This is a genomic window from Corynebacterium mucifaciens, from assembly GCF_012396315.1.
Lineage (GTDB): Bacteria > Actinomycetota > Actinomycetes > Mycobacteriales > Mycobacteriaceae > Corynebacterium > Corynebacterium mucifaciens.
In genome coordinates this window covers 337,405-394,567 of sequence record NZ_JAAXPF010000001.1, presented here as the reverse complement: position 1 = coordinate 394,567, position 57,163 = coordinate 337,405, and the positions used below count along the sequence as shown (strand labels likewise).

The window sequence follows — 57,163 nt, the reverse complement described above, 5'->3', positions numbered from 1 at the left end:
AAAGCGAGGACACCAAGTGAGAACCGTCTTCTCCATCGCCTACAACGACCTGCGCCGGCTCTACACCAACGTCATGGCGGGCATCGTCATGGCCGGCCTGATCGCCATCCCCTGCCTCTTCGCCTGGTTCAACGTGCTGGCCACGTGGGACCCATTCGGCAACACCGAGCGCCTCGAGGTGGCGGTGGCCAACACCGACCGCGGCCACACGAGCGATCTCACCCCGCTGGCCGTCAACGTCGGCGACATGGTCCTCTCCCAGCTCTACCGCGACGACTCTATGGACTGGGTCATCACCGACGCCGACGACGCCATCGAGGGCGCGAAGTCCGGTGAGTACTACGCCGCCATCGTCTTGCCGCCCACGCTGAGCGACGACATGTTCACCTTCTACGCCGGAAACGCCGAACCCAGCCGGATCGACCTCTACGTCAACGAGAAGAAGAACCCCATCTCCCCGCTGCTCATCTCCAACGGCACGCAGGGCGTCAGCGCCCAAATCAGCGCGTCGTTCACCAGGGCCCTCTCCGAGGTGTCATTCGGGCTGATCGAGACGGCCTCGGACTTCTTCAACGAGGCGAAGACCAAGCAGGCGCTCGACTCCATCGAGACGCGCACCGCCAGCGCCCGCGACCAGCTGCTCTCCAGCGCCAGCACCGTCGACGCGCTCGCCTCGCTCACCGAGTCGAGCGTGCCGCTCGTCGACAGCGCCGAGCGGATCTCCGGGGCGCTGGGCGACTCCCTGGGGCAAGTCCGCCCCGTCGACCTCGGGGCCACCGGGGCGGGCCTCGGCGGAGACGGCGCGGCGCTTGCGGCGGCGCTGGGGGCAACATCGGAAGGCTTTGCCGCCGTAAGCGAACGCGTCGACCAGCTGCTGGCGGATTCTTCCGCCACCTCCCAGGCCACCGCCGCGAGCCTGACGGACATCGCCGCGCGCATCGATGTCCAGGTGAAGCAGTACACGGCCCTGCGCGACACCATCAACGGCCAGGTCGCCCCGGCGCTTCCCCCCGACGCCCAGCCGGGGGTGCGCGCGGTGGTCGGCCACCTCGACGACGCCATCGCCCGCCAGACGGCCGTGCGCGACCGACTCAACGACGCCGCCGCGCGCCTCACCGCCGGGCAGGGCGGCCGGGACGGGAAGAACGCGGACCGACAGGAGATCAAGGACTCGATCGCCCGGGCCCGCGAGGCGATGGACTCGGCCAAGAATTCCTACGACACCGGGATCCGCCCGCGCCTCGAGGCGCTGTCGGGCTCGCTGGACAACGTCCGCGCGAACGTCGACAAGGCCCGCTCGGACATGGACGGCGTCTCTTCTGCCCTGGCCAACCGGCCCGGCTCGCTGCGCGACACCCTCGCAGCCTCCGGTGCAGACCTGCGCGACACGGCGGAATCTCTGCGCGCCAACGCGGCGAGGATGCAGGAGGCGCAGCAGTCGATCGCGCAAGCGCGCTCGAGCGGGGACCTGACGAAGCTGGCCGACCTCGTCTCCAGCCACCCGGAGGAGCTCGCCGGCGCCCTCGTCGACCCAGTCAAGGTGGAGCGCAAGGAGGTCTTCCCCCGCGTCAGCTTCGGCGCTGGCATGGCCCCGCTCTACACGGTGCTCGCCCTGTGGGTGGGCGCCCTGTTGACGTCGGTGGCCGTGCGCACGGACGACCGCTCCATCGAGCAGAACGTGGTCGATCCCGACCGCCTCACCGCGGGCCAGAAGTACTTTGGCCGCTACCTGACGTTCGTGACCACCGGCCTGGCCCAATCCACGCTCCTCATGGCGGGGCTCATCGTCTACGTGGGCATCGAGCCCGCGCACCCCTTCCTCCTCTTCATGGCGGGGTGGGTCTCGAGCCTGGTCTTCCACCTGATCTGCTACACGCTGGTGCTCTCCCTGAGCAACGCCGGCAAGGCCTTGGGCGTGCTCATCCTGGTGCTCCAGGTCTCGGCGGCGGACGGAGCCTACCCGCTGCAGCTGCTGCCGGGCTGGACGCAGGCAATCAGCCCCTGGCTGCCCGCGACCTACTCGATCCGCGCTATGCGCGCCGCGGTCTTCGGCACCTACGGCTGGGACTTCTGGCGAGCCCTCGGCATCCTCGTCCTCTTCGCGCTGCCCTTCCTCTTCCTCGGCCTCTGGCTGCGCCACCGGCTGCACCACGCGATCAGCCGCATGGACGAGGCGGTTGCTCAGACCAAGGTGATGATGACGTAGGCCGCCCCCCTACAGGTCAATGGTGCCGCGCACGCGGGCGGTGACCTTACCGCCCACCCAGATGTCGCGGCCGTCGTCGGTGATCTCGACGCGCCCCGCGCGCCCGACGTGCCGCCCCTGCTCCGCCACGTAGCATCTACCTCCTTTTGCACTTTTGAATGGAAACTCTCTATTAGGTTCCTCCGTCCTGTTAGATACGGGCGGTCCTTCCCCTCGTGGCTTCTCCATCCGCGGCAACGGCCACGGACCACGCAACCGCGCCCCCGCCGGGGTGCACGAGGAGGCGTGACCACGGATCTCGATGTGGTCGACCTTTCGCGGTGGCAGTTCGGCATCACCACCGTCTTTCACTACATTTTCGCCCCGCTAACCATAGGCCTCGCCCCAATGGTGGCCATCATGCAGACAATCTGGGAGCGCACCGGCCACGAGCGCTGGTACCGGGCCACCCGGTTCTTCGGAAACCTCTTCCTGGTCAACTTCGCGATGGGGGTGGTCACCGGCACCATGCAAGAGTTCCAGTTCGGCATGAACTGGCCCGAGTACGCTAGCTTCGTCGGCGACGTCTTCGGCGCTCCCCTGGCGTTCGAGGGGCTGGCGGCCTTTTTATTAGAATCCATCTTCCTCGGGGTGTGGATCTTCGGCTGGGGCCGCGTGCCCGCCTGGCCCACCTCACCTCCATCTGGACCGTCGCGGTGGCGGTCAATCTCTCCGCCTACTTCATCATCGTGGCGAACTCCTTGTCCAGGTACGCCCTGCCGTCGTCGTGGAAGACGCCCACGATCTCGTCGGCAGCGCCTTCGTCGATCAGGCGGGCGACAGCCGCGGCGACTGCGCCTCCGGATGCCCCAGGCACGAACCCGGTGGACCGTGCTAATCCCCGCGCCGAGCGCACAGCATCCGCCGCAGACACCCGCACCACCCGGTCGGGTGCCACCTCCTTGGAAAGCTCAGTGACCACGCCGGCGCCGTAGCCGGGGAGGATGCGCTCACCGCGGTCGCCCCCGAATAGCACCGAGCCCTCTGCGTCCACCGCGACGACCTTCGTGCCGTAGCCGTGCTCGCGGATGTGCTTCAGGCAGCCGCCCACTGTGCCGGTGGTGCTCACCGCCACCGCGAGCAATTCGGGCGCGTGCCCGAGCTGCTGCACAATCTCGCGCATCGTGCCCTGGTCATGCGCGTCGAACGCCGCACGGTTGGAGTACTGGTCTAAGTTCACCGCCCCGAGTTCTCGCTTCAGCTCGGCCACTAGGTTGCGCCGCGCGGTGAGCCAATCGCCCGTTTCCGGGTTCGGTTCCTCCACCGGGTGCAGCACCGCCCCGAGGGCGGCGATCATCGCCAGCGTTGCTTGGTTGGTACGCGGGTCGACGACGCAGTGGAACTCCCAGCCGCCCGCGATGGCCTCGCGTGCCAGTGCGATGCCGAGGTTGCCGCTGGAAGATTCCACCGCCGCCGCGCCGGGGTGCAACAGGCCGCGAGCCGTCGCGGCAGCGACCATCGCACGCGCCGTGCGATCCTTCGCGCTGCCTCCCGGGTTGAAGGATTCAAGCTTGCCCCCACACGCGCCCGCGGAACCCAGCGGAGAGGTCCACAAGCGGCGTGTCGCCGATGGCGCTTAGAAGGCCTGTCTGTACGGAAACATCCATGCGCACCACCTTATGCGCCACGCGCCTCCAGGCGGGCGACTTGGCGCTCCAACTCCTCACCGAGCGCGTTTCCCGGCAGGCGTTCCTGCACCAGATCCGCCACGGAGCGGTACCACCAAAGTTGGCTCTCTTTGCCCGAGTTGAACCGGGACCACAACGCATCGCCGATGGCGTCCAAGTCCGCGTGGATGGACAACAGGTTGTGCAACTTGTCAGCCGCAGAGATGAGCACGCTGCCGTCTTCCGCCTGGCGCAGGTGCGCAAGGTACGCGTCCGAACGGTCCTGCCAGCTGGTTAGTGTGCTGTCTTTTGTCACGCCGTGAACAAGCTCCACGACCCGGTCGCCGAACTCCTCGGCCATGCGCTCGGGGCTGTACTCCTCCGGGACATCCTCCAGGATGTCGTGGAAGAGCGCCGCGATGAGTACGTCCTCGTCGTCAGTGACCTGGGAGACGAGGTGCATCACGCCGAAGACGTGGGAGGCGTACGGAATGTCCGTGCCTTTGCGCACATGGTCGCGGTGCGCCCACGCGGCGGTGTTGATTGCTTGGATGAGTCGCGGGGATGCGACGAGAGACTCGGCCATTATGGGCCCCTTTCTGCCGGGAACAGCTTTCACTCTACGAACGCCGTCGACACCGCCCGCCAGGCGTTCAAACGCATGATCTATCCGACGGTTATCGTTCCCCGTACCCGCACCTGTGCCCGCCCACCAACCCAGATATCTTTGCCATCGTCATGGATCTCCACGCGGCCGTCGCGGCCGAGCGACGCGCCCTGCGACACCGAGTATCGGGCAGGGACGTCTCCCCGCCCGCGCAGCCATTGCGCCATCGCCCCGTTTGCGCTTCCCGTCACAGGATCCTCAAAGGTCGGGGTGAACGCCCGCAGCTCGTACGCGGGATCCGTACCTCCGGTCAGCGCCGCAAACGCCACTTTCAGATCAGTGTCCGTCGGCTGCTCTAAGGACCTCAGCGCGTCTAGGCCATCCAAGAGTGCAAGCTTCCAGCCGGGTCCGTTGTCGCCGTAGGCTGCGTCGATAAGCACCTGCTTCTCCACGCCAAAGGTCTCGCACACCGCGTCCCTGTCCTCCGCGGTGAGTTCGCCGCTGCGTTTGAGAGGCGGCGTGGCGAACGCGAGCATGTCGCCCTGGATGCGTACTTCGACGTTGCCCACGCCGCATTCCTGCACCACGCGGCCAGGTTGGCGGGGCGTGTTGCCGAGCTCGAGCCACGCGCGAGCGGTGCCGAGGGTGGGGTGGCCGGCGAAATCGAACTCCTCAACGGGCGTGAAGATGCGCACGCGGTAGTCCGCCTCCTGGCTTGTGGGCTGAAGCAGGAACGCCGTCTCCGAGAAATTGGTCCACGACGCAATCTGCTGCATCTGCTCACCGGTGAGGCTGTCCGCGCCGCAGATTACCGCGAGCGGGTTGCCCGTGAACGCGCCGGTGGCGAAGACGTCGATTTCAAAGAAGTCTAGGGAGGTCACCGCGCCGAGCGTACCAACGCGAAAACTCCCGACCCGGAAGACCGGATCGGGAGTTTATATGTGTACCCCGTACGGGATTTGAACCCGTGTTACCGCCGTGAGAGGGCGACGTCCTAGGCCGCTAGACGAACGGGGCGCGCTCGCTTGCTTGCGACTTGTTAAAGATAAAGGACGCACCTGCCAACCTACAAATCAGCAGGTTACAGGCGGAAAACGGTCGCCGTCCCGCCCTGCGGAACAGCTGCACCTGGGAGTACAAGCGGTATACAAAAACCTCCGACCCAGAGACTGGATCGGAGGTTTTGCTTTGTACCCCGTACGGGATTTGAACCCGTGTTACCGCCGTGAGAGGGCGACGTCCTAGGCCGCTAGACGAACGGGGCATTAGGACACAGAACGTAAAAGCTCTGCAGCTGGCCTACCAGGACTCGAACCTAGAATGACGGTACCAGAAACCGTAGTGTTGCCAATTACACCATAGGCCATCGTTTTCCCGCTTTGACCTGCGCTTTCCTTTCGGTCTGCGCTGTCTTGCTGAACAACATGGAGTACTATAACCATGAAGCGCGGAAGGAACCAAATCCGCAGGCCACCGCGTAAAAACGCGGTGACCAAAGCGCACAAAACAACAGCGCTGTAACTACTCCGCTGCCTGGTATGGGGTGACCTCACGGGCTGCGCGCAGGCGCTTCAGGGTGGATTCGCGCCCGAGCAGCTCCATGGATTCGAACAGCGGCGGCGACACCGCAGCGCCGGTTGCACCGACGCGCAGGGCACCGAATGCGACACGGGGCTTGAGCCCGAGGTCGTCGATAAGCGCCTTGTTCAAGGCGGCCTCGATGGCTGGTGTCGTCCACTCCTCCACCGCTTCCAGCGCGGCGATGCCGGCATCCAGCGGCTCGACAGCGGTGTCCTTCAGGTTCTTCTTAGCGCTCTTCTCGTCCAGCTCGAGATCCTCGTCAGCGATGACCAGGAACTTCAGCAGGTCGTAGGCTTCCGAGAGCACCTTGATGCGCGTCTGCACCAGATCCGCGGCGATGGCGAACTTGTCGGCCGGGTAGTCTTCCGGGAAGTCCGTGTACCCGGTCAGGTACTCGCGTAGCCGGCTGCGGAAGTCCTCCGGCTCGAGCAGGCGGATGTGGTCGGCGTTGATCGCCTCCAGCTTCTTCTGGTCGAAGCGGGCCGGGTTGCCAAGCACGTCCGAGACGTCGAACGCCTTAACCATCTCATCGGCGCTGAAGATGTCCTTGTCCGCGGACAGCGACCAGCCCAATAGCGCCAGGTAGTTGATCATGCCCTCGGGGATGATGCCGTTGTCGCGGTGGTTGAACAGGTTGGATTCCGGATCGCGTTTGGACAGCTTCTTGTTGCCCTGCCCCATCACAAACGGCAGGTGGCCGAACTCCGGGGTGAATTCTGCGACGCCGATGCGCTTGAGCGCCTCATACAGCGCCATCTGGCGTGGGGTGGAAGACAGGAGATCCTCGCCGCGCAGCACGTGCGTGATGCCCATCAAAGCGTCGTCCACCGGGTTGACCAGCGTATACAGCGGGGCGCCGTTGGAGCGGGCGACCACGAAGTCCGGCTGCGTCTCAGACTTAAACGTCACCTCGCCGCGCACAAGATCGTTCCAGGTCCATTCTTGGTCCGGCATGCGTAGGCGCCACACCGGCTTGCGGCCCTCGGCCTCGAATGCGTCGATCTGTTCCTGGGTGAGGTCACGGTCGAAGTTGTCGTAGCCCAGCTGCGGGTCGCGCCCGGCGGCCTTGTGGCGCTCTTGGACCTCTTCGTTGGTGGAGTACGCCGGGTAGACCTCCCCTGCCTCGATGAGCTTGTTCAGGACGTCCGTGTAAATCTCGGAGCGCTGGGACTGGCGGTATGGCTCATGCGGTCCGCCGACGTTGACGCCCTCGTCCCAGTTCAAGCCGAGCCACTCCAGCGAATCGATGATCGCCTGGTAGCTCTCCTCCGAATCACGCGCCGCGTCCGTGTCCTCGATACGGAACACGAACGTGCCACCGGAGTGGCGGGCCTGCGCCCAGTTGAACAGCGCGGTGCGCACCATTCCCACGTGCGGGGTTCCGGTCGGTGACGGGCAGAAACGTACGCGCATAGAAGTGTCAGTCATGTGCGCAATGGTAGCGCGCCATGCACACTGCCTATCGACGTCCTCCGGCGACGCCCGACTCGACGCCCGAGCAGGCCGGAGAGGCCGAGCCCCGATTCACACAGGGTGAGTTCGCGATGGTGAGTTCGGCCCGATCCACCGTATTCTCACCATCCCAATCTCACCATCTGCGCCCCAGCCCGGGACACCGAACATCTCGCGCAAACAGAAAAACCGGCCACCCGAAAGCAACCGGTTGCGTTGTGGCAAACCCCTACTTGGAGTGCCGGGACAAAAACGCCCACATCTCGTCCGCAGCGGACGGCGAGTACCACCAGAAGTGGTTGGACCCGTGCACCTGGATCACCTCGACGCCCTTGCTGCACCCGCGAGCGGAAACGCGGGTGGCGTTGTTGCCCACCGGGGCGCGGTCAAGGCCCGGGCCGCAGCCGTTCCGGGCGGAGTACGAGGTGAACAGCTCCGGCACCGGCATGACGCGCACACCACGGCGGGTGGTGCCGTAGTACGGCGTGAGCGTGTCGTTCATGCCGTGCAGGGCCATGAACGCGATGGGCAGGTTCTGGCAGCCCTGGTTCACCGGCGCGTAGTAGGCGCCAGACACACCGGCCACACCCGCGAACAGGTCAGCCATGTGGCAGGCCGATACCGCCGCCATACCGCCGCCGGTGGACATGCCGGTGGCGTAGATGCGGCGGCGGTCGATGTTGTAGTAGCGCTGCACATCGTTGATCATGGCCCGCACGAACGCGATGTCCTGACCGGGGCCCGTAGACGCTGTCGGCGAGCCCTCCCAAGAAGCACCGATTGCGCGCGGGTAGACGATGATGGCGTTGCGCCCGACCGAAGATTCGCGCAGCCGGGAGTAGTTGCGGAAGTTCTCGGTAGAGTCCTGGTACGCGGAGTACCCCACCATCACGGGACTCGGGTTCGCGGGGTTGTAGTTGCGCGGCACCCAGATGAGGTAGCTGCGACCCGCGGCTCGAATTTCGCCATTGGTGCCGTTCGCTACCGGGGCCGGCGCCTGCGGCGCCCACGAGCGAGGAACAGCCGGAGCCGGCACCGGGGCCGGCGCTGGCAGGCGAGGAATCTGCGGGGCCTGGACCGGGTTGCGCGGCAGGGACGAGCCGCTGGGCAGCGACTGGTTGGCCATGTCCACGAACTTGTTCCACTCGGCGTTCGCCTGCTTCGTGGCATCCGAAACGGTGCGGTTAGCGTTGTCGATAGCCGTATTGACTTGGCCGGTGACTTGGCCGGGGATCTGGGAGGAGAGGTCCTGGGCACCAGCCTGTGCCGGAGCCGCAACGCCGCCCGCGACCAGAAGGGCCGCAAGGCCACCCGCAATGGTTTTAACAATTTTCACACAGGCAACGATAAACGTACCCACATGCTCCAGCAAGCGATGCGAAAGTGTGGCATAGCAGTACTGCGCGATAGAGTAACGCCACATGCGCACTTCCAGACCCGACAGCGCCCCGGACTTCCTGCTCTCACGCGGCGACGGCTCAGTACGGACGCAGCGTGCACTGCGCACGTTCGACGATGCCTGGGAAGCCGCAGACGTGATCGACCGCGGCGAGGCGGAGATGGTTGTCGGCGCCCTCCCATTCGATCAGGACTGCCGTGCGGCGCTGACTGTCCCGGAGCACATCATCCGCGAACCGGGTCCTTTGGAGCCGCACCCCTACTATCGCGTCGGCGAGGGCTCGAAGCTGCGCGCAAAGCTTATCGACGTCGACCCCGCCCCGGAGGAGCACTACCGCAGGGTCGAGGCCGCCATCTCGACGATTCAGGGTTCCGCGCTGGAGAAAGTCGTCCTCGCTCGCGCGGTGGATATCGCCTTCGACCCTCCCGTAGATCCACGCTTGGTCGCGGCGCGCCTGATCGATCTATCCGTCACCCGCGACGGGTTTATTGCGGACCTCACCCCGTCGGGGCGCGACGGCCATTTCCTCGTCGGCTCCTCACCGGAGGTGCTGGTGCGCCGTCGAGGCAACCGCGTATGGTCCTTTCCCCTGGCCGGCTCTGCAGCGCGCGTACCGGCCGACCCGGCGGCAGACCGCGCAGCAGCAGATGCACTCTACAATTCGGCGAAGGATTTGGACGAGCATCACTTTGTCGTAGACCACATTCGCCACGTGCTGCAGCCCCTGTGCAGTGAACTGCGCATCCCGGAGCGCCCGACATTGGAAAAGACCAGCGAGATGTGGCACTTGGCGACCCCCATCGAGGGCGTGTTGAAGAACCCCGCCCCGAGCGCCCTCGACTTGGCGCTGCGCCTCTACCCCACGCCTGCAGTGTGCGGCACGCCGCAGGCAGCGGCCGAGGCGCTGATCACCACCGCCGAGTCTGACCGCGGGTTCTACGCGGGAGCTGTGGGCTACACCGACGCGGCGGGCGACGGCGAGTACATGGTCGCGATTCGATGCGCCGAGGTCAACGGCGACGGCACCCGCGCCCGCGCCTGGGCGGGCGGGGGGTTAACGGCGGACTCGGACCCACAAGCCGAGCTAGACGAAACGTCGGCCAAGCTGCGCACGATTATGCGCGCGCTTGGCCTGTAGCGATTCGGCTACGCCCGCTCGATCGGGTTGCCCAGCGTGCCGATGCCGGGGATTTCCACCTCGATGTAGTCGCCCGGAACCATTTCGGCGGTCCCAGCTGGAGAGCCAGTGGCAATCACGTCGCCCGGCAGGAGCGTGAAAGATTCGGAGACCCACTCCACCATTTCGCCGAGGGACTTGATCATCTGGTTCGAGTTGGAATCCTGCTTCGTCTGCGTCACCCCGTCGTGGGTGTGGTGCGCCTTGATCGGCAGATTAGCGAAATCAAACGCGTCCAGGTCCGTCTCGATCCAGGGGCCGATCGGGCCAAAGGTGTCGATGCCCTTTGCGCGCGCCCACTGGCCGTCGGCAAACTGCAGGTCGCGGGAGGAGACATCGTTGATAATGGTGACCCCCCGGATGACCGTCTTCCAGTCCGCAGCCTTGACATTCTTGCACGGCACGCCAACAACGAGCGCAAGTTCACCCTCGAACTCGATGCGGGTTGCAAACTCCGGAATCTTGATCGGGGCTCCGGGGCCCACGACGGCGGTAGAGGGCTTGATGAAGATCGTCGGCGGGAGATGCTCAGCGGATTCCTTGAACACTTCCGCGACGTGGTCGGCGTAGTTGCGGCCGACCGCCACCACTTTCGACGGGAGGGTCGGGGCGAGCAGGCGGACGTCGTCCAGCGCGTACTCTTTGCCCGTGTACTCGGGTTCCGTGAACGGGGTGCCCGCGATGGCTTTCGCGGTTTTGCCCTCGTTGTCTATGACGGCGAAGGTCATGCCTTCGGGTGTTGCAATTCGTCCAAAACGCATGTGACCGAGCATAGAACCTTTTACGAAAGTGGCATTACTCGGATCTTCGCCCCATGGCGGGACTCTACTGGTAGCTCACGAACCACGGGCGCGGCTCGACGTCCCGGTAGGTCTGCTCCGGGGTGAACGTGGGGAAATCCTCGTCGATGAAGTTCTTCCATGCCATGAAGAAGTTCGGGTCCAATCCCTGGCGCAGCACATCCCACGTCTCAAACTTCTGCTCCGGGACGCCGTGGCCGTCCGCGTGCAGCACCCACGCCAGTTCCGGCTGGCCGGTCAGGATGTTTTCGCGGTCCGGGAACATCGCCACGTTGAACTGGTGAAGCACCAGCGCCTTTTGCGGCAGGCTGTTGTCGCGCACGAGCTGGGCAAGCCAGTCCGCCACCTCGTTAATTTCAGCGGCGGTGGCGCTGCCGATGCGCGACAGCGGGGCTTCACCCGGATTGAGCTTCCATTCCGCATCCAGCGCAAGGCCGACGTTGGGGCGCTTCAGCAGATCCTGGTAGAGCTTCGCCTGCTCCAGGAAGCTGCCCTGCCCCGGCTGTAGGTCGATCACAGCGTAGCCCCCGGCGTCCACGATGGCGTCCACGTACGGAACCAGATCCTCCATCGGGGTCTCGTTGGAGTAGTTGCCGTCGTCGCCCGGGAATTCAGAGGCGACGGACGCGATGACTTCAAACGCGGGAACAATCGGCTGGTCGTCGAGCGGTTGATAGTCGGCCGCGTACTGCTGCGCCAGGGCAACTGCGGCGGCGGGGTCCTGCTCCCCCATGACGCCCAGCTCCGGACCATACGGGTGGCCGTAGAGCGCGATCATCCGGCGGCCAGGGAACACCAGCCCGCCGCCGCCGGGCAGCTCGCCGTTGCCAGCAAGCGCGGCACGGTCCTGGAAATTCTCGTTCGAGCCCCACTGGCTACCTAGCGCGAGTGTGTCCTGCTCAGTGACCGTGCGCATGCTCTCCGACGTCGCACGCGGGTCAGCGGTGGCCAGCACCTGCACGTCCGAACCCGCGGCACGCGCAGTGGCAATAGACGCGCGGGAGGACGCCGCGGTGGCGAACACCGGCGGCAGGACCAGATCCTCGGGGTTACCCGGTTCCAACCCGGCAATGGCCGCGGCGTCGCCCTCCGGGTCCGCCGAGGAAACGGGCTCCGTGCTGGAGACCTCATCGTCTTCGCCCGGCACCGTCACAACGCGCGAGGCCCCCAGCCGTTCAATCTCGGCGTCGACGGCGGCGTCGGCGCCATCCAGACGCACAAGCATGGGCGCGCCCAGTTTCACCGCGATCGCGGCGGCCTTGAGCTGCTGGTCGCGCTCCTTGTCGGAAACTACGACGGTATCCGCGGATTCAAAGAGGCGCTGGGACACCTCGACGCCGGTGCCGTCCGCGTCTTGAATGACCTCGTCCCCGTTGGTTTCCAGCACCTCGGGGCCGCCCGCACCCCCTTCCCCAGTGTTGCTGCAGCTGGTCAATGCCAGTGCGGTTGCTGCGAGTACGGCGGGGATGGAGCGGGTCACATGCATGCGAGCCAGCCTACTTCAGCGCGGCGGCGATCCTGTCACCTACCTCGGTGGTTCGCACCCGAGCGCCTTCGCGTTCCGCCACATCGCGCTCGATCGCTGCCTCAATCCGCGCAGCATTGTCCTCGTCGCCGAGGAAGCGCAGCATCATTGCTACGGACAGAATCATCGCGGTCGGATCCGCGATTCCCTGCCCCGCGATGTCCGGGGCCGAGCCGTGGACCGGCTCGAACATGGACGGGAACTCTTTCGACGCGTTGATGTTGCCGGAGCAAGCTTGGCCTACCCCACCTGCGACGGCGCCGGCGAGGTCGGTGAGAATGTCGCCGAAGAGGTTGTCGGTGACGATGACGTCGTAACGCTGCGGATCCTGCACCATGTAGATCGTGGCGGCATCGATGTGGTTGTAATCCACCTCCACCTCTGGGAAATCCTCGGCCACCTCGTCAACGACGCGCTGCCATAGGCCGCCTGCGTTGACCAAGACATTGGTTTTGTGCACCAGGGTAAGTTTCTTGCGGCGCGTCATGGCGAGTTCGAATGCGTAGCGCACAACACGTGCGACGCCGTGGTAGGTGTTCTGCGACACCTCGCAGGCGACCTCGTGCTCGGTGCCCTGGCGCAGGGTGCCGCCGTTTCCTGCGTAGAGTCCTTCGGTTCCCTCCCGGACCACGACGAAGTCGATATCGCCGGGGTTGGTCAGGGGGCTCACTGACGACGGGTACAGGCGCGAGGGGCGCAGGTTAACGTAATGGTCCAGCTTGAAGCGCAGGGGCAACAGCAGACCGCGCTCGAGTACGCCGGCTGGCACGCGTGCCGGGTCGCCGATGGCGCCCAGCAGGATCGCGTCGTGTTCCTTGAGCGCTGCCAGGTCCGCGTCAGTAAGCAGCTCGCCGTTACGCAGGTAGCGGCGCGCCCCGAGGTCGAAATCGGTGGTCTCTACATCATCGCGCACAGCGTTGAGGACTTTGAGGCCCTCCGCCATCACCTCTTGGCCGATTCCGTCGCCAGCAAGTACAGCAATTTTCATACTCTGAAATCCCTTTCCCACATAGTAGAAAACGGGTTCAGACTATCATCCGCGGATCGCGCCCGGGACCGTTTCCCCGCGCAGGGCGGCCAGCACCGCATGCGCGACGTCCACACCGGCCCTTGCTTGCGCCTCACGCGTCTGTGCGCCGAGGTGCGGGGTAAGCACCGCGTTGTCCAGCCCCAGCAACGGCGAGTCCTGTGGTGGCTCCGTGGTGAAGACGTCGATTCCGGCCGCAGCGACCGGCCCGTCCTGCAAGACAGCAGCCAAGGCGGCTTCATCCACCACCCCGCCGCGGGACGTGTTCACCAGGATCTGCCCGGGTTTGGCTGAGCGAAGCAGTCGTTCGTCGAAAAGCGATTGCGTCTCAGGCGTCTTTGGCACGTGGATGGAGACAAAGTCGCTGCGCGCGACGAGTGTGTCCAGATCCACCAGCTCGACGCCAAGGCCCTCCGCGGCAGCATGGTCCGGGTACGGGTCGAAGGCGAGTACGCGCGTACCGAACGCTGAAAGTCGCTCTGCGACGAGCCGGCCGACCCGGCCGAAACCGACCACACCCACCGTCTTGCCGTAGATCTCTGTGCCTTGGAACCGGGACCGCTCCCATCCACCGGCATGGGTGGATGCGTTTGCGGCCGGGATGGCGCGCGCGGCCGCCAGCAGCAATGCGATGGCGTGTTCGCACGCGGAGTGGATGTTGGCCGTTGGCGTGTTCGCCACCGTGATACCGCGCGCGGCTGCGGCGTCGACGTCGATGTTGTCTATGCCCACGCCTGCGCGACCGATGACCTGCAAACGCTCGGCTGCGTCGATGACCTCGCGGTCTACCGTGGTGGCCGAGCGGACGATGAGCGCATCGGCGTCGCGGACCGCCTGGAGGAGATCGGGGCGGCGGGTCCCGGCGACGCGGCGGATTTCTACCGCATCGCCCAGGGCCTGTTCTGCTTCCGGCGCGAGCGGGTCCGCAATGAGCACGATTGGTGTGTGCGAGAGCACTGGTTCTCCTTAGGGGATTTGAAGGGTAAGCGTCCGCTTATATTAAGCGTTCTAGTATGCGTCTTCCGCCTCACGGATGCGCTGCTGGAGCTCCTCTGAGCTTCCGAACTGGCTGCCGAGGGCCACCAGCGGCAGGTCCGACAATCCGGCCATCGCGTAGAGCGTTTCTTCACTCTGGCGGGGGTCTGCGAGCGGCACGACGGTGACGGTTGCGCCGTAACTGCGGGCGTTCGCCACCGATGGGATGGACGATTCCCAGGTGGCCACTACACGGGGTGCCATGTTGGCATCCCGGCGCGATTGGATGGGAAACGGATCCGGTCGCGCGCCCGGTAACACCACCGGGTCCGCCCACGCCGCCCGGAGCCACGCTGGTTCTTGCTGGTCTTGCGCGGCCACCTCGCGCACCGCGTCTGCGGGGTCCTCCACGGCGCGCTCTTGAAACCGCAGTGCGGTCATTTCACCCAGCGCCCGCAGCCCGCCCGGGTCTCTACGCACCCTGACCGCGCCCGATGACGGCGCGATGGCCACGTCGCCGACCGTCAGCACGGTGACGGTGCGCATGTCCGCGATCATGCTGACGTACTCGGCGTGGCGGCCAGGGTCGTAGACCATCATCGGGGCGTTGGTGGCCACCGCGATAGACGCAGCCCGCAACTGCGCCTCCACGGTGGCGTCGCTGAGAATGAGTGTCTCGGACGTGGGGAAAAACAGCTTGGTTGTTTTAATGCCCAGCACGTCGTCGACCACTTCAGGTTGATCCGCAAACAGCTGCGCGACGTGTTTGGACTGGTTCACCCCTTTAGCGCGCTCCAGCGGGCTGAGCTGCGCCTCCGGTGCGCATGCCGTGAGCGCTGCCGCGCCTGCCGCGCCTGCAGCGACGGCGGCGCACGCGAGAACGGCTGCCGTAGTTTTCCCTGGCCCCACTACGCTTCGCCCAGCTCCCAATCCCGAATAGCCGGGCGGTCCATGGCGTACTCGACCATGCCGACAAAACGCTTGCGGCGGTCCGCCACAAACCCTGCCCAGTCAGAAGCCTGCAGCAGTGCAGGATCCATTTCGTGCCCGGAAAGTAGGTCGTCGAATTCACGGTCGTCCAGCAGCGACTTCGACTGCAGGCGCGGCAAGTACCGCTTCGGCTCGTTGTGCTCGATCACCACGTCGGTGCGCCTACCCATTGGCGTGCGGTTGAGTACCGAATCCGCCAGCTGCGGATCAGCGAGGCCCGCTGTAAGCAGGTATTCCCGCGGGAACACACGGTGGAACCGTGGCTGCAGCTCTAGCGCTGTCTCGGCAGTGAAAGGCTGCGCTGTGCGCCAGTCTCGCGCGCCCCGAGCCATGAGCAGCGCGTACATCCCGCGGTACACCCCGCTCTCAGGACCGGCGCTGCACAGGCGTGCCTCGCGGAAACGCGCGTCCGCGACGGTCCGGGGAAGCTGCTCGGTCTCTCCCCGCACCCACGGGGTGACTTCCGTGACATCGAGGCCGATACGGATCGTTGGCGCGTGAGCGCCGTACAGTTCCCCGAATACGCCGGACCAAAACCACCGATTCAGACGGTCTTCGGCGCCGTCGCCCTCGAGCGCACCGGGATCCTCCGCCAGCCTCGCCAGGATCACCGCCAGCGGGATCAGCTGCGCGGCGTACGGTACCTGGTCCCGCGCAACGATATGCCGTTGCTCCAAGAATGCCGCTGCGGCGATGAAGCCCGTCACCATCTCCCCCGCGTGCTGCCGGTAATCCCCGAGCGAGATGTTCAAAATATCGCCCCTGTGACCGAGCGCAGGGCCGTGCCGGCTGGTCAGCAGCAAAGACAAAGCACGGAGAAACTCCACGCGCCCCACGCCGTCCAGCACGGGGTGAGCGCGGAGCTGCTCCTCCATCAGGGCCCAGTGCTCCGCCAGCCTGAACCCAGGGTCCTCGGCCGCGAAGACCGCAGTGAGCAGCTCGAAGACATCCATCTGCACACCCGCGGAGTTCGAAAAGGCGAATATCTGCCCCACCCCCGCCTGCGCGGTATCGCGGTCCACGCGGATCATCGGCACGTCGTAAGCAGGCAGCCCCCGCAAGACCTGGTTGATAAAGCGCTTGACGGCGTCGCGCAGCTCCTCGTCCAGGGCTTGGGCAGCCATGTCCACCAGCAGGTCATTCCCCTCGTGCCGCAGCAGGATGCTCACCGGGATGACGCCGTTGCGAATATATGCCTCACTGGATGTCAGCGCTTCGTCTACGGCCGGACCGAAGTGGGAGCGCACGACGCCGTCTTCGTCGACCGCGAACACGGCTTCCACCGGCATCGGCTCCGCAGCAACGGCAGCGCGCACGTCGACGAAGAACCGGCGGCGAATAGATCTGCCCAGGTAATCCACCGTGCGCACCTCGCCGCCGTGCGTGAACGCCTGGTAGAGCGTGGTGAGCCGCTGCTGCCCGTCCAGCAGCAAAAGACCCGGCGCCACAGCGCGTGGCTCGACCCCTTCGAGGGGGCGCGGCCTGAACCGCTGTTGGGCCTTGCGCGTGTCCAGTGCGAGAAAGGAACCGATGGGGTACCCGCGAAGTACCGAGGTGATCAGGGCGCGGACTCTGTCAACGTCCCACACGTAATCGCGCTGAAAATCAGGCAGCTGCAGCTCGGCATTTTCCGCGCGGGAAAAGAGATCCGTCAGCGAGTAGCTCGGCGTGGTGAAACCCATGGAGCCAAGGGTAGATCAGAGTTCGCACACCGTCTCGTGCGAGATGTGCTCCGGAGGCTCAATTTGCACTGTGGCGTGCTCCACCCCGAGGCCAGCCAAAGCGTGTTGGACGCGGTCTAAGAGCAGGTCCCTGTCCACCCCGGGAGCGGCTACGACGTGGACGGTGGCGATCACACTCACCCCGTCAAGCGACCATAGGTGCAGGTCGTGGGTTCCCGCGGCGCCGCCGACATTACCGAGCGCCCGCTCCACCTCTGCAACATCGAAGCCAGCCGGCACGTGCTCCAGCATGACGCGTGCAGAGCGCACCATCAGCTGCCAGGCGCGCGGTAGCACCAGCGCGGCGATGACAAGCGAGGCAATCACGTCGGCCCCAGTAAACCCGGTAAGCGCGATCACCGCTCCGGCGGCCAACACTGCCACCGAGCCGAACATATCCACAAGCACATGCAGGTACGCACCCTGCACGTTGATGGACCCCTCGCGGTGACGCGATAGCACCCATGCGGAGGCGGCGTTAGCAAGCAAACCGATCACGGCAATCACCATCATTGGGCCGGTTTCCACGGGCTGCGGGTCTCGCAGCCTCCGCACCGCTTCGACGACGATCCACACTGAAATGGATAGCACCGCCACCGCGTTGATCAGTGCCGCCAGCACCTCAACGCGCCGGTGACCGTACGTCGCCGTCGCCGACGCAGCCCGCTGCCCCACAACGATGGCGACGAGGGAGATGATCAACCCCGCGGCATCGGAAAGCATGTGCATCGCGTCGGCCAGAAGCGCCATCGACCCGGAGAGCACGCCGCCGACAACTTCCGCAACGAATACGACCCCCGTGATGCCGAGCGCCGCGCTCAACGCTCGCCGGGAGGCTGCCGGGCCACCGTGTCCGTGTTGACCGTGATCGTGGGCGTGGTCGTGCATTCGAGCTCCCTTCGCAATGCGTATCGACGACCAACGGTATCCGCCGCAATCCTTATTGACAACTAATTGAAAATCACTGCAGTAAGACCGCTTGCAGCTCCAAGTACAGCGAAAACGCCGCTGGTCCGGCTCGGAATACCACACGATTCGCGGAGGCAGCTGCCAGTTCTTTGTTACAGTTGGTGGGTGTTCACGGAGAATGCTGGCACAGCCACGCTGCCTTCGCGGACGCTAGCCAGCATGTGAATTAGCACGAAAGGAATTTAGGATGACGAACCCGAACGATCCGAACCGCAACCCCAAGGACATTGCCAACGGCGCAAAGGACTTTGACGAGGGCAAGATCGAGGACGCCAAGAACCTCGGCAAGGATAAGGTCAACGACCTCCGCGGCACTAAGGACGCGGACGTCGACCCGGCCGGCACCACCCGCGTTCAGGGCACCAACACCGAGCGCACCACCGCTACCCCGGCTCGCTCCACCTCCGGCTCCACCGCTGTGACCGAGGAGAACAACGGCGGCGGCTGGTGGAAGTGGCTGCTCGGTATCATCGTCGCACTGCTGCTGCTGTGGCTCCTGTGGTCGCTGTTCTCCGGCAACGACGACGAGGGCACCACCGAAACCTCCACCACCACCGCGGCTACCGAGGTTGTCTCCGAGACCACCACCGTCGAGGACGACGCCGCAACCGAGTCCTCCGCTGCCGACGAGAGCGCAGCCGACGACACGGTCACCCAGACCGAGATCGTCGACGAGGTCACCGACACCCTCGCACCGTCCGAGGCTCCGGCGACCAACTAGTCGCACCACGCTCGTCAGCGAGACCACCCCGCGCAGCCCGTTTTCGGACGCGCGGGGTATTTGTTTGTGCCGACCCGGGCAGCAAAACACGGCAGGACCGGAGTGGTCCTGCCGTAAAAGCTCGCCGAGAAGGGGGTTAGCGAGCAGTGTCGGTAAGCGGGTTCTTTACCCAGCTCATCATGTCGCGAAGCTGCGCGCCGGTCTTCTCAATCGGGTGCTGCGCAACCTTCTCGCGCAGGCCATCAAGCTCCTTGTTCCCGCCCTCGACGTTGGCCACCAGGCGCTTGGTGAAGGTGCCGTCCTGGATGTCCTTGAGGATGTCGCGCATCCGGTCCTTCGCACCATCGTCGATGACGCGCGGGCCGGACAGGTAGCCGCCGAACTCCGCAGTGTCGGACACCGAGTAGTTCATGTTCGCGATGCCACCTTCGTAGATCAGGTCCACGATGAGTTTCATCTCGTGCAGGCACTCGAAGTAGGCCATCTCCGGTTCGTAACCGGCCTCGACGAGCACCTCGAATCCCTTCATGATCAGGTCTTCCAAGCCACCGCAGAGCACCGCCTGCTCACCGAAGAGGTCGGTGACGGTCTCCGCCTCGAACGTGGTGGGGATGACGCCGGCGCGAGCGCCGCCGATTGCCGCTGCGTACGACAGCGCCAGCTCGCGGCCGTTGCCCTGCGGGTCCTGCTCGACAGCGATCAAGCACGGAACGCCCTTGCCGTCGGCGAAGGTGCGGCGGACCAGGTGGCCCGGGCCCTTCGGCGCGACCATTGCAACGGTGATGTTCTCCGCCGGCTTGATCAGGCCGAAGTGGATGTTCAGGCCGTGGCCGAAGAACAGGGCGTTCCCATCCGTGAGGTTCGGCTCGATGTCCTGGGTGAAGATCTGCGCCTGGGAGGTATCCGGGGCCAGCACCATGATGACGTCCGCCCACGCGGCTGCGTCAGCGTTGGTCTTGACCTCGAAGCCAGCTTCGCGCGCCTTCTCGGCGGACTTCGAGCCCTCTCGCAGGCCGACGACAACCTCGACGCCAGACTCGCGCAGGTTCTGCGCGTGCGCGTGGCCCTGGGAGCCGTAGCCGATGATCGCGACCTTCTTGCCCTGGATCAGGGACAGGTCTGCGTCGTTGTCGTAAAGCACGTCGATTGCCATGTATACGTCACTTCCTTCAAATTGTGAGACGGTCATTTCACATTATGACACAACTGCCGTTCGGGGTTGCGGATTTAGTCGCCCTTTGCCATCGTCTTGGCCCCGCGGGAAAGCGCGACAGCGCCAGAGCGAGCGAGTTCGCGAATGCCGAAGGTTTCCATCACCTCGAGGAACGCCTTCAGTTTCGCGGAGTTGCCGGTGGCCTCGATGATTACCGAGTCAACCGACACGTCGATCACGCGCGCACGGAAGAGGTTCGCCGCATCCACCACCTGTGGGCGCGTCAGGTTGTCTGCCTTCACCTTGACCAAAAGCAGCTGCCTTCCCACCGACGTGGCGTCGTCAAGCTCAAGCACCTTGTGCACCTGGATGAGCTTGTAGAGCTGCTTGGTGATCTGCTCGACGGCGTGCTCCGTCGCGTCGACGACCACCGTCAAGCGGTTGATGCCATCTGCCGCCGTCTTCGCGGAAACGAGCGACACCAGGTTGTAGCCGCGGCGCGTGAACAGCGCGGTGACGCGGGTGATGATGCCGTCGACGTCGTCAACGAGCACCGACAGCGTGTGGCGGGTGATGGTTTCTTGGTCAGCCATGTTTAGTTCTCCTCCTGCTCGAGGGCTTCGATGGTGTCGTTGATGGCCTCAGGCGTCTCCGCCGCGGACTCCTCCTCGCCGAAGAACGGGCGCAGGCCGCGCGCGTACTCGATCTCGGAGTTGGAGGTGCCTGCCGCGATCATCGGCCAGACTTGGGAGTCCTCTCCCACGACGAATTCCACCACAACGGGGCGATCGTTGATCTCGCGGGCGCGTTGGATCGCGTCCTCCACCTCGTCCTCGGATGTGACGCGGAAGGACACGGCGCCAAGCGCCTCGGACAGCTTCACAAAATCCGGGACGTAGACTTCGCCGCCGAGCTTCGTGTGCGAATAGTTGCCCTCGTAGAACAGGGTTTGCCACTGGCGCACCATGCCCAGGTTGCCGTTATTGATCAGGGCCACCTTGATGGGGAACCCCTCCAGCGCGGCGGTGGTGATCTCCTGGTTGGTCATCTGGAAGCAGCCGTCGCCGTCGATGGCCCACACCTCCGCGTCCGGGTTGGCCGCCTTCGCGCCCATCGCAGCGGGGATGGAGAAACCCATCGTGCCCGCGCCGCCGGAGTTGATCCAGTGCCGGGGCTTTTCGTAGTCGATGAACTGCGCGGACCACATTTGGTGCTGCCCCACGCCGGAAACGTAGATCGCGTCGTGCCCGGCAACCTTCGACAGCGTCTCGAGAACGAACTGCGGAGCGAGCGAGCCGTCCGCATTTGACTCGTAGCCGCGGGGGAACCGCTCCTTCAGATCCTGCAGGCGCGCGATCCACGGATCGATGCTGGGGGCCTTGACCTTGCCGCTCTCCACGAAATAGTCCGTCAGCTCGGACAAAACGCGCTTGGCGTCGCCGACAATCGGCACGTCCACGGCACGGATCTTTCCCACCTCTGCCGGGTCGATGTCGGCGTGGATCACCTTTGCGTGGGGGGCGAACGTGTCAGTGTCACCCGTGACGCGATCGTCGAAACGCGCGCCGATGGCGATCAGCAGATCCGATTCTTGGAAGGCGCCGACGGCGGGCACCGTGCCGTGCATGCCCGGCATGCCCAAGTACAGCGGGTGGGACTGCGGCAACGCACCGAGCGCCATCAGCGTGGTCGCCACCGGGATGCCCGTGGCCTCCACGAACTCGGCGAGCTGCTTGTGGGCGTTCGCTTTCACCACGCCGCCGCCGATGTAGAGCACCGGCCGGTCGGCCTTGGCGATCATCTTCGCCGCCTGCGCGATCTGGCGGTTGTGCGGTTTCGTGTTCGGCTTGTATCCCGGCAGGTCGACCGCCGGCGGCCAGGTGAAATCGACCTCAGCGTTTTGGACGTCCTTTGGGATGTCCACCAGCACCGGGCCCGGCCGCCCGGTGGATGCGATGTGAAAGGCGGCGGCGATCGCCCGGGGAATGTCTTCTGCCTTGGTCACCATGAAGTTGTGCTTGGTGATTGGCATGGTGATTCCGCGGATATCCGCCTCCTGGAACGCGTCGGTGCCCAGCAGCGGCGAGCCAACCTGTCCGGTGATGGCGACCATCGGCACGGAGTCCAGGTACGCGTCCGCAATTGGCGTCACCAGGTTCGTCGCCCCGGGTCCGGAGGTGGCGATGCAGACGCCCACCTTGCCGGACGCGACTGCGTACCCCTCAGCCGCGTGGCCCGCCCCCTGCTCGTGGCGCACCAGCACGTGCCGCAGCTTCTGGGCGCGGAACAGCGCGTCGTAAAGCGGAAGCACCGCGCCGCCGGGTAGACCAAACACCATCTCCGTGCCAAGTTCCTCAAGACTGCGAACGACGGCGTCCGCGCCTGTGATGCGTTCGGGCTTTCGTTTCTCTGAAGCTGCCACGGTTGAAGGCTCCTTGCTCGGTCCAAAATCGTCTACATCGCGATCTCGAACAAGAAAAGCCCCCGACGAGCGTCGAGCTCTCGAGGGCGCTTGTTCTGTGAGCGGCGTAGTAAAACGCACCCGCTACGGCAAGCGCCGTCGGGATACGATAATTACAAGTCGCTCGTTGATCACGTGGAAAAGATTACTTCCCGTGGTGGTGTCGCGCGGGTTTTTATTCACGTGAATGTTGGGCTATTTCCTATCGACGCCCCAAAGGTGACTACCATCGCCAACTATGACTGGCACGCCGGAACGCAACCCGCACGTTTTCAGACCGACGAGAGAACACATCCTCGCCATCGTGATTGCAACCGGTATCGCGCTCATGGGCATCCTCTGGGCACCGAAGTACCTGGCGTGGCTGCTCATTTTTCCTGCTCTCTGGCTGGCGTGGGTCCTAGCCTCCTCCACCACCGTCGACGACCGCGGCATCACCGCGAAGTACCTCTTCCGCAAAAACGTCACGTTACCGTGGCGGGATCTTTCCGGGCTTTCGTTCACAGGCATGTCCGTCAACGCTGTGACGGCGAGCGGCACGGAGCACCCGCTGCCCGGCGTGACCTTTAACTCTTTGCCGGATCTCGCCGAGGCGTCGAACGGCCGTATTACTGATGTCATCACCGCGGCCCACGAGGCTGCGGACGGCAAGTACGAGATCGTCGATAAGGGCGGCAACAAGGTGCTGCTCAGCCGCGAAGAGTACGACGAATATGTCGCCGCCCACCCAGACCTGCCGGGCCCGCGCCCTGCTGCATCTGAGACCACACCCGATACTAAGGAGTAACACCGTGATTCCGCTTCGCTCACGCGTCACCACCGTCGGCCGTCAGGCCGCAGGCGCCCGCGCCCTGTGGCGCGCAACCGGCACCGGCGAAAACGAGTTTGGCAAGCCCATCGTGGCCATCGTGAACTCCTACACGCAGTTCGTGCCCGGCCACGTCCACCTGAAGGAAGTGGGCGACATCGTCGCCGAGGCCGTGCGCGCCGCCGGCGGCGTCCCCAAAGAGTTCAACACCATCGCTGTGGACGACGGCATCGCCATGGGCCACTCCGGAATGCTCTATTCCCTCCCCTCGCGCGAGATCATCACCGACAGCGTCGAGTACATGGTCAACGCCCATACCGTGGACGCGATGGTGTGCATCTCCAACTGCGACAAGATCACCCCGGGCATGCTCAACGCCGCGATGCGCCTGAACATCCCGGCCGTGTTCGTCTCCGGCGGCCCGATGGAGGCCGGCAAGGCGTTTTCGGTCGGTGGGGTGACCAAGCCGAAGTCCGACCTCATCGACGCAATCTCGCTGTCCGCCAACGACGATGTCACGGATGCCGAGCTGGACAGCATCGCCAACAACGCCTGCCCCACCTGCGGGTCGTGCTCCGGCATGTTCACCGCGAACTCCATGAACTGCCTGACGGAAGCGCTCGGCCTGTCGCTGCCCGGCAACGGCACCACCCTGGCCACCCACACCGCGCGGCGCGGCCTGTTTGAGAAGGCAGGCCGCACCATCATGGAGCTCTGCGAGCGCTACTACGGCCAGGGCGACGAATCCGTCCTGCCGCGCAATGTGGCAAACGAGCGCGCGTTCCGCAACGCGATGTCGCTGGACATGGCCATGGGCGGGTCCACCAACACCATCCTGCACATCCTCGCGGCCGCCCAGGAGGGCGAGATCGATTTCGACCTCTCGGATATCGACGAGCTGTCGCACCAGATCCCGTGCCTGTCCAAGGCCGCGCCCAACGGCGACGCCCACGTGGAAGATGTCCACCGAGCGGGAGGCATCCCCGCGATCCTGGGCGAGCTCAACCGGGCAGGCCTCCTGCACGAAGATGTGCACTCCATCGCGTACCCGTCGCTCAACGAGTGGCTCGCCGACTGGGACATCCGCGGCGGCAGCGCCACCGACGAGGCCGTGGAGCTGTACCACGCCGCACCCGGCGGGCAGCGCACCACGAAGGCGTTCTCCCAGAGCGCCCGGTGGTCCGACTTGGACACAGACGCCCACAACGGCGTGATCCACGACGTCGAGCACCCCTTCACTTCCGACGGCGGCCTCGTGGTGCTTCGTGGCAACCTCGCCCCGGACGGCGCGATCTTGAAGACCGCCGGCGTGGAAGAAGGCCTGTGGGAGTTTTCCGGGCCTGCCCGCGTGGTGGATTCCCAGGAGCAGGCGGTATCCATGATCCTCAACCGCGAGGTGCTCGAAGGCGAGGTCGTGGTGATCCGCTACGAGGGACCCGCAGGTGGTCCGGGCATGCAGGAGATGCTCCACCCCACCTCGTTCCTCAAGGGAGCCGGCCTGGGCAAGAAGTGCGCTTTGATCACCGACGGCCGATTCTCCGGCGGCACGTCGGGCCTGTCCATCGGCCACATCTCTCCCGAAGCTGCCGCTGGAGGCCTGATCGGGCTCATCGAGAACGGCGACACCATCGCCATTTCGGTTGCTAACCGCGAGCTGAAGCTGGATGTGGACGAAGCGGAGCTGCGTAAGCGCCGCGAAGCGATGGAAGCCTCCGACAAACCGTGGACGCCGAACCGCGTCCGTGAGGTGTCGAAGGCCTTGCGCGCGTACGCAAAAATGGCCACCAGCGCCGACAAGGGCGCGGTGCGCCAGGTTGATTAATTAGGCGAACGGGTTGATCTCGGTGCCGAACCACCAGATCAGCCCGGCCGCCACCAGGCCGATCAGGGCGCAGATCCAGCTCGAGGCTAGCGGTCGCTTCGCCCAGCCACGGGAAGCGTCGACACCGTAACGGCCCGGGCCGGTGAACTGCACGGCGAGGGACGCAGCAAGCAGCATGACCGGCACCCACGTTTCCGGTGACCACGCAAAGACGTTGAAGCCATCCGTCTGGGTGTCGAAGGCATGCAGGGTCGTGAACCCGGTCACCACAATCGCGACGAGCGCTGCCACTGGTGTGAGCAGGCCGAGCACGATGAACACGCCTGCCGCGAGCTCAAGGGTGGGCACCATTACGGCCAACGCGTCCCCGTAGGGGTAGTTGGCGTACGCGGATTCCAGGCCGGAAATCCCCTCGTTGCCGCCGAGGCGGAAGAACGTGCCAATCGAGTCGATGATCAGAAACGCGCCCAACGCGAGGCGCAGCAAGAACAAACCGAAATCCGTGGTGCCGCGGCGAGCGTCTTCCGTTGCTACGACAGTTTCCACGGGCTCCGTGTAAACGGGCTCGGTGGCATCCACCGCGTAGGCCGGCTCACGGTCCACCGCCACTGTTTCCGTCGGCGCCTGAAACGTCGCAGTATCTGCCGGGGCGTCCGGAATCAACGGGCCGGTGTTCTGCTCGCTGCGCGGGAAGATCTCGGTCGGGGCGGCCTTACCGGCACGGGCGTATAGGCCGCCGGTGGCGCCCTTGGTGTCACCGGAGTAGTCCGGCACGTCCGGGGCATCCAGGTTGCTCAGGTCGTGTTGTTCGTTGGGCGTGAGATCGCGGGGGTTGGTAGCCATGCCCAACAATCTATGCGAAACACCTGCCTATTCCTTGGTAACGCGCCGATCGTGAGCGAATTGCACCGCCGTGCGCTGCGGTGTTGGCGGCGGAAACCTGTGGACGTCAGTTAGCACTGGCCCCATATTGCTGTTACCGTCGTGACCGCTCTTTTCGCTGTTACATCTATTGAGGATCATTATGGGTAAAACATTCAAAGTCGCCCTAGCGCTGGTGGGCCTCACCGTCGGCGCGGGCTTCGCATCGGGCCAGGAGGTGATCCAGTACTTCCTGTCGTTCGGCTACTGGGGCATTGTGGGTGCCGCCATCGCCGGTATCACCATCGCCGTGTTCAGTGGCTGGGTCTACCAGCTGGGCTCGTACTACTTGGCGGATGACCACAGCGCGGTGTTCAAGAGCGTCTCGCGCCCGTGGATTGCAAAGTACATGGACATTACCACCATGTTCACGCTGTTCTGCATCGGCTTTGTCATGGTGGCCGGCGCCGGCGCGAACCTCGAGCAGCAGTTCGGCCTGCCTACCTGGGTCGGGTCCGCCATCATGGTGGTGCTGCTGCTCCTGTCCGGTCTGCTGGACGTGGACAAGCTGACCAGCGTGATCTCCTTTATCACGCCGCTGCTGATCATCTGCCTGCTCGCCGCGTTCGTGATCACGCTCACCGACATGCCGGATAACGTCGGCCAGATCAACGAGATCGCACAGACCAACCCGCACGCCTCCGGCACCTTCGACAACTGGCTGATCACCGCGCTGAACTACGCCACGCTGGTGATGATCATGGACACCTCCATGATGCTCGTCTTCGCGGGCTCCCACATGAACCCGGCACAGGCCGGTAAGGGCGGCCTCCTCGGCGGCATCATGTTTGCGGTTCTGCTGCTCATCCTCACGTTCGTGCTGTTCATGAACATGGAGCACGTCATGGGCTCCGACCTGCCGCTGCTCAAGGTGTTCGACAACATGCACCCGACCGTTGGCGTGTTCGTGTCGATCGTCATCTACCTGATGATTTACAACACCGCCGTCGGGCTCTTTTACGCCCTGAGCCGCCGCCTGAGCCATGACAATCCCGGGAAGTTCCGCCTCTACTACGCCGTTGTTGTGCTCATCGGGTTCGCGCTGTCGTTCATCGGCTTCGCGGACCTGGTCGGCTGGGTCTACCCGGTGCTGGGCTACCTCGGTTTGGTTCTTGCCATTGTCATGGGTGTCGCGTGGTTCCGCGGCCGTGAGAACATCCAGGACGAGACGGGCCGCCGCGAGCGCCTCGCCGAGCTGGCTGAGACGCAGCTGAACCCGGAGTCTGACGACCTGACCCGCGCCGAACGCGCCGAGGTGGACGAGCTCGCCTCCGACTCGCACGTCGGCGACCAGGAACTGTGGCAGTCCGTGCAGGAAGAGGTCGCCGCCGACCTGCACGCGAACCCCTCCAGCGATTTCGACCTCAAGGACGTGCCCGCCCTCAACCCTGAGTCCAAAGCCTACGATGGCGCTCCTGAAACCCCGGGCGACTCGATCCACTGGGAGTCCTACGAGGAGATGTACAAGACCGGCGAGTTCCCCGCTGTCAAGCCCGAAAACAAATAAGCATTCGCTTTACGACGTCTGCTCCGCCCCAGCCAACCCAAATTTGGCCGGGGCGTTTTCGCGCATTGGGGGTTCTGCCTTGCACGCTGGGCACGTAACTCGCCGTTTCAGCCACACGACCGGGCACCGGCGGGCGCCATCGGCGCGGAGCAGCACCTACTCTGCGAGCTTCTTCGCGATGAGCTGGTTGACCTGGCCCGGATCCGCCTTCCCCTGCGTTGCCTTCATCACGGCACCAACGATCGCCCCGGTGACCTTTGTGTTGCCGGCGCGGTACTTTTCCACGATGTCCGGGTTCGCGGCCAGCGCTTCGTCGACGGCCTTCTCAATCGCGCCGTCGTCGCGCACGACCTCGAGGCCGCGGGCTGCAACGACCTCGTCGACGGTGCCCTCGCCGGCGATCACGCCGTCGATAGCCTGGCGGCCCAGCTTGGTGGTCAGCTTGCCGTCCTTGACCAGCTCCACCACGCGAGCAACGTCTGCGGGAGTCACCCCAAGCGCGTCCAGGTCAGTGCCAGCTTCGTTGGCCTTGCCGTTGATGTAAGAGACCCACCACGCGCGGGCCTCGTCGGGCGTGGCGCCGGCCTCGACGGTGTCCACGATGAGGTCCAGCGCGCCGGCGTTGACCAGGTCGCGGAACTCCTTTTCCGGCAGCTGCCACTCCTTTTGAATGCGGGCGCGGCGCACCCACGGCAGCTCCGGCAGCGTTTGCCGGATCTCCTCGACCCACTCCGGCGCGGCAATGACCGGCGGCAGGTCCGGGTCGTTGAAGTAGCGGTAATCGGAGGCCTCTTCCTTCGGGCGGCCCTTCGAGGTGGTGCCGTCCTTCTCCTGGTAGTGGCGGGTCTCCTGCACGATCTCCTCGCCGTTTTCCAGCGCTGCGGCCTGGCGCTGCATCTCGAAGCGCACGGCCTGCTCAACGGACTTCAGCGAGTTGATGTTCTTCGTCTCGGTACGGGTGCCGAATGCCTCCTGGCCGATCGGGCGCAGGGACACGTTCGCGTCGCAGCGCATGCTGCCCTGGTCCATGCGCGCGTCGGAGACGCCGAGGGCCTTGACCAGCTCGCGCAGTGCGCCCACGTAGGCCTTGGCCACCTCGGGTGCGCGCTCGCCGGCGCCGGTGATCGGCTTGGTCACGATCTCGATCAACGGGATGCCGGCGCGGTTGCAGTCAACCAGCGACGCGGTCGCTCCGGTGATGCGGCCGGAAGCGGAGCCCAGGTGGGTCAGCTTGCCGGTGTCCTCCTCCATGTGCGCGCGCTCGATCTCCACGCGCCACTCGGTGCCGTCCTCGAGCACGACATCGAGGTAGCCGTCGTAGGCGATCGGCTCGTCGTACTGGGAGATCTGGTAGTTCTTCGGCTGGTCCGGATAGAAGTAATTCTTGCGGGCAAAGCGCGAGGATTCAGCGATCTTGCAGTTGAGCGCCAAGCCAATTTTGATGGCCCACTCCACACCTTTGGCGTTAACCACGGGCAGCGCGCCCGGGAGCCCCAGCGAGACCGGGTCGATGTTCGTGTTCGGCTCCGCGCCGAAGTGGGCGGAGGAGGTGGAAAACATCTTTGTCTCGGTGGCCAGCTCGACGTGCACCTCGAGGCCCATCACGGGGTCGTACTTTTCCAGTACCTCGTCGTAATCCATCAGGTCGTAGGCAGTCATGGTTGCTAAGTGTAGTGCCATCAGTCCCGCGCTTGGCGCATAGCTCTAGCTACCGTTCCAGCTGCTCTGGCGCCTCCTGCGATCGACGATCGCGTGCCCGGAAAATGAGCGCCAAGACAGCACCGGAGATGTTGTGCCAGACGGAGAACACCGCGCCTGGAAGGGCGGCCAGTGGGCTCAGGTAGCTGGCGGCGAGCGTGGCGGCCAGACCGGAGTTTTGCATGCCCACCTCTACGGCCATTGTGCGCGAGGACTGTTCCGTCTGGCCCGTAGCCTTGCCAGTGGCGTAGCCCAATGTGTAACCAATGGCGTTGTGGAGCACGACCACGAGTAAGACGACGGGGCCGGCCTGGGCGAGTTTGTCGCGGCTACCGGCCACGACAATGGCAACGATGATTGCGATCGCGATGACCGAGATCCACGGCAGCACCGGCACAACGGCCGCCACAAGACGCGGTGCGACGAGACGGACGAGGAGGCCGAGGCCGACGGGCAGAATGACCATTTTCACGATCGACCACGTCATTGGGCCTGCGCTGACGTCCATGTGCTCACCGGCCAGCCAAAGTGTGAGCAGCGGGGTGAAAATCGGGGCGAGCAGCGTGGAAACCGATGTCATCGTCACCGACAGGGCCACATCGCCGCGGGCGAGATAGGAGACGACATTCGAGGATGTCCCGCCGGGCGCGCAGCCGACGAGAATCACGCCGGCAGCGACCTCAGGAGGCAAACGTAGCACCCAGGCCAGCGCGACCGCGGCGAGCGGCATGATGACAAACTGCGCGATCACGCCGATAACGACGGGCAGTGGCGTAGAGGCGATAAAAACAAAGTCCTTGCCTGTCAGGGTGAGCCCCATGCCAAACATGACGAGGCCGAGCAGCCACGTGGTCCAGCCCGAAATAGGCTCCACCACTCCCGGCGCGGCGAATCCGATCGCGCCGCCCGCGATGACGAGGAGCGGGAAGCCGAGCGTGGCGACGAACGCTGAACGTTCTTCCGCATGTGCGTTTCGTGCGAACTGCTCTGATTCCATACTGTGAACTGTAATGCCCGCATGACAATACGTAGCCCCGGCCTACGGCGTTGATGCTCACGATGAGTCGCCGGCGGGAGCAGGCCAGCCGGTCGTGCATTTAATCGGCTAAAGCAGACTATCCAGCGGACGCCCCGGATTACATTGGGCGTATGTGGACCGATGAAGTGCGCGAACTTAAGCGCGAACGAAACGCCGTGATTCTGGCGCATAATTATCAGATTCCGGAGATCCAGGACATCGCCGACTTCACCGGCGATTCACTCGCGCTATCTCGTATCGCCGCCGACACTGACGCAGACGTGATTGTGTTCTGCGGTGTGCACTTTATGGCGGAAAGCGCCAAGATCCTCAGCCCCGACAAAACGGTGCTCATCCCGGACCAAAATGCTGGATGCTCGCTGGCGGACTCCATCACCGCTGAGCAACTTCAGGAATGGAAGGACGAGCACCCTGGTGCGGTCGTCGTCAGTTATGTTAATACCACCGCCGATGTTAAGGCCCTGACGGACGTCTGCTGCACCTCCTCGAACGCCGTTGAGGTGGTGAATTCCATCGATCCGGACCGTGAGATCCTCTTTTGCCCCGACCAGTTCCTCGGCGCCCACGTGAAGCGCCTGACCGGCCGCGAGAACATCCGTATCTGGGCGGGCGAATGCCACGTCCACGCAGGAATCAACGGCAAGGAGCTTGCGGAGCAAGCGGCGGCGCACCCCGATGCGCCGCTGTACATCCACCCAGAATGCGGTTGCGCGAATTCCGCGATCTTCCTCGCTGGCGAAGGAGTGATCCAGCCGGAGCGTGTGCACATGCTTTCCACTGGCGGGATGCTCGACCAAGCAGACCGCGACACGGAAGGAACTGTGCTTGTAGCCACCGAGGTGGGCATGCTGCACCAGCTGCGAAAGCGGGCTCCGCTGGCGGATTTCCAGCCCGTGAACCCCCAGGCGAGTTGCCGGTACATGAAGATGATCACCCCAGAAAAGCTGGTTCGCAGCCTGCGGGACCTCCGCGACGAGATAACCGTGCCCGAGGACGTCGCGGCGAAGGCGCGCCAGTCATTGGAGCGGATGATCGCCATCGGCACACCGGGAAGCGGTGAGTAGACACCGATGACAACGCCTGCTCAGCCGACCCACTCCCCGCTGAATAAGGAGGCCACACTACGACTCATCCGTCTCGGTCTCGCGGAGGACTTCGCTCATGGCCCCGACGCCACATCCGAGGCGACAATCAACATGGACGCAGTTCTTACTGCGCAGGTGGTCCCCCGCCAGGACGGGACCGTCGCGGGACTCGACGTTGTGGGATGGACTATGCACGAGATTTCCCCCGCCGTCGACGTGTCTGTGCACGCCGCCGACGGCGATCGAGTGACGGCCGGTGACTGTCTTGCCACTGTGTCCGGCCCGGCGCGCGTCATTCTGTCGGCGGAGCGGACTGCATTGAATCTGCTCACCTACGCCAGCGGCATCGCGACCGGGACTTCTGCGTGGACGGAGGTTATTTCCGGTACCCGGGCGCGGGTGAGGGATTCCCGGAAAACGCTGCCCGGCTACCGCGATTTAGCGAAATACGCCGTGCGTTGCGGCGGAGGTGTCAACCACCGCATGAGTCTGGGTGACGCGGCACTGATCAAGGACAACCACGTCGCGAGCGTCGGTAGCGCAGCCGACGCATATCGACGCACGGCCAAGGCATTCCCAGACCTCCCCCTTGAGGTCGAAGTGGATGACCTAGATCAGCTCACCGAGGTCCTGGAATTGAAGCCGAATCTGGTCATGCTGGACAATTTTGAGGTGGAAGACACGCGGGTGGCCGTCGCCCGGCGAGATGCCCTGTCTCCAGCGACGATGCTCGAATCCTCGGGGGGCTTGACGCTTGATTGCGCCCGCGCTTACGCGGACACGGGCGTTGACTTCCTCGCCGTCGGCGCACTCACGCACTCGGTGACCATCCTGGATATTGGTCTCGACGCGTTGCCCTGACCTCGGCGGATCACCTGTTCAGGCGGGCCTCGAGCGAGGTCTTTACCTCCGGCCATTCAATGTCCAGGATGGAGTAGACGCATGTGTCGCGCACGAGGCCGCTGGCGAGAATCTTGTGGCGGCGTAACACTCCATCGAGTTTCGCGCCAAGTCCTTCGATAGCCGCACGCGACTGGCGGTTCATGTAGTGCGTGCGGATCTCTACGCGCAGGCAGCCGAGGTCCTCGAACGCGCGCTGAAGCAGGAGCAGCTTTGCCGCCTTGTTGAACTTTCCGCCCTGGGCGTGTTTGGCGATCCAGGTCGATCCGATCTCGATGTTGCGATTGGTCGGATCCGGGTGGAGGAACGTCGTCACGCCGATCGCCGATCCTTCCGGGCTGACAATCGCCCACGGCGCGCGCACCCCGCGACGCTGATCAGCGAGATACGCCTCGATGTACTCGGGCACTCCCCCCGGTGTCGGAATGTGGTCCTGGTACCACAAACTCGACAGATCCCCGACGCAGGCGGCGAGGGCTTCCGCGTGCTGCAGGCCAAGCGGCTCGAGAGTGACCCACTCATTGTTCAAGGTGGGGTTGTCGCAGAAATTCAATGGTGCCTCCGAAAATAGTGAACCACGGGGTATGAGAGCGCCCCAGCTGTAAACCTAGGTGATCATCGCCCTGCCGGTAGCGTGTCGGCGCCCGGGAACGGCGCACGGCGATCGCGCCATCGGCCCTCAAAGCGGCGCGGTCGCCTCCCACACCTCGCGGTAGCTTTCCGCCAGGGATGCCACTGACTCGTGCGCGTTGAGACCGCTCGGGTTACCCACCACCCACACCGGCACCCCGGCAAGGGTCTCGGGCTGGAGGCCGCGGGTAGCCTTTGGTCGTCGGTAAGCATCGCGGTACGCGCCGATACCTGCGAACATCACGGCCTTGGGCTTGTGCTTAGCGACGACGTCCCGCACAACCTGCCCTCCTTGCACCATTTCTTCGCGGGTGAGCTCGGACGCGCGCGGCGTCATCCGGTTCACCAGGTTGGTAAACCCGATGCCGAGCTCCGCGAGCATGGCGGCATCCTGGTCGGAAAGACCCTGGTGAGCGTGCACTCGATACGGGGTTATCCCCGCGGCCTCAAGCGCGGGCCAAAAGCGGTTGCCTGGGTAAGCGAAGGGCGCGTCCACCTCCTCGGTGAGGCGGCCTGGGTTGATGCCGACGATGAGGAGCCGGCAAGGATCGGGAATACGGTCGTGCATACATCCGACTGTATCCGTCCCCTGCAGCGTCGCCAGACCCGTTGTACCGTATGCGCCGTTATGAGAAATTCCACCGTCTCCCGGGCGCCAGTGGTGCTCGGGACAATCCTTTGTGTCCTTGTGGCCGCGCTGCTCGTGGCTCCGCGCATACTCAGTCAGCCCGCGTCGTCGGAAGAATCGGCCGCTCCTGAAAATCCGGTCGAAATGGGCAGTGTTTCCGTCGCGGACGGGGATGGCCCGCTCGTGTGCAACAACCCGTCGGGGTTCGCGCAGAGCTCGAGAATCTGGGACTGCGGCGGGACCCGCATCATGGCCCGCTCCGAGTCCACTCCTGACGACGAAGATAGGGCACTTGCCCGCGTCTACCGCGCCGCGGTCTTGGACCGCTCGGTTGATCTGGACGGCATCGAGCAACCGCGCGACGGCGTGCGGGTGAAACGCAACGGCGCCTCAGGAGACGGCGCCTTCGTTGCTGTATCCGTGCTCGACGACGCTTCTACCCGGTACTTCACCATCGGCGGCCCTGACGCGGATGAACTGGCTGACCGCGTAGTCGACGCAGCTCCGGAAGAGATGGAAGTGGGTGCCAAATGACACAGCGACCGGCTCTCACGCTGCGAATAATCGCGGCCATTCTCTTTCTCACGAGCGCGGCATGGTCCGCAGCGTACCTCGCTGGCCTGCCCTTCAATTCCACTACCGCAGGTGTGAGCGTTGTGCACGCAGGCCTCTGGCTGCTCATCGCCTGGCTTGCGCTGCGCAACCATCCGGGACAGATGGCTCATGCCATGCCGGGATGGGTGGCCGCAGCGTTTTTCTGTGGCGCCGCGCTGTATGCACCAGCCGTCAACGCAAACGACGCCGCGGTGTCGCTGCAGGGCCGGCTTGGGTTGAGCAACCTGCAGTTCGGCCTCATCTCCCCTACCGCGGAGGAGCTACTGAAGTTCACCGCCGTGTTTGTGTTGTGCACCATGGTGATGCGCATCCAGCGTCCTGTCGAGGCCGTTACTGTCGCGATTGCTGTGGGATTCGGATTCTCCGCGGTCGAGAACGCGACGTACATCTTGAAGGGAGCGCTGGAAAACCTCAATTCCGACCTCGACGGCTCACTGGTAGCTGCCGGCATCCGCTGCCTTCCCGCCCCGTGGGCGCACGCCTTCTACACGGGACTAACCGCCTGGGGTCTGGGCAATTTCCTGTGCCGCACCGACAAGCCCATGCGCTGGCGCGTCGGTCAGCTGGTTGGGTGGTACCTGTTCGGGTACGCAGCCCACGCGGTGTTCAACACCGGGACTGAGCTGCCGGGCGACGTCGCGCCGATTATTGGTTTCTTCGCCACATCGATCTTTGTGTTCGCAGGTGGTATCTGGTTCTACGTGCGCAGCCGCAAAATTGGCCGTCGGCCACTGGCAGGTTCTGCTGGGAACGAAGACGCCTAGGTGAACATTGCCTTCGCGGTGACGTACCGGTGCTCGGGAACAGTCTTGAGTTCGGCCACAGCGTCTTCCAGCGCAACCAGCTCGATGTCCTCGCCATGCAGCGCCACGCAGCTGCCGAAATTGCCGCTGTGGGCGGCTCGGGCGGCGTGGACGCCATAGCGGGTGGCCAAGACCCGGTCATAAGCGGTGGGCGTGCCGCCGCGCTGAGTGTGGCCGAGTACGGTGGTGCGCACGTCGTAGCCTAGGCGCTTCTTCACCTCGTCGCCGATGATCTGTCCCATGCCGTTGAACGTTGTGTGGCCGAACTCGTCTTTTTCGCCCAGGCCCGCGTCCATCGTGCCCTCTTTTGGCACCGCGCCTTCTGCGACGACGATGATGCCGTACTTCTCCCCCATCTGGAAACGGCGCTCCATCGCTTTGCAGATATCGGCGATGTCGAAGGGTTCTTCGGGGATCACGGTGTAGTGCGCGCCGCCGGCCATGCCCGCGTGCAGCGCGATCCACCCCACATGGCGACCCATCACTTCCACGATGAGGATGCGGTTGTGGGATTCCGCCGTGGTGTGTAGGCGGTCGATGGCGTCGGTAGCCACGGATACCGCGGTGTCGAAGCCGAAGGTGTAGTCGGTGGCGGCAACGTCGTTATCGATGGTCTTGGGCACGCCCACCACGGGTATCCCGTTGTCGGAGAGCCACTTCACGCCTTTGAGGGTGCCCTCGCCGCCGATCGCGATGAGGGCATCGACCTCCGCGTCCGCGAGGTTGGCCTTGATAGTGTCGATGCCAGCTTTGAACTTGTCTGGGTGCAGGCGGCCGGTGCCCAGCACGGTGCCGCCGCGCAGCAGAAGGGAGTCCATGTAGGCGTCGTCGTAGAGATCGACGCGCCTGTCCTCCATCAACCCCACCCAGCCGTCGCGGTACCCGACAACTGTGGAGCCGTACTCGTTGTTCGCGGTGCGGACGATGCCGCGGATGACGGCGTTGAGGCCGGGGCAGTCGCCGCCGGAGGTCAAGGTGGCAAGTCGCATACCTGCCAGGCTACCCCCGAAGACGAAGCGACGACGCCGCTCCGATCAGCATCGCAGCCAAGGGCAGCGCGATCGCCCAACCGGCAGTGGACTCGATGGTCCCTGAGGCGAGCACCATACCCACCAAGGCCACTCCGAGCACCGAGCCGACCTGGCGGGCGGTGTTGTACAGCCCGGAGGCCGCACCGGTTTCGTGCTCGGGGATGCCGCGCATCGTCACCGCAGCGTTGGGCGCCCACACGAACGCGCCGCCGATGCCCAGCAGCGAGGTCACGGCGGTAAACCACCACACGCCCGCCCCGGTGTGGATCAACGCGATGGCGAGCGCGAGCCCGGCAGCGGAGACGGTAAAGCCCGCGGCGCAGAGCTTGCCCGGGTCGCGCCTGTCGGTCAGGTACCCGGCAACCGGGGTGAGCACGAGCGCGAGCACGGACATGGGCGCGGTGATCGCGCCTGAGGCGGTGGGCGAGGCGCCGGCGACGGTTTGCAGCCAGTACATCAGCGGGATGAACATCGACGCCACGGTGAAGCCCATTGCTGCAACCCCCAGGGCGCCGAGTGCGAAGGAGCGGTCGAGCATCAGCTCCACGGGTAGGAACCCGTCGTCGGTGCCCCTGCGGGCGGAGAGCACCAGCGCCCCGATCAGCAACACGCCGAAGATCATGGAGGGCCACTGCCCGAACTGGATGCCGTAGACCAGCAGACCAAGCCCGCCGAAGGAGAGCAGGACGGGCAGCAGGGTCACTCGTTCGCCGCTGCGGGGCAGCCGCGGCAGCGCGACCAAACCGGCGACGAGCGCGACCGCGCCGAGCCCAGCTTGGGCGAAAAACGCTGCGCGCCAGCCAGCGGTTTCTGCCACTGCCCCGCCAACCACGGGCCCGATCAGGGATGCCACAGAGCCGATCACACCCCAAGCGGCGAACGCGCGACCCTGTTTGTCCTCCGCGAACACGCGCGGAATCAGCCCAAACGCCTGCGGCAAGAATACCGCGGCGCCGAGACCCTGCAGCCCGCGGGCAACCACGAGCGAGCCGAACGACCAGGAGGCACCAGCCAACACGAGGGCAACCACATAGATGGCCAAACCGATGAGGAAGACGCGGCGTTGACCGAAGGCGTCGCCAAGCTTGCCGGTAGCCGGCATCGGAGCCACCGTGCACAGCAGGTAGATACTGGTCAGCCACACTGCGGAGCCGACGTCGAAAGGCAACAGCGGCGTGATCACGGGCATGAAGCCCTGGTCGATCAGGACAAGAAAATACCCCGCAGCCAGCGCTGCGAGGGTATTCCAGGGGCTAACGGCCGGCTTCAAACGCGGCACCCACGCGGTACAAGCGCGCGTCCTCGAACGCCGGGGCGATCAGCTGCAGACCAACCGGCAGGCCCGTGTCCGACGCCTTGCCTGCCGGAACCGACATGCCGGGAAGGCCGGCCAAGTTCAGCGGCAGGGTGAACAGGTCGGAGTTGTACATCGCCAACGGGTCGTTGACCTTTTCGCCCAGCCTGAAGGCGGTCGTCGGCGCCACAGGGGCGGCGATGACGTCGCAGCGCTCAAAAGCCGCTGCGAAGTCCTGCGCAATCAAGGTGCGCACGCGCTGCGCCTGCAGGTAGTACGCGTCGTAGTAGCCCACGGACAGCGCGTAGGTGCCCAGGATAATGCGGCGCTTGACCTCCGCGCCGAAGCCCTCGCCGCGGGTGGCGGCCATGACCTCCTCGGCCGAGCGGGTGCCGTCGTCGCCCGCGCGCTGGCCGTAGCGCATCCCGTCGAAGCGTGCCAGGTTGGAGCTCACCTCGGACGTCTGGATGATGTAGTACGCCTCCATGACGTCGTGGAAACTGGGGCAATCCACCTCGACGATCTTAGCGCCCTGGCGCTCCAGCTGGGCGAAGGCCGCGTTAATCGCCTCCGTAACACCCTCTTGCGTGCCGGGGCGGTCGAACTGCTTGACGCGGCCGATCTTCACACCCTGCAGGTCGCCGGAGGCGCCCTCGCGTGCGGCGTCGGCAAGCGCCGGCACCTCGCGGTTCACGGAGGTGGCGTCGAACTCGTCGTGGCCGCCGATGATCTCGTGCAGCAGCGCGGTGTCCAGCACGGTGTTCGCGCACGGGCCCACCTGGTCCAGCGACGACGCACACGCGATCACGCCGTAGCGGGACACCCCGCCGTAGGTCGGCTTCACGCCCACCGTGCCGGTCAGCGACGCCGGCTGGCGGATGGAGCCGCCGGTGTCGGTGCCGATGCCGAGCGGGGCCTCGCCAGCAGCCAGGGCCGCCGCGGTGCCGCCGCCAGAGCCGCCCGGCACGCGCTCGAGGTCGTGCGGGTTCTTCGTCGGCTTGTACGCGGAGTTCTCGGTGGAAGAGCCCATCGCAAACTCGTCCAGGTTGGTCTTGCCCAGAATCGGGATGCCGGCGGCGCGCAGCTTGGCCACCACGGTGGCGTCGTACGGGCTCATGTAGCCCTCAAGCAGCTTCGACGCCGCCGTGGTCGGCGCGTCGGTGGTGACCAGCAAGTCCTTGAGGGCCAAGGGCACACCGGCCAGCGCGGAGGCCGGCTGCTCGCCGTTTTTCACCTGCTGGTCGACCTTGTCCGCGGCAGCGAGCGCTTCGTCCGCGCCGACGTGCAGAAACGCGCCGAGCTCGCCGTCCACCTCGGCGATGCGGTCAAGGAACGCCTGCGTGACCTCGCGGGAGGTGACCTCGCCGGACTGGATCATGGCCGCGAGCTCGTGCGCCGGCTTAGCGACGAGACCTTCGGCCGGAATCGTGTACTGCGTCATTGCTCTTTAGTCTCCCTCTCCGAGAATCTGCGGAACCACGAACCGGTCGTCCTCCACCGCCGGGGCCTGGTCCAGCGCCTCAGCCTGCGTCAGCGTTTTCTTCTCAACGTCTTCGCGCATGCCGGCGTCTATAGAGTGCGGGTGGCTCATCGGCGTCACACCCTCGGTGTCGACGCCCTGCACCTTCGACACCGCATCCACGATGGTTTCCAGCTGCTTGGCGATGTCGTCCAGCTCCTCGTCCTTCAGCGCGATACGCGCCAGGCGTGCGATGCGCGACACCTCGTCGCGTGAAATCTCAGCCACAGTCCCATCCCTTCCACATCACGTGGGTTGCGTCGAACGCGCCTCATCTTACGTCACGCCGTGACACCGCCCGGCCACCCCCGGTTGCTATAAATAGGGCCATGTCGTACCTCATCCGCGTTTCCCTCCCGGACGTTCCCGGAAGCCTGGGCCAGCTCGCCGAGGCCTTCGGCATGGTCGACGCCGATATCAATTCCGTGGATATCGTGGAGACGTCTACCGACGGCACCGTGACCGACGACATCGTGGTCACCCTGCCCACCGGCGTGATGGTGGACACCCTTATTACCGCCGTCGCAGCGGTCGACGGCGCGGAGGTGGATTCCATCCGCCCGTTCACCGGCCGCGTGGATCGCCGCGGGCAGATTGAGATGCTCGCGCGGATTGCACAGCGCACCGGCAAGCTGAACGACACGCTTGACGAGCTGGTTCGCGTCATGCCTGGCGCGGTGACCTCGTCGTGGGCTGTGGTGTTGCGCAACTCCGACGGCGAGCTTTCGCGCGCCGCGGCCTCTCCCGCCGCGCCGGAGGACGACGGCACCCGCCCGCAGATGCCGCCTATCGACGCCGCGCGAATCCTCCAGCCCGACTTCGACGGCTGGGCGCCCGAGCCGTGGTTCCAGCTCGGCACCGCGCTGACGATCACTCCCCTGCACGGCACCGACATGGTGCTGGTGGTCGGCCGCGTGGGCGGGCCGGATTTCCTGGCGTCCGAGGTGCGCGAGATCGGCGACCTCGGCTGCATCGTCGGCGCGATGCTGCGCTAGCGCGCGAACGCACTGCATAGTTTCTAGAATTTTGAAATACTAGAAGCATGCAACCGCTTGAAGCACGCTTAACCGCCATAGAAGCGCGCATTGACGCGCTCGAACAAGCATCACTCCCTCACTCACCCGAGTTTCACGCCGACAGCAACCACGATGGGACGGTGTCTTTCGCCGGCGACATCACGCTGCCGACCGGCACGTACACATTCGCGTGGGCTCGCCCGACAGCATGGATTACGGACCAGCCGTGGGATGCCGCGATTGCCCGCATCGCCGCACTCGCGCACCCGGTACGCGGCGCGATCCTGCGCCACCTGCTGGCAACGCCCGCGTCCGTGACGGAGCTTGTGGAGTCGGACTTGGTCTCTTCCACAGGCACGGCCTACCACCACCTGAAGGAGCTGCAAGCCGCCGGCTGGGTGCACAAGCAGGACGGGGTTTTCAAGATTCCCCCTGCCCGCATTGTCCCCCTCATGGCTATGGTCATCGCCGGGGAGGATCACTAATGCGCGCCACAGACATCGCTGTTGGGGGCGTCGCCGCCATTGTCACCGCTGCGGCGTTACTCTCAACCGGTCCCCGGGACATTTCCGTGGCCACCGAGCACACCGGCGATCCCGAAATTTCCTCCGCCCTCGAGCATCTCGCGGAGAGCGGCCACCACAACCTCGCCGCGTTTTCCTACGACGGCGGCGAGACACGCTTCGGCGGTCTCGGCGCGGACGAGCACACCGAGTTCGAAATCGGCTCGATCACCAAAACCTTCAACGCGGAGCTGGTCCGCCAGTTCGTCGAAGAAGGAGAGCTCAGCCTAGACACCCAGGTGCAGGAGCTAATCGACGTCCCCTCCGCCCCCATCTCCGATGTGACCTTGGAAGAGCTGCTCAACCACACCTCCGGTCTGGCCACCACAGAAAGCCTCAGCTTTAAAGAATCGTTCAAGGCCATTCTCCGCGACGGCGGCAACCCGTACCGCCGCGATACACCGCAGGACATCATTGACGCCGCCGGCGCTGCCGAACTGAAAAACCGCGGCGAGAGGCAGTACTCGAACTACGGCCACGCGCTGCTCGGCCAACTACTGGCCAGACACGCTGGCGTTCCGTACGACGAACTGCTGCGCACCCGCATTTTCGAGCCCGCTGGCATGACCTCGACGTATGTGGCGCTGCCGGGCACCATCGACGGTGCCCCTACCGGGTTGTCGGCCAACGGGCACCACGCCGGGCCGTGGGACATGGACGGCTGGGCACCAGCGGGCGCAATCCGCTCCACGGCAGCTGACATGGCGAAATACGTGGAGTGGGTGTCCTCGCATGGTGTGCCTAACTATGGATGGGGCGATCTCGACGAGGACGGCCAGGAAATCACTTTCCACAACGGTGGTACGGGCGGATTCCGGACCATGCTGGTGTGGGATCCCGAGCGTGATGATGACAGCCGAGCCACGTTTGTCGCAGGCGACACTGACGCATGGGTAGATCGCCTGGGCGTCGACCTTATGAAGGAGACACGATGATCCCACTTGTCATAATTGCGCTACTGCTTGGATCCGTGACTTTCAGCACCGTGCGGAGTGCTAAAAGCCCCACCTACGCCGTGGTTAATGCGGTCATCTCCGCAGCTGTGGTGTGGATGCTCTCATTTGGCGTGAACTGGAACGGCCAGTTCCCTATCTGGCTGTGGTGGGCCATCGCCGTGTGGGCGGCGGTCCTGGTGGGGCTGAGCGCCGCTCGGTTTATGCGAGCGCGTCTGGGCCACCCTCGAGCAACCGCACAAACTGCGCCTCGGTGAGGATCGGCCGTCCTAACTCCTCCGCCTTCGCCGCCTTGGAGCCCGCGTTTTCGCCGACCACGACGTAATCGGTTTTCTTCGACACCGAGCCGGCCGCTTTGCCGCCGCGTGACAGAATCGCTTCCTTCACCTCGTCGCGGGTAAAGCCTTCCAAGCTGCCGGTAACCACCACGGTGAGCCCCTCCAGGGTCTGCGGGGCGAGGTCTTCCTCATCCGACTCCATCGTCACGCCCGCCGCAGCCCAGCTCTCCACGATGTTTTGGTGCCACTCCACCGTGAACCAATCCTTAAAGCTCTCCGCAATCACTTGGCCCACGCCGCCGGTTTCGGCGAGGTCGGCCGTTGGGGCGTCGATAAGCGCCTGCATGGAGTGGAAACGCGAGGCCAGCGCGCGGGCCGCTGTGGGGCCGACGTGGCGGATGGACAGTGCCACGATGACCCGCCACAGCTCGGCGTCCTTCGCGGTGTCCAGGTTGGCCAAAAGTTTCTTGCCGGCGGCATTGACCTGGCCGTCCTTGCGGGTGTAGGCGCTGGACTTTTTCAGGTCGTCCTCGGTGAGGTCGAACAGGCACGCCTCGTCCTCTAGTACGCCGGAGGCGATGAGGTCGGCCGCGCCCTTCTCCCCCAGCGCCTCGATGTCGAAGGCGCCGCGCGAGGCGATGTATTCCAGGCGCGCCGAGAGCTGCGCGGGGCACGACCGGGTGTTGGGACAGCGCCAGTCGGCGTCGCCCTCCTTCGCGGGGGCGAGCTTCGTGCCGCACACGGGGCAGTGCTCGGGGTAGACGAACTCGCGCTCGGTGCCGTCACGCAGATCGGCGACCGGGCCGAGCACCTCCGGGATGATCTCGCCGGCCTTGCGCACCACAACGGTGTCGCCGATCATCACACCTTTGCGTTTGACCTCGTGCTGGTTGTGCAGGGTGGCCATGGACACCGTTGAGCCGGAGACGAACACCGGCTCCAACACCGCGAACGGCGTGGCGCGGCCCGTTCGCCCGACGGAGACGGCAATGTCGTTGAGCTTTGTCGTCACCTCCTGCGGCGGGTACTTGTACGCGATCGCCCAGCGCGGGGCGCGCGATGTAGCACCCAGGGCGCGCTGCTGCGCCACCGAGTCGACCTTGACCACCAGGCCGTCCATCTCGTGGATCGCATCGTTGCGGTGCTCCCCCCAGTAGTTAACCGCCTCGATGACCTCGTCGGCCGTCTCCGCCCGGCGCGTGTACTCGCTCACCGGCAAGCCCCACTCGGCGAGCTTCTCGTACGCCTCGTGCTGTGTTTGCGGCGTGAAGCCCTCTCGTGCGCCGATGCCGTGGCAGATCATGCGCAGTTTGCGCTTTTTCACGTCTTCGGGGTTCTTCTGCCGCAGGCCCCCGGCCGCCGTGTTGCGCGGATTGGCGAAGGGCTTGCCGCCTTCCTTTTGGCGCAGCTCGTTGAGCTCGGGGAAATCCTCGGGCCGGATGAACACCTCGCCGCGGACCTCCAGAAATGCCGGCGCGTCGCCGGTGAGCCGGTGCGGGATGTCTTCAATCACCCGGGCATTTGCCGTGATGTCCTCGCCCGTGGTGCCGTCGCCACGCGTGGCCGCGCGGGTGAGCTCGCCGTTTTCGTAGATGAGGTCGATGGAAAGCCCGTCGATTTTCAGCTCGGTCAAATACGGGCCCGGGGCTTTGGACAGCCACTCGCGCATTTCGTCTTCGTTGAAGACGTTATCCAGGCTCATCATGCGCTCGGGGTGGCGCACGTCCGCAAACGCGTCGTCGGCGGCCGGGGCGCCGACCTCCTTCGTCGGCGAATCCGGCACGGCGAGCTCTGGGTGTTCCTCCTCCATGCGCTGGAGGCGGCGGAACAACTCGTCGAACTCGCCGTCGGTGATGACCGGCTGACCGTTGTAGTAGAGGTCCCGGTGGCGACGGACCTCCTCGGCCAGCTCGTCCCATTCGCGGTGCAGATCAGCGGAAATTTCACTCACGCGCACCGAGTTTAGCGCCGCGTTTAGCGCCCGGCGGGTGCGTGTCGGAGTGCTCATTACAATGTCCGGCATGGCCACATTCGATGCCTCCCGCATGCTCTCCTTCGACTTGGAGACCACGTCCGCCAACCCGCGCGAGGCCCGCGTGGTCACCTCTGCGCTCGTGCGTATCGACGGCTCCGCGGTCGACGCCACCGAGACCCTCGCCGACCCCGGGGTGGAGATCCCAGAGGAGGCCGCGAAGGTGCACGGCATCACCACGGAGAAGGCCCGCGCGGAGGGACGCGACCACGACGAGGTGGTGCGCGAGACCGTGGAGGCGATCAAGCAGGGCTGGGAGGACGGCCTGACCCTGGTGGTCTTCAACGCCCCCTACGACCTGACGGTGTTGCGCCATCTCACCGGCGACTTCACGGTCACCGGCCCGGTATTCGATCCCCTGCTCATCGACCGTGCCAAGGACCGCTACCGCAAGGGCCAACGGAACCTGACGTCGATGTGCGAGCACTACGGCGTGCGCCTAGACAACGCGCACGAGGCGACCGCCGACGCCTTCGCGGCCGCGCGCGTGGCGTGGATGCAGGTGCGCAAACACTACCCGGAGCTCGCGGAGATGGACGGCGGCGAGCTCATGGAGTACCAGGCCGTGGAGTACTACAGGCTGCAGGAGGACCGGAAACGCTACTTCGAGTCCCAGGGCCGGGACGCCTCGAACGTGCTGCCCGGCTGGCCGATGCTGGGTTAGCGCGCAGAACCCAGCTCTTCGGCCATCTCGCGGGCAGCACGGTAGTTCGCCGCTGCGCCCACCAGCGTGGCGGCGGACTGTGCGTACACGTCGACGGTGGTCGCAGCTGGGTCGATCTGCAGCTCGTCGAACACGTTGTACAGCTCCCGCGGCTGCATTGCCGGGATCGCGATGCGCGCGCCGCCATCCAGCAGCCGTGCGAGCGCGTCATTGTCGGCCCGGCGCGGGTCGGTGGTCAACCATGGGACGTCGAGAAGCATCGGCGTATGCAGCAGGTGCTCGCCGAAGCGCGCGAGCGTCTCCTCCGGCTCCGGGATCGCCCGGATGGTCTCAAAGTCGGTGGCGCCTTTCAGCGTACCGGCCACGACCTCGGGCAGTCTCGGCTCGTCCAACTGCAGCACGCTCGCGCCAAACCGCTTCTCGACGTCCCTCCGGTGCCCCTCACTCACCTCGAGCAGCGCGTCCGTGAGATCGCGCAGCGCGCCGGGGTCGGTGATCATGCGGTGGCCGTTGGCCATCTCGATCTCGGCGGCGAGCGTGAACGGACCCGCCAGCTGCACCTTCACGGTGTCCACCTTGCTGTGCCAGAGTTCCTCGAGGTGGTCGAGGTCGCGCTCCATCCGGTCCGCGTCCCTGCTCGCGCGCGCAGCCACCCGCCAGCCACGAGGGCCGCGCGCGACTGGGATCGGAAGCAGCGCGGCGGTACGGCCGATCAGGTCGGAGCCCACGCCGCGGTCTGGCAGCTGCGGAATATGCGGCAGGGGCGACTCGGACAACACCACGTCCGCGGCCGGCGAAAAGTTCGTGCCGGGCAGCGGCCCGAGGCCGAACGCGGTTGGGGGAAGGACAGTCACGGGCTGGATGCTACGCCGTGGCGCAGATGGTGCCAGAGCCGAGCACGATGTCGCCGAGGCCGTCAGGATCGGGCAAGTAGAGAACCGCGGCCTGGCCGCGGGCCACACCCTCGAGTGGCTCGTGCAGCGTCAGCGTCATCTGGCCGCCCTCGATGCGCGCTGTGCAAGGCACCACTCCACCGTGGGCGCGGATCTGCACGTTTGCCTCGAACTGCCCGTCCATGGCCGAGTGCAGCACCTTGAGACGGTCAGCGGTGATCTCGTGGACCTTCAGCGCCTCGCGCGGCCCCACCGTGACCGTGCCGGTGGCGGTGTCCACGTCAGTGACGTAGCGCGGCTTGCCGTCCTCGGCGGGCACACGGATGTTCAGGCCTTTGCGCTGGCCGATCGTGTACTGGAAGGCGCCGTCGTGCTCCTTCAGTTCACGCCCGTCGGTGTCCTTGATCATGCCGGGACGCATGCCGATTGAACGGCCCAGAAACGCCTGCGTATTGCCGTCCGGGATGAAGCAGATGTCGTAGGAATCCGGCTTGGACGCGGTGGCGAACCCGTGGCGGGCCGCCTCCTCCCGAATCTGCGGTTTCTCGGTGTCGCCGACCGGGAAGAGACAGCGGTCCAACTCGTCGCGCGTGAGCACGCCCAAGACGTAGGACTGGTCTTTCTTCGGGTCGGTGGAGCGGCGGAGGTTACCTTCGGCGTCGATAATCGCGTAATGCCCGGTGGCGATAGCGTCGAAGCCCAGGGTGACCGCACGGTCCAGCAGCGCAGCGAACTTGATCTTCTCGTTGCAGCGCAGGCACGGGTTGGGGGTCTCGCCGTGTTCGTAGGACCACACGAAGTTGTCGATGACCTCTTCTCTGAAGCGGTCAGAGAAGTCCCACACGTAGAACGGGATGCCCAGGTGGTCGCACACTCGGCGCGCGTCGGCGGAGTCTTCCAGGGAGCAGCACCCGCGTGCGGACTCGCGCGTCTGCTGCGCGTCCTTGCTGAGCGCAAGGTGCACACCGACGACGTCGTGGCCCGCCTCCACCAGGCGCGCAGCAGCGACAGAGGAGTCGACTCCCCCGCTCATGGCCGCCAATACTCGCATGTGGCGGGAGTGTAGTCCCGTGAGTGCGAAAGGTGAAACGTCAGGTCGTTCGGATCGGGACACACCCTAGACACATACCCCCCTGGGGTACTAACGTGGGAGACGGCCGTCGTGCTAGGCCCCCCGGCACGGCCGAACCGACCACAACGATGAACCGCAACGAGAGGACAGAACCATGAGCGACGGACACGCCCACTCCGGCACCCGACCCGGTGCGCACGCCAGCCATCACGAACACAGCAACCTCGAAGGCCATGCCGGCCGCCACCACACAGAGCACGCGGGCCACGGAGAACATGGAGGCCATGGCCACGCGGGCCATGACCACGCGGGTCACGCAGGCCACGGAGACCACGTTGCCCAGTTCCGCAGGCTCTTCTGGATCATGCTGGTTCTCGCGATCCCGGTCGTCGGGTTCAACAGCACGTTTGCCCACCTCATCGGCTACCAGCTGCCTGACGCGGAATGGGCCCGGTGGATCTCGCCGCTTTTGGGCACGGTCATTTACTTCTGGGGAGGTCGCCCGTTCTTGACGGGTGCTGTCTCCGAGATCCGCTCCCGCAAACCCGGCATGATGCTGCTGATCGCGCTCGCGATCACGGTCGCCTTCGTCTCTTCTTGGGGTGCGAGCCTGAACTTGCTGGACCACGGGCTGAATTTCTGGTGGGAACTGGCGCTGCTGGTGGTCATCATGCTGCTGGGGCACTGGATCGAGATGCGCTCCCTCGCCCAGACCACCTCGGCCCTGGATTCGCTCGCCGCACTTCTGCCCGACGAGGCCGAGAAGATCGACGGCGACGAAGTGGTGAAGGTCACCCCGGCGGATCTTGAGGTCGGCGATGTCGTGATCGTGCGGCCCGGCGCGTCCGTACCTGCCGACGGCACAATCGTCGACGGCAGCGCCAGCATGGACGAGTCGATGGTCACCGGTGAGTCGAAAACGGTGCGCCGCGGTGAAGGCGAGCACGTGGTCGCTGGCACCATCGCGACGGACTCGGGCCTGCGCATCAAGGTCACAGCCACGGGTGGCGACACTGCGTTGGCCGGCATTCAAAAGCTCGTCACCGATGCGCAAGAATCGTCATCGCGGGCGCAGCGCCTCGCAGACAAGGCCGCCGCGTGGTTGTTCTGGTTCACCCTCGGCGCCGCCATTCTGACCGCCGTGGTCTGGACCGTTGTCGGCGTGCCAAACGACGCCGTGGTGCGCACCATCACGGTGCTCGTCATCGCCTGCCCTCATGCCCTAGGCCTCGCAATCCCGTTGGTTGTCTCCATCGCGACCGAGCGCGCCGCCCGCGGCGGGGTGCTGATCAAGGATCGGCTCGCACTCGAATCCATGCGCACCGTCGACGCAGTACTATTCGACAAGACCGGCACCCTCACCAAAGGTGAGCCCACCGTCACCGCGATCGACCCCGCCGGTGGGCGTGATAAAGAAGACGTGCTTGCGCTAGCGGCGGCCGCCGAGGCAGACAGCGAGCACCCGCTCGCACGCGCCATCACCGGGGCTGCTCAGGCCCGTAGCGTAGCCGTCCCGCAGGCAATCGACTTTTCTTCGTCCCCAGCAGTGGGCGTGAAGGCAACTGTTGGCGGTGAGGTAATCGAGGTCGGTGGCCCCTACCTGCTTGAGAAGCATTCCGCCGGGGAGCTCCCGGTCGCCGACGAGTGGCGCAGGGAGGGCGCGATCATTCTCCACGTCCTCGCCGACGGCGAAGTGATCGGAGCGCTGCGGCTTGCCGACGAGATCCGTCCCGAGTCCCGCGACGCCGTCGACGCACTGCACTCTGCGGGCGCCCAGGTCGTCATGATCACCGGCGATGCGCAGGCCGTCGCGGACACCGTAGCCAAAGACCTGGGCATTGACCGGGTCTTCGCGGGTGTTCGTCCCGAGCACAAGGCCGCGAAAGTCAAGGAACTGCAAGGCGAGGGCCACAAGGTCGCAATGGTCGGCGATGGCGTCAACGACGCCCCCGCGCTGGCCCAGGCCGATGTCGGCATCGCGATCGGTGCCGGCACAGACGTGGCGATCGGCTCGGCGGGCGTCGTCCTGGCAAGCTCCGACCCGCGATCGGTGCTTTCAGTCATCGAGCTCTCCCGTGCGACCTACCGGAAGATGAAGCAGAACCTGTGGTGGGCGGCCGGCTACAACCTGCTGTCAGTTCCGCTCGCTGCCGGTATCCTCGCCCCAATCGGGTTCGTGATGCCGATGAGCGTCGGCGCAATCCTGATGTCGGCCTCGACCGTCGTCGTCGCCCTCAATGCGCAGCTGCTCCGCCGCCTCGACCTCACCCCACAGAGCAGCACCGACCGGATGCTTAACCGGTCCAAGTGACCCGACACCGTCCACACCATCCAGGAGACCAATGATGAACACCCCCACCCCCGCTTCCGGGAACTCGGCCAACCACGGCTACATCAGCGAGAAAGACCGTTACCTCGCTCGGCTCAAACGTATCGAGGGGCAGACCCGCGGTATTCACCGCATGATCGACGAAAACGCCTACTGTATTGACATCCTCACCCAGATCAGTGCGGTCAACGCGGCGCTGAAGGGCGTGGCACTGGGTTTGCTGGACGACCACTTGAAGCACTGTGTTGCCGATGCGATCAGCGACGGGCAGGAAGCCGACGCCAAGATCGAAGAGGCGTCCGCCGCAATCGCGCGGCTGGTGAAGTCCTAGGGAGATGCCCGCATGGGCGCAAAAAGCGAGTTTTACGAGATCGACACCGGTGTCGCCGAAGTGCTCCACGAACCGGACGGGTCCATGGTGCTGCTTGTCAATGGCGTGCCCAGCTCCCACATCGTGCCGGGCGAGCCAACCCGGCTGGATTTCGAGTACATGCGCTGGATGGCAGATTTCCTCGACTCCGCCTACCCGGAACCACACCGGGCGAAGTCGCGCGTGACCCACCTCGGCGGCGGCGCCTGCACGCTCGCGCGCTATGTCGCGGCGGCGTGGCCCGGCTCCCGCAACACGGTGGTGGAGATTGATTCCGAGCTCGCCGTCCTCGCGCGCGAGCGTTTCGACGTCCCACGGTCGCCCACCGTGAAGATCCGCGTCGGCGACGCCCGCGAGGTCACCGACGCGTTCAAACCGGCGACCCGCGACGTGATCATCCGGGACGTGTTCTCATCGGCCACTACCCCACGCAACCTCACCACGGTGGAGTTTTACCGGGCCGCGTGGGCGTCGCTAAGCGAGGGCGGGTTCTACGTTGCCAACTGCGGCTCGCACGCGGACCTAAAGGAGGCGAAGGAAGAGCTCGCGGGAATGTTGGAGGTCTTCCCGCACGTCGCGGCGATCGCGGACCCGCCGATGCTGAAGGGCCGCCGTTACGGCAACATCGTGCTTATCGGCGCGGGCCACCCGCTCGAGGCAAACGGCCAGCTCACCCGCAACTTGCTCAAAGGCGCGGTGCCGGCGCAGTTCAAGGGCGAGGACTGGTGCCGCCGCTTGGCCACGACACCGCGCCACGACTAGCTCTGGTTTGCTTGTTTCGCTGCGTTGTCGAGCAGGATGAGCAGGTCGCCGATCTGGTATCCGCCGACCATCATCTTCCGCAGGTCCTCGACGGGTAGCTCGCCCTGGTTCGACAGCGCGCGGACGAGGCCCGCGATGTTGTCGGCGTCGGTGGGGTCGAAGCCGGCGAGACGTGCGGCGTCGATAAACTGCTGCGCGCCAAGGCCACCTGCGGCGAGCGCGAGGATGGCCACGACGAGTGCGGTGTTGTCCTGCTCCAGCACCTCGAGCTGACCGGAATCCTGGGCCTGGAACGATTCGAGCACACCGCCGCCGGCGCGCAAGTCTCCGGCCGCAAACTGATCCAACTGCGCTTCGCTGCCGTTGAAGATGTTCATGTCCACGGGAGTGTTGATCCCCACCACGCGGCCCGTCTCAGCACGCTGCCAGAAACTCAGCTTGTCCCAGCCGCCGACCGGGGCCGGTGGTTGGTTCTGGTACGCCGCCAGCCACAGCGGGTAGGAGGTGAACGCGTTGGTGTTGTCCATCCGCTCGTACCAGAAGTAGCGGTACGTGTAGAGCATCGGCCGCTTGCCGGTGCGCACCTCCAGCTCAGAGAGGAACGTCTGCGTCCAGGCGGCCAGCTGCACCGGGCCGAGGCCCTCGTCCACCTCGAGGTCCAGCACCGGGGGCAACTGGGTCGCCGGGCCTGCATTGACCACGGAGGCGAAATAGCGGGCCTGCGCAACCGGGTCCTCCGCCGGGCGGGCGTAGTGGTAGGCGCCCACTTTGAGGCCGGCGTCGGCCGCTGCTTTGGCGTCTTCGTCGTAGAACTCGTTTTTCCAGCCTTCGCCCTCGGAGGCCTTCACAAACGCGAAGTCTTGTCCGCCGATGGTGCCCACGGAGTGCCAGTCGATGGCAGCCCCGCCGGGGCGCTGGTGGCCTGCGACGTCGACACCGGAGACCAGCCCCGGGAGGGACTGCGCGTCGGCGGACTCTGATAGCGGGTTCACAATGCCCAGCCCGAGCGCTAAAGCGGCGACGGCAGCGACAGAACGAGTGCGGCGAGTACGTTGCATACCGGCCACACTAAAGCACCCCAGTCACACAAACCACACGCGACACGCGCCTTACAGCGCACCCGCCGCCCGCGCACGCTCGACCACTTCCGGGATGGCCGCTAGGAACGCGTCAACGTCGTCGCGCGTGTTCGTCCGCCCCACCGTCACGCGCAGAGCCCCCATCGCCTCGCGCTCGGAATACCCCATGGCCTCTAGGACGTGGCTCATCCGCACCACACCGCTGGCACACGCAGATCCGGCGGAGACCTCAATCCCCTGCGCGTCGAGCAGCATGATTAGCGCGTCCGCGTTCGCGCCCGGGAACATGAAGTGCGCGTGCCCCGGCAGGCGTGGCTCCCCGGTGGTGACGATCACCTCCGGCACCGCCGCTTCAACCCCGGCGACCACCACGTCTCGCAGCTCGCTGATCCGGGCGCGCTCCGCCTCCATCTCCGCGACCGCCTCCTCCAGTGCCGCCGCCGTCGCCGCCGCGGACGCAACGTCCACCGTGCCCGAACGGATGCCGCGTTCCTGCCCGCCGCCCAGGATCACCGGCTGCGGCGCCGGGGAACGGCGCGCCAAGAGGATCCCCATCCCCCTAGGCCCGCCAAACTTGTGGGCGCTGGCCGCCAGCGTCGCCGCTCCCAGCTCGTGGAAGTCCACCGGCATGTGGCCAACTGCCTGCACCGCATCCACGTGCACAGGAGTGCCGACGGCCCCCGCGCGCCGCACAACCTCGCCCACGGGCTGGATAGCGCCCGTCTCGTTGTTCGCCCACATCACCGCCGCCACCGCCGCCGGGGTGTCCAGCACCGCAAGGTCGGAGATCCGCCCGTCGCGGCCGACTGGGAGCCACGCGACATCCTCGCCGGTCTGGTCTAGGGCCTTGACCACCTCGAGCACCGCAGGGTGTTCGATCTGGGTCGACACGACGCGGCCTGACTGAGAGGCGCCAAACAGCCCGCGCACGCCGATGTTGTTCGCCTCCGTACCGGACCCGGTGAAGACCACCTCAACTGGGTCCGCACCGAGCGCCCGCGCGATACGCTCCCGGGACTCCGCGAGCACCGCGTTGGCCCGGCGCCCCGCGGCGTGCTGGCTGCCCGCGTTGAGTGCGCCTGCGTGCTCCACCCATGCATCGACGGCGCTTTGGCGCATGGGTGTGGTGGCTGCGTGATCGAGGTAGGCCATGGGTGCCAGGTTAGGCGTGGACGCGCGGGCCGCACACATGCGCCACCGCATCGTCGCCGATGCGCGCGATCACCACACCCATCTGCCTCTCCCCGCGCAGCTTGAGCTTCTTGCGCAACTGGTCTGGGTCCACGTCCACCCCGCGCACGAGAATCTCCGCCGAGCCCGCCCCGTGGCCGGCGAGCGCCCGCTTCAACCCGCGCAGCGGCACCGCCTCAATGAACTCGAAGCCGCTGTATCCCGCCGGCACGTCGTCCCCGGTGGTGAACGCGATGTGCTCGTCCAGCATGCTCAGCCCGTGGCGCGCCGCCCACTGCCGCACGAGGCCTGCGCGCACAATCGCGCCGTCCGGCTCAATGATGAATTTCCGCGGCGCGGTCACCGCCACCTCGTCGGGTTCCTCATCCGTCACGCGTTCCTCGCACTTTCGCAGCACGACTGCTTCTCGACGCGCTCCGCCCGCCAACCCGGGGGTGTACAGGCACGCTTCCTTCACCCCGCCGTCGACGGAGACAACGCTGACCAGGCCGTGCCACTGCGAATAGTCGATGCCCGGCGCGCACTTGACTGCCAATTCCCGCCCCGCACAGGCCTCGAGCAGGTCCGGCAGTGGCGGGAGGAGCTTTGCGGGATCGGTGATGCGCCTGCCGCCGGCCCGGCGCGCGGGATCGGCAACCACCACCCCGCCGCCGCTCACCGGCGCGAGCGCATCGGCTTGGGCTAGCCACGCGTCTGGCCCCAGGTTGTGCCGCGCCATGACCAGGCGCGCCAGGTCCAAGTCGGAGCCAAACCAGTCCAGCCCAGCGGCTGAAAATGCCGGGGCCTCCGAGCCCACGGAGCAGGTGACGTCGTGGACAAACGCCGCCCCGGCCGCGGCGATGCGCTCGGCCCGCACGCGTGCCACCCGGGCAGGTGTCGCCTGCTGGACGGCGGCGTCGTCCGTGAGCCAGTGCGAGGGAAGCTTCCCCACTGCCGCGCGCTGCGAGGCGATGAGCACGCTCACCGCGCGGGCGTAGTCGCCGAAATGGCGGTCCAGCACTGCCCTGTCGGCGAACACCGACGTCTTGGTCAACGCCACCTCGGGGGCAACCTGCGCGATTTGGTCGGCGCTGGCCGCGAGGTAGCGGGCTTCTTCAACGCTAAATCCCACCGCGGCGTCCGATCCTGTCGATGGGGATAAACGAGTAGAAGTCGCTGAAACGCTGATCGTCCACCGGGTCCCCCAGCACCGGCGCGAGGTCGGAGGTCTCGGCGGCTGCGAGCGCCTCGGCAGTGTCTGCAAAGGACGCAATGGCGGAGAGTTGTGCCCAGGTGGACGGCGCGAGGCGGACCAGGCCGTGGCGCCAGCCGTTGAGGAGTAGCTGCGGCGGGAACCAGTTCGCGTCGTCCGCCTCGTCGGTCTCGGAATCCGGTTCTTGGCCCCCGGGGTGGGCTGCGACGAAGGTGAACGTGTCGAACCAGTTGCCGCTTTCAGACTGGCCCACCCAGCGCGCCAGCGGTTTGAGCAGGTCGCCACAGACGTTGAGGTTGGACTCGCGGAGCACGTCGGTAAGCGAGAGCTCGTGCGATTCCAGCTGGAGGCGCCGGTCGTGGAACGGCCGGGCGTCGTCCAGCAGCACGCAGTCGTCGTCGACCGCGAGCAACGTGCCGGTCTCCTCGAACAGCTCGCGCACCGCCGCGAACATGAGCGCGTGGGCCTTGTACTTGGTCACGCCGAGCTGGCGGGCGAGTGACACGGCGGAGCGGCCGAGCCACAGATCACCGTCGTTCCACGCGCGCGGCGGGAAGTCGCGGGAATCCACACCTCCGCCGGGAAAGACGGTGATGCCGGGGTAGTTCGGCATTGACAGCACGCGTTCCTGCATCCACACCTCGATGCCGTCCGTGCCGTCGCGCAGCAGCACCACCGTGGCGGACAGCCGGGCACCCTGGAACCCGCTCTGTTCGCTGACGTCGATGGCGTCTGCGGCGTCGTGTGTCATCACGCCCTGGCGGACGTTGCGTTGCCTGGTCCTTTCCGTGGGCATGGCCGCTCCCCCAGGCTTACGCCCGGTGCGCACCCCCGCGTGCGGCGCGTGCCCGGCGCGCGAAGTAGCGGCCCTCGTCCACCGTGACCTCGATGGGCTGGTGGTACGCGCGCGAGACGTTCTCGGAGGTGAGCACATCGTCGATGAGGCCTTGGGCCACCACCTCGCCCTCGTCCAGCAACATGGCGTGCGTAAACCCGGCCGGGATCTCCTCTAGGTGGTGGGTGATCATGACAATCGCGGGCGCATCCGGGTCCATGGCAAGGTCCGCCAGGTAGCTCAGCAGGTCCTCACGCCCGCCAAGGTCCATGCCGGCAGCCGGCTCGTCCAAGATGAGCAGCTCTGGGTTGGTCATCACCGCGCGCGCCACCAGCACCCGCTTCTTCTCGCCGTCGGAAAGGGTGCCCCAGCGCCGGTCCATCAGGTGGATCGCACCGACCTGCTCGAGGACCTCGAGCGCCTGCTCGTAATCCATCTCGTCGTAGTCCTCCCGCCAGCGGCCCAAGATGGCGTAGCCGGCGGAGACGACGAGGTCGCCCACCTTTTCGTCGTCCGGCACGCGCTGGGCCACCGCCGACGAGGTCACGCCGATGGCCGCGCGCAGGTCGCGCATGTCGGTCGCGCCGACGCGTTCGCCGAGGATAAATACCGTGCCGGCGGAGGGGAACTCCTGCGCGGAGGCCATGCGGATCAGCGTGGTCTTGCCGGCGCCGTTGGGGCCGATAACCACCCAGCGCTCGTCCAGCTCCACCTGCCACGTCACGGGGCCCACCAGCGTGCGGCCGCCGCGGACGAACTCGACTTCGCGCATGTCGACGAGCAGGTCCGGGTCCGTGGTCAGTGGCTGGGCGTTTTCCTCGTTCGTGTTCACGCACCCATCTTTACCTATTTCGACCCGCGTGTGTGGGAGGCCCGCGCTACCCTGGCTGATGGAATGCAGGCAGGTTGAGAGGGTCCGAAATTATGGTTGCTCGCTTTGGCATCGACGACGTGCGCCCGCAAGTCTCCGGGCGGACGTTGCCCGCTAAGGCCGTGGTCGGCGAGGTGGTGCCGGTCTCGGCGCTGGTGTGGCGCGAGGGCCACGATGCGGTGGCCGCCACGCTCGTGCTGGTCGCCCCATCGGGCGAGCAGTACTCCGTGCCCATGCACCAGGAGGTCTACCGCCCGGACTACGTCCACGGCATCTTCATCCCGCGCGAGCAGGGCCTGTGGCGCTACCGCGTGGACGCATGGAGCGACGTCATGGCCACATGGCGCAACGCCGTGGAAAAGAAGCTCACCGCTGGCCAAACAGAGGCCGAGCTGGCCAACGACATCGCCCGCGGCGCCGACCTGTTCACAGCCGCCATCGCGCAGACCCCGTCGCCCGAAGTGCTCGAAAACGCGCGGGCGGCGCTTCTCGACGACACGCTGACGCTCAGCCAGCGCATCGCGCCGGGCGTCTCCCAGGAGGTGCGCGACGTGCTGGCCGAGTACCCCCTGCGCGAGCTGGTCACGCGGGGGCCGGTGGCGGACATCCTGGTGGAGCGCCGCGAGGCGTTGGTGAACTCCTGGTACGAGCTGTTCCCCCGTTCCACCGGCGGGCTGGATGCGGACGGTAACCCGGTCCACGGGACGTGGGCGACCACCGCCGCTCAGCTGCAGCGCGTGGCCGACATGGGTTTTGACACCGTCTACTTCCCGCCCATCCACCCCATCGGCGAGGTCAACCGCAAAGGCCGGAACAACACGCTCGCCGCGCAGGACGGGGACGTGGGTTCGCCCTGGGCCATTGGCTCCAAACACGGCGGCCACGACGCTTTTGACCCGAACCTCGGCGGCGAGGACGAGTTCTTGGACATGATGGACCACGCTAACGAGTTGGGCCTGGAAATCGCCCTCGACTTCGCCCTGCAGGCGGCGCCGGACCACCCGTGGGCCAAAGAGCACCCGGAGTTTTTTACCGTGCTGGCGGACGGCACCATCGCGTACGCCGAAAACCCGCCGAAGAAATACCAGGACATCTACCCCTTAAACTTCGACAACGCGCCCGAGAAGCTCTACGCGGAGATCTACCGCGTGCTCATGTACTGGGTGGATCTCGGCGTGACCACCTTTCGCGTGGACAACCCGCACACCAAGCCGGTGGGCTTCTGGCACTGGCTCATCACCAAGGTCCACGAGACGGACCCGGACGTGATCTTCCTGGCTGAGGCATTCACTCGCCCACCACGGATGTACGGCCTGTCCAAAGCGGGGTTCTCGCAGTCCTACACCCACTTCACGTGGAAGACCACGAAGGCGGAGCTGACCGATTTCGCGCAGTTGCTGGTGGACGTCGCAGACGTCTCCCGCCCCAACCTCTTCGTCAACACCCCCGACATCCTCCACGCATCCCTGCAACAGGGCGGCCCTGCCGCGTTCGCGCTGCGCGCCACCCTGGCCGCGACCATGAGCCCGCTGTGGGGCGTGTACTCCGGCTACGAGCTCTACGAGGACCGCCCGGTCGCAGAGGGCAGCGAGGAATACCACGACAGCGAGAAGTACCAGCTGCGCCACCGTGATTTCGCCGCAGCGCTGCAAAACGGCACCTCGCTCGAGCCGTACCTCACGCTGCTCAACACCATCCGCCGCGACAACCCCGCCCTGCAGCAGCTGCGCCAGATCCGTTTCCACGAGATCGCCAACGACCAGATCATCGCGTACTCCAAGGTGGACGCCGAAACGGGCAACGCGGTCCTCGTGGTGGTCAACCTCGACCCCTCCTCCACACAGGAGGGCATGCTGCGCATCGACGCCTCCGCCGTGGGCCTGAACGATGGCGACACCTTCGGGGTGGCCGATCAGATCACCGGCGAAACCTACACCTGGACAGCCACCGAGACCGGCAACTTCGTCCGGCTCGCCCCCGAGAAGAATGTGGCGCATATTTTCCGGCTGCCGGAGGTGCCGAAGGTGCGTCGAGAAGCACTTGCGTACCGTCAGATCTCAGACCACGACTACCGCCCCTAAGGAAACGCCATGAACACCGACCTGCTCATCCCCGAAGGCGACCGCCAGCGCCTCATCGAATGCAAGCACCACGCGCCGCACGATTTCTACGGCTGGCACAGGCTGAGCGCCGGATCCGTGGTGCGCACCCGCTTCCTCGGCGCGGAGCGCGTGGAGCTGCTCATCCACAACGCTGCCGAGGCGATGGAGCCCATTGGCGACGACATCTGGGCCATCGCGCTTGACGACGAGCATTCGCCCGACTACCGCTTCCGCGTGACCTACCCCGGCGC

The 57,163-nt window shown here is 65.6% G+C and carries 50 protein-coding genes, 3 tRNA genes and 3 pseudogenes (2 of these 56 running past the window's edge); 21 read left to right on the top strand and 35 right to left on the bottom strand.

The genetic code is table 11. The features are described 5' to 3' along the window. The 3 genes and pseudogenes from HF989_RS01915 to HF989_RS01900 all read left to right on the top strand — a co-directional run. A protein-coding gene (locus HF989_RS01915) for a YhgE/Pip family protein (RefSeq protein ID WP_168683654.1) crosses the window boundary here: on the top strand, positions 1-20 show its end. The gene continues 2,572 nt to the left of window position 1, outside the view; the window shows 20 of its 2,592 coding nt (coding positions 2,573-2,592); its start codon lies beyond the left edge, outside the window; its stop codon occupies positions 18-20. After that, complete coding sequence (locus tag HF989_RS01910; protein WP_343033516.1) at positions 17-2,206, top strand: YhgE/Pip family protein; 2,190 nt, start codon at positions 17-19, stop codon at positions 2,204-2,206. Before HF989_RS01915 ends, HF989_RS01910 begins: the two co-directional genes overlap by 4 nt. Before the next feature lie 285 nt (positions 2,207-2,491). Beyond that, positions 2,492-2,950 (top strand): annotated as a pseudogene (locus HF989_RS01900) (cytochrome ubiquinol oxidase subunit I); the annotation flags it as partial. On the opposite strand, the pseudogene HF989_RS01895 reads toward HF989_RS01900, so the two are convergent. The 8 genes and pseudogenes from HF989_RS01895 to HF989_RS10735 form a co-directional block, all read right to left on the bottom strand. Then, a pseudogene (locus HF989_RS01895) lies at positions 2,922-3,852 on the bottom strand (pyridoxal-phosphate dependent enzyme). The pseudogenes HF989_RS01900 and HF989_RS01895 sit on opposite strands and share 29 nt — an antisense overlap. A gap of 10 nt (positions 3,853-3,862) precedes the next feature. Continuing rightward, positions 3,863-4,438, bottom strand: coding sequence for an HD domain-containing protein (locus tag HF989_RS01890; protein ID WP_168683653.1), 576 nt, complete (start codon positions 4,436-4,438; stop codon positions 3,863-3,865). Positions 4,439-4,518: 80 nt separating this feature from the next. Beyond that, on the bottom strand, positions 4,519-5,340 hold the full coding sequence (locus HF989_RS01885) for a PhzF family phenazine biosynthesis isomerase (RefSeq protein ID WP_168683652.1): 822 nt from the start codon (positions 5,338-5,340) through the stop codon (positions 4,519-4,521). Positions 5,341-5,403: 63 nt separating this feature from the next. Then, positions 5,404-5,476: transfer RNA gene (locus tag HF989_RS01880), tRNA-Glu, on the bottom strand. A 174-nt stretch (positions 5,477-5,650) separates the two neighbouring features. Then, positions 5,651-5,723, bottom strand: a tRNA-Glu gene (locus HF989_RS01875). A gap of 30 nt (positions 5,724-5,753) precedes the next feature. Then, positions 5,754-5,825: transfer RNA gene (locus HF989_RS01870), tRNA-Gln, on the bottom strand. Between the two features lie 155 nt (positions 5,826-5,980). Next, complete coding sequence (gltX, locus tag HF989_RS01865; RefSeq protein ID WP_168683651.1) at positions 5,981-7,468, bottom strand: glutamate--tRNA ligase; 1,488 nt, start codon at positions 7,466-7,468, stop codon at positions 5,981-5,983. A gap of 253 nt (positions 7,469-7,721) precedes the next feature. After that, positions 7,722-8,828 carry a PHB depolymerase family esterase gene (locus HF989_RS10735; RefSeq protein WP_168683650.1) on the bottom strand — a complete coding sequence of 369 codons (1,107 nt, stop codon included), beginning with the start codon at positions 8,826-8,828 and terminating at the stop codon, positions 7,722-7,724. 85 nt (positions 8,829-8,913) lie between these two features. Between HF989_RS10735 and HF989_RS01855 the strand changes: the two genes are divergently transcribed. Then, the gene (locus tag HF989_RS01855) at positions 8,914-10,029 is read left to right on the top strand and encodes an isochorismate synthase (protein ID WP_168683649.1); all 1,116 of its coding nucleotides are present in this window, start codon (positions 8,914-8,916) and stop codon (positions 10,027-10,029) included. Between the two features lie 8 nt (positions 10,030-10,037). On the opposite strand, the gene HF989_RS01850 is transcribed toward HF989_RS01855, so the two are convergent. The 7 genes and pseudogenes from HF989_RS01850 to HF989_RS01820 all read right to left on the bottom strand — a co-directional run bounded on the left by HF989_RS01850 (position 10,038) and on the right by HF989_RS01820 (position 17,994). Beyond that, the gene (locus HF989_RS01850) at positions 10,038-10,829 is read right to left on the bottom strand and encodes a fumarylacetoacetate hydrolase family protein (protein WP_168683648.1); all 792 of its coding nucleotides are present in this window, start codon (positions 10,827-10,829) and stop codon (positions 10,038-10,040) included. Between the two features lie 64 nt (positions 10,830-10,893). Further along, positions 10,894-12,354: a cell wall-binding repeat-containing protein gene (locus HF989_RS01845; protein WP_168683647.1), complete on the bottom strand. Its 1,461-nt coding sequence runs from the start codon at positions 12,352-12,354 to the stop codon at positions 10,894-10,896. A gap of 10 nt (positions 12,355-12,364) precedes the next feature. Continuing rightward, positions 12,365-13,381: a 3-isopropylmalate dehydrogenase gene (locus HF989_RS01840; RefSeq protein ID WP_168683646.1), complete on the bottom strand. Its 1,017-nt coding sequence runs from the start codon at positions 13,379-13,381 to the stop codon at positions 12,365-12,367. A 54-nt stretch (positions 13,382-13,435) separates the two neighbouring features. Beyond that, positions 13,436-14,377, bottom strand: a pseudogene (locus HF989_RS01835) (hydroxyacid dehydrogenase); the annotation flags it as partial. Between the two features lie 51 nt (positions 14,378-14,428). Next, positions 14,429-15,304 carry a hypothetical protein gene (locus tag HF989_RS01830; RefSeq protein ID WP_210728893.1) on the bottom strand — a complete coding sequence of 292 codons (876 nt, stop codon included), beginning with the start codon at positions 15,302-15,304 and terminating at the stop codon, positions 14,429-14,431. After that, positions 15,304-17,067 carry a DUF262 domain-containing protein gene (locus HF989_RS01825; protein WP_168683644.1) on the bottom strand — a complete coding sequence of 588 codons (1,764 nt, stop codon included), beginning with the start codon at positions 17,065-17,067 and terminating at the stop codon, positions 15,304-15,306. The genes HF989_RS01830 and HF989_RS01825 overlap by 1 nt, the downstream gene beginning before the upstream one ends. Before the next feature lie 15 nt (positions 17,068-17,082). Continuing rightward, entirely contained in the window at positions 17,083-17,994 is a 912-nt protein-coding gene (locus tag HF989_RS01820; protein ID WP_168683643.1) for a cation diffusion facilitator family transporter, read from the bottom strand. Between the two features lie 268 nt (positions 17,995-18,262). On the opposite strand from HF989_RS01820, the gene HF989_RS01815 reads away from it, so the two are divergent. Further along, positions 18,263-18,796, top strand: coding sequence for a hypothetical protein (locus HF989_RS01815; RefSeq protein ID WP_168683642.1), 534 nt, complete (start codon positions 18,263-18,265; stop codon positions 18,794-18,796). 136 nt (positions 18,797-18,932) lie between these two features. Here HF989_RS01815 and ilvC read toward each other — a convergent pair whose 3' ends face one another. The 3 genes from ilvC to HF989_RS01800 all read right to left on the bottom strand — a co-directional run bounded on the left by ilvC (position 18,933) and on the right by HF989_RS01800 (position 22,371). Then, complete coding sequence (gene ilvC / locus HF989_RS01810) at positions 18,933-19,949, bottom strand: ketol-acid reductoisomerase (RefSeq protein ID WP_168683641.1); 1,017 nt, start codon at positions 19,947-19,949, stop codon at positions 18,933-18,935. 74 nt (positions 19,950-20,023) lie between these two features. Continuing rightward, positions 20,024-20,542: an acetolactate synthase small subunit gene (gene ilvN / locus HF989_RS01805; protein WP_168683640.1), complete on the bottom strand. Its 519-nt coding sequence runs from the start codon at positions 20,540-20,542 to the stop codon at positions 20,024-20,026. Between the two features lie 2 nt (positions 20,543-20,544). Beyond that, on the bottom strand, positions 20,545-22,371 hold the full coding sequence (locus tag HF989_RS01800; protein WP_343033512.1) for an acetolactate synthase large subunit: 1,827 nt from the start codon (positions 22,369-22,371) through the stop codon (positions 20,545-20,547). A 277-nt stretch (positions 22,372-22,648) separates the two neighbouring features. Between HF989_RS01800 and HF989_RS01795 the strand changes: the two genes are divergently transcribed. Continuing rightward, positions 22,649-23,197 (top strand): PH domain-containing protein, encoded by a 549-nt coding sequence (locus HF989_RS01795; protein ID WP_168683638.1) that lies wholly within the window; start codon positions 22,649-22,651, stop codon positions 23,195-23,197. Between the two features lie 4 nt (positions 23,198-23,201). Further along, positions 23,202-25,040, top strand: coding sequence for a dihydroxy-acid dehydratase (gene ilvD, locus HF989_RS01790; protein ID WP_343033511.1), 1,839 nt, complete (start codon positions 23,202-23,204; stop codon positions 25,038-25,040). On the opposite strand, the gene HF989_RS01785 is transcribed toward ilvD, so the two are convergent. After that, entirely contained in the window at positions 25,041-25,883 is an 843-nt protein-coding gene (locus tag HF989_RS01785; RefSeq protein ID WP_168683636.1) for a DoxX family protein, read from the bottom strand. Positions 25,884-26,064: 181 nt separating this feature from the next. Between HF989_RS01785 and HF989_RS01780 the strand changes: the two genes are divergently transcribed. Next, positions 26,065-27,468, top strand: a complete 1,404-nt coding sequence (locus HF989_RS01780; protein WP_168683635.1) for a YkvI family membrane protein — start codon at positions 26,065-26,067, stop codon at positions 27,466-27,468. 156 nt (positions 27,469-27,624) lie between these two features. On the opposite strand, the gene gatB is transcribed toward HF989_RS01780, so the two are convergent. Next, positions 27,625-29,148, bottom strand: coding sequence for an Asp-tRNA(Asn)/Glu-tRNA(Gln) amidotransferase subunit GatB (gene gatB, locus HF989_RS01775; protein WP_425482971.1), 1,524 nt, complete (start codon positions 29,146-29,148; stop codon positions 27,625-27,627). Between the two features lie 28 nt (positions 29,149-29,176). Then, positions 29,177-30,163, bottom strand: coding sequence for a bile acid:sodium symporter family protein (locus tag HF989_RS01770; RefSeq protein ID WP_168683633.1), 987 nt, complete (start codon positions 30,161-30,163; stop codon positions 29,177-29,179). A gap of 152 nt (positions 30,164-30,315) precedes the next feature. Between HF989_RS01770 and nadA the strand changes: the two genes are divergently transcribed. Both nadA and nadC read left to right on the top strand, forming a co-directional pair. Next, positions 30,316-31,269 (top strand): quinolinate synthase NadA, encoded by a 954-nt coding sequence (nadA, locus tag HF989_RS01765; RefSeq protein ID WP_168683632.1) that lies wholly within the window; start codon positions 30,316-30,318, stop codon positions 31,267-31,269. Positions 31,270-31,275: 6 nt separating this feature from the next. Further along, positions 31,276-32,151 (top strand): carboxylating nicotinate-nucleotide diphosphorylase, encoded by an 876-nt coding sequence (gene nadC, locus HF989_RS01760; protein WP_168683631.1) that lies wholly within the window; start codon positions 31,276-31,278, stop codon positions 32,149-32,151. Between the two features lie 10 nt (positions 32,152-32,161). Here the strand turns inward: nadC and HF989_RS01755 are convergent, their stop codons facing one another. Beyond that, complete coding sequence (locus HF989_RS01755) at positions 32,162-32,743, bottom strand: GNAT family N-acetyltransferase (protein WP_168683630.1); 582 nt, start codon at positions 32,741-32,743, stop codon at positions 32,162-32,164. A 126-nt stretch (positions 32,744-32,869) separates the two neighbouring features. Then, positions 32,870-33,388, bottom strand: coding sequence for a mismatch-specific DNA-glycosylase (locus HF989_RS01750; protein ID WP_168683629.1), 519 nt, complete (start codon positions 33,386-33,388; stop codon positions 32,870-32,872). A gap of 60 nt (positions 33,389-33,448) precedes the next feature. On the opposite strand from HF989_RS01750, the gene HF989_RS01745 reads away from it, so the two are divergent. After that, entirely contained in the window at positions 33,449-33,982 is a 534-nt protein-coding gene (locus HF989_RS01745) for a hypothetical protein (RefSeq protein ID WP_168683628.1), read from the top strand. Continuing rightward, positions 33,979-34,827, top strand: coding sequence for a PrsW family glutamic-type intramembrane protease (locus HF989_RS01740; RefSeq protein ID WP_168683627.1), 849 nt, complete (start codon positions 33,979-33,981; stop codon positions 34,825-34,827). The genes HF989_RS01745 and HF989_RS01740 overlap by 4 nt, the downstream gene beginning before the upstream one ends. Here the strand turns inward: HF989_RS01740 and HF989_RS01735 are convergent. From HF989_RS01735 to gatC, 4 genes are read right to left on the bottom strand one after another with little or no spacing between them, the layout of a single operon-like run. Then, positions 34,824-35,855: a 6-phosphofructokinase gene (locus HF989_RS01735; RefSeq protein ID WP_168683626.1), complete on the bottom strand. Its 1,032-nt coding sequence runs from the start codon at positions 35,853-35,855 to the stop codon at positions 34,824-34,826. The two genes, HF989_RS01740 and HF989_RS01735, sit on opposite strands and share 4 nt — an antisense overlap. A gap of 10 nt (positions 35,856-35,865) precedes the next feature. Then, positions 35,866-37,167, bottom strand: a complete 1,302-nt coding sequence (locus HF989_RS01730; protein WP_168683625.1) for an MFS transporter — start codon at positions 37,165-37,167, stop codon at positions 35,866-35,868. Then, positions 37,151-38,632 carry an Asp-tRNA(Asn)/Glu-tRNA(Gln) amidotransferase subunit GatA gene (gene gatA, locus HF989_RS01725; protein ID WP_168683624.1) on the bottom strand — a complete coding sequence of 494 codons (1,482 nt, stop codon included), beginning with the start codon at positions 38,630-38,632 and terminating at the stop codon, positions 37,151-37,153. Before gatA ends, HF989_RS01730 begins: the two co-directional genes overlap by 17 nt. A 6-nt stretch (positions 38,633-38,638) precedes the next feature. Further along, positions 38,639-38,938 carry an Asp-tRNA(Asn)/Glu-tRNA(Gln) amidotransferase subunit GatC gene (gene gatC / locus HF989_RS01720; RefSeq protein WP_038611172.1) on the bottom strand — a complete coding sequence of 100 codons (300 nt, stop codon included), beginning with the start codon at positions 38,936-38,938 and terminating at the stop codon, positions 38,639-38,641. Positions 38,939-39,039: 101 nt separating this feature from the next. On the opposite strand from gatC, the gene HF989_RS01715 reads away from it, so the two are divergent. From HF989_RS01715 to HF989_RS01705, 3 genes are all read left to right on the top strand, one after another. Then, entirely contained in the window at positions 39,040-39,705 is a 666-nt protein-coding gene (locus tag HF989_RS01715; RefSeq protein ID WP_168683623.1) for an ACT domain-containing protein, read from the top strand. Positions 39,706-39,866: 161 nt separating this feature from the next. Further along, the gene (locus tag HF989_RS01710) at positions 39,867-40,211 is read left to right on the top strand and encodes an ArsR/SmtB family transcription factor (protein ID WP_343033510.1); all 345 of its coding nucleotides are present in this window, start codon (positions 39,867-39,869) and stop codon (positions 40,209-40,211) included. After that, positions 40,211-41,224 carry a serine hydrolase domain-containing protein gene (locus HF989_RS01705; RefSeq protein ID WP_168683621.1) on the top strand — a complete coding sequence of 338 codons (1,014 nt, stop codon included), beginning with the start codon at positions 40,211-40,213 and terminating at the stop codon, positions 41,222-41,224. The genes HF989_RS01710 and HF989_RS01705 overlap by 1 nt, the downstream gene beginning before the upstream one ends. A gap of 219 nt (positions 41,225-41,443) precedes the next feature. On the opposite strand, the gene ligA is transcribed toward HF989_RS01705, so the two are convergent. After that, on the bottom strand, positions 41,444-43,471 hold the full coding sequence (ligA, locus tag HF989_RS01700; protein WP_168683620.1) for an NAD-dependent DNA ligase LigA: 2,028 nt from the start codon (positions 43,469-43,471) through the stop codon (positions 41,444-41,446). A 70-nt stretch (positions 43,472-43,541) separates the two neighbouring features. Here ligA and HF989_RS01695 point away from each other — a divergent pair, with 70 nt between their 5' ends. Continuing rightward, positions 43,542-44,216, top strand: coding sequence for a 3'-5' exonuclease (locus HF989_RS01695; protein WP_168683619.1), 675 nt, complete (start codon positions 43,542-43,544; stop codon positions 44,214-44,216). On the opposite strand, the gene HF989_RS01690 is transcribed toward HF989_RS01695, so the two are convergent. Next, entirely contained in the window at positions 44,213-45,070 is an 858-nt protein-coding gene (locus tag HF989_RS01690) for a uroporphyrinogen decarboxylase/cobalamine-independent methonine synthase family protein (RefSeq protein ID WP_168683618.1), read from the bottom strand. The two genes, HF989_RS01695 and HF989_RS01690, sit on opposite strands and share 4 nt — an antisense overlap. Before the next feature lie 10 nt (positions 45,071-45,080). Then, entirely contained in the window at positions 45,081-46,160 is a 1,080-nt protein-coding gene (mnmA, locus tag HF989_RS01685; protein ID WP_168683617.1) for a tRNA 2-thiouridine(34) synthase MnmA, read from the bottom strand. 175 nt (positions 46,161-46,335) lie between these two features. Here mnmA and HF989_RS01680 point away from each other — a divergent pair, with 175 nt between their 5' ends. Genes HF989_RS01680 through HF989_RS01670 form a run of 3 tightly spaced genes read left to right on the top strand, consistent with a single transcriptional unit; the run spans position 46,336 to position 49,642 of the window. Beyond that, entirely contained in the window at positions 46,336-48,492 is a 2,157-nt protein-coding gene (locus HF989_RS01680; protein ID WP_168683616.1) for a heavy metal translocating P-type ATPase, read from the top strand. Positions 48,493-48,526: 34 nt separating this feature from the next. Beyond that, positions 48,527-48,841: a metal-sensitive transcriptional regulator gene (locus HF989_RS01675; protein WP_070423030.1), complete on the top strand. Its 315-nt coding sequence runs from the start codon at positions 48,527-48,529 to the stop codon at positions 48,839-48,841. 12 nt (positions 48,842-48,853) lie between these two features. Next, positions 48,854-49,642, top strand: coding sequence for a spermidine synthase (locus HF989_RS01670; RefSeq protein WP_168683615.1), 789 nt, complete (start codon positions 48,854-48,856; stop codon positions 49,640-49,642). On the opposite strand, the gene HF989_RS01665 is transcribed toward HF989_RS01670, so the two are convergent. From HF989_RS01665 to HF989_RS01645, 5 genes are read right to left on the bottom strand one after another with little or no spacing between them, the layout of a single operon-like run. Then, positions 49,639-50,700: a glycoside hydrolase family 25 protein gene (locus HF989_RS01665; RefSeq protein WP_168683614.1), complete on the bottom strand. Its 1,062-nt coding sequence runs from the start codon at positions 50,698-50,700 to the stop codon at positions 49,639-49,641. The genes HF989_RS01670 and HF989_RS01665 overlap by 4 nt on opposite strands. A 51-nt stretch (positions 50,701-50,751) precedes the next feature. Continuing rightward, positions 50,752-51,873, bottom strand: coding sequence for a cysteine desulfurase family protein (locus HF989_RS01660; RefSeq protein ID WP_168683613.1), 1,122 nt, complete (start codon positions 51,871-51,873; stop codon positions 50,752-50,754). A gap of 10 nt (positions 51,874-51,883) precedes the next feature. After that, a complete protein-coding gene (locus HF989_RS01655; protein WP_168683612.1) occupies positions 51,884-53,023 on the bottom strand; it encodes a THUMP-like domain-containing protein in 1,140 nt (379 codons plus the stop codon). After that, complete coding sequence (locus tag HF989_RS01650; RefSeq protein ID WP_425482970.1) at positions 53,013-53,900, bottom strand: NUDIX hydrolase; 888 nt, start codon at positions 53,898-53,900, stop codon at positions 53,013-53,015. The genes HF989_RS01655 and HF989_RS01650 overlap by 11 nt, the downstream gene beginning before the upstream one ends. Before the next feature lie 16 nt (positions 53,901-53,916). Continuing rightward, the gene (locus tag HF989_RS01645) at positions 53,917-54,711 is read right to left on the bottom strand and encodes an ABC transporter ATP-binding protein (RefSeq protein WP_168683692.1); all 795 of its coding nucleotides are present in this window, start codon (positions 54,709-54,711) and stop codon (positions 53,917-53,919) included. Between the two features lie 152 nt (positions 54,712-54,863). On the opposite strand from HF989_RS01645, the gene HF989_RS01640 reads away from it, so the two are divergent. Together HF989_RS01640 and glgB are read left to right on the top strand one after the other, a co-directional pair. Beyond that, the gene (locus tag HF989_RS01640; RefSeq protein WP_168683611.1) at positions 54,864-56,891 is read left to right on the top strand and encodes a maltotransferase domain-containing protein; all 2,028 of its coding nucleotides are present in this window, start codon (positions 54,864-54,866) and stop codon (positions 56,889-56,891) included. A 9-nt stretch (positions 56,892-56,900) separates the two neighbouring features. Continuing rightward, positions 56,901-57,163: the beginning of a 1,4-alpha-glucan branching protein GlgB gene (gene glgB, locus HF989_RS01635; RefSeq protein ID WP_210728892.1), read on the top strand. The gene runs 1,927 nt beyond the window's last position; 263 of the gene's 2,190 nt are visible here — the first part of the coding sequence; it begins with the start codon at positions 56,901-56,903; its stop codon lies off the right edge, out of view.

Bases quoted from the DNA above. Each gene is read 5' to 3' on its own strand.
- HF989_RS01890 (WP_168683653.1), bottom strand. From the start codon at position 4,438: ATGGCCGAGTCTCTCGTCGCATCCCCGCGACTCATCCAAGCAATCAAC.
- gltX (WP_168683651.1), bottom strand. From the start codon at position 7,468: ATGACTGACACTTCTATGCGCGTACGTTTCTGCCCGTCACCGACCGGA.
- HF989_RS01855 (WP_168683649.1), top strand. From the start codon at position 8,914: ATGCGCACTTCCAGACCCGACAGCGCCCCGGACTTCCTGCTCTCACGC.
- HF989_RS01850 (WP_168683648.1), bottom strand. From the start codon at position 10,829: ATGCGTTTTGGACGAATTGCAACACCCGAAGGCATGACCTTCGCCGTC.
- HF989_RS01845 (WP_168683647.1), bottom strand. From the start codon at position 12,354: ATGCATGTGACCCGCTCCATCCCCGCCGTACTCGCAGCAACCGCACTG.
- HF989_RS01840 (WP_168683646.1), bottom strand. From the start codon at position 13,381: ATGAAAATTGCTGTACTTGCTGGCGACGGAATCGGCCAAGAGGTGATG.
- HF989_RS01825 (WP_168683644.1), bottom strand. From the start codon at position 17,067: ATGGGTTTCACCACGCCGAGCTACTCGCTGACGGATCTCTTTTCCCGC.
- HF989_RS01820 (WP_168683643.1), bottom strand. From the start codon at position 17,994: ATGCACGACCACGCCCACGATCACGGTCAACACGGACACGGTGGCCCG.
- HF989_RS01815 (WP_168683642.1), top strand. From the start codon at position 18,263: ATGACGAACCCGAACGATCCGAACCGCAACCCCAAGGACATTGCCAAC.
- ilvC (WP_168683641.1), bottom strand. From the start codon at position 19,949: ATGGCAATCGACGTGCTTTACGACAACGACGCAGACCTGTCCCTGATC.
- ilvN (WP_168683640.1), bottom strand. From the start codon at position 20,542: ATGGCTGACCAAGAAACCATCACCCGCCACACGCTGTCGGTGCTCGTT.
- HF989_RS01795 (WP_168683638.1), top strand. From the start codon at position 22,649: ATGACTGGCACGCCGGAACGCAACCCGCACGTTTTCAGACCGACGAGA.
- HF989_RS01785 (WP_168683636.1), bottom strand. From the start codon at position 25,883: ATGGCTACCAACCCCCGCGATCTCACGCCCAACGAACAACACGACCTG.
- HF989_RS01780 (WP_168683635.1), top strand. From the start codon at position 26,065: ATGGGTAAAACATTCAAAGTCGCCCTAGCGCTGGTGGGCCTCACCGTC.
- gatB (WP_425482971.1), bottom strand. From the start codon at position 29,148: ATGGCACTACACTTAGCAACCATGACTGCCTACGACCTGATGGATTAC.
- HF989_RS01770 (WP_168683633.1), bottom strand. From the start codon at position 30,163: ATGGAATCAGAGCAGTTCGCACGAAACGCACATGCGGAAGAACGTTCA.
- nadA (WP_168683632.1), top strand. From the start codon at position 30,316: ATGTGGACCGATGAAGTGCGCGAACTTAAGCGCGAACGAAACGCCGTG.
- nadC (WP_168683631.1), top strand. From the start codon at position 31,276: ATGACAACGCCTGCTCAGCCGACCCACTCCCCGCTGAATAAGGAGGCC.
- HF989_RS01750 (WP_168683629.1), bottom strand. From the start codon at position 33,388: ATGCACGACCGTATTCCCGATCCTTGCCGGCTCCTCATCGTCGGCATC.
- HF989_RS01745 (WP_168683628.1), top strand. From the start codon at position 33,449: ATGAGAAATTCCACCGTCTCCCGGGCGCCAGTGGTGCTCGGGACAATC.
- HF989_RS01740 (WP_168683627.1), top strand. From the start codon at position 33,979: ATGACACAGCGACCGGCTCTCACGCTGCGAATAATCGCGGCCATTCTC.
- HF989_RS01735 (WP_168683626.1), bottom strand. From the start codon at position 35,855: ATGCGACTTGCCACCTTGACCTCCGGCGGCGACTGCCCCGGCCTCAAC.
- gatA (WP_168683624.1), bottom strand. From the start codon at position 38,632: ATGACGCAGTACACGATTCCGGCCGAAGGTCTCGTCGCTAAGCCGGCG.
- HF989_RS01715 (WP_168683623.1), top strand. From the start codon at position 39,040: ATGTCGTACCTCATCCGCGTTTCCCTCCCGGACGTTCCCGGAAGCCTG.
- HF989_RS01705 (WP_168683621.1), top strand. From the start codon at position 40,211: ATGCGCGCCACAGACATCGCTGTTGGGGGCGTCGCCGCCATTGTCACC.
- HF989_RS01695 (WP_168683619.1), top strand. From the start codon at position 43,542: ATGGCCACATTCGATGCCTCCCGCATGCTCTCCTTCGACTTGGAGACC.
- mnmA (WP_168683617.1), bottom strand. From the start codon at position 46,160: ATGCGAGTATTGGCGGCCATGAGCGGGGGAGTCGACTCCTCTGTCGCT.
- HF989_RS01680 (WP_168683616.1), top strand. From the start codon at position 46,336: ATGAGCGACGGACACGCCCACTCCGGCACCCGACCCGGTGCGCACGCC.
- HF989_RS01675 (WP_070423030.1), top strand. From the start codon at position 48,527: ATGAACACCCCCACCCCCGCTTCCGGGAACTCGGCCAACCACGGCTAC.
- HF989_RS01670 (WP_168683615.1), top strand. From the start codon at position 48,854: ATGGGCGCAAAAAGCGAGTTTTACGAGATCGACACCGGTGTCGCCGAA.
- HF989_RS01665 (WP_168683614.1), bottom strand. From the start codon at position 50,700: ATGCAACGTACTCGCCGCACTCGTTCTGTCGCTGCCGTCGCCGCTTTA.
- HF989_RS01660 (WP_168683613.1), bottom strand. From the start codon at position 51,873: ATGGCCTACCTCGATCACGCAGCCACCACACCCATGCGCCAAAGCGCC.
- HF989_RS01650 (WP_425482970.1), bottom strand. From the start codon at position 53,900: ATGCCCACGGAAAGGACCAGGCAACGCAACGTCCGCCAGGGCGTGATG.
- HF989_RS01645 (WP_168683692.1), bottom strand. From the start codon at position 54,711: ATGCGCGAAGTCGAGTTCGTCCGCGGCGGCCGCACGCTGGTGGGCCCC.
- HF989_RS01640 (WP_168683611.1), top strand. From the start codon at position 54,864: ATGGTTGCTCGCTTTGGCATCGACGACGTGCGCCCGCAAGTCTCCGGG.